We start from the raw sequence: 56857 nt of genomic DNA, 5'->3' as shown, positions 1-56857 counted from the left end.
CTCGTAGTCGTTTTTCTCCAAGATGTCGCGGGCCATGTCGGCGGGCGTCTCCTCGATGCCGGCCTCGCGCTGGAGTCGCGTCCCCGCCGCGGGAATCATCCCCGTCGAAAGCGAGGTGTTCCCGCCGCATTCGGGCGCTTTCTCCAGCACCGTCACGCGAACGTCGGGGTTCTCGCTGGCCGCGAGCGCGGCGACGAGGCCGGTCCCCCCGCCGCCCGCGACGAGCACGTCCGTGTCGATGTCCCACTCGATGTCGTCGACCGAGACGACTTCGGCGACGCCGTCGCTCGGCGTCCGCCGGGCTAGTTCGTCCATGCACTCTGCTAGGTAGACTCTATCGTAAAACTACCGCCTCCGGCGGTGACGGTTCCCCACGAACCTCCCGATTCCGCCGGGCTCGGCGGTGCGTGCGTGAGTAGACTCGTTCGCTGTTGCATCAGTTCGCTGTTGCATCATCGTTCGCCGTTGCGTCGTCCGCTGTCGCTCCGTCTTGGACGTTCAGGAATAATAGATAGTCAGGAATACCGGAGTGAAAAATTATGTGGGTTGAGAACACGCATAGCGCATGGACTCGCCACGAGACATCGTCGAGGAGTTCTTCGACCGGATGGAAGACGACCGCAGGGACACCGTCGGAGACCTGTTCGCCGAGGACGCCGTCATCTCCCTGCCGGGTGCGACCTTCGAGGGACCGACCGCGGCCTACGACTTCCTCGCGCACCTCGAACCGCGGTACGAGTGGGCGGCCAAGGAGTTCGACCGCTGGATAGCGGCGGGCGACACCGTCGTGAGCACCGGGTCGCTCTACGGCGTCGACAACGACGGTGAGGAGTTTTCGGACGTTCGCTACGTCGATATCTACGTCGTCCGCCGGGGCCTCATCGAGCGCCTCGACATCTGGAACGACCTCGCCGTCGACGGCGTCGTCCCGGTCGAGGACGCGGCCGCAGTCCCGGCGGAGGAATGAGCGACCGAACCGCGGTTCTGTTCGCGCTCCGCGACGACCCCTCGCTCGTCGTCCGCGCCGAGGAACTCGGCTACGAGTCGGCGTGGGCCGCCGAGGGGCAGGGAAAGACCGCCTTCGGAAAGCTCGAACGCTGGGCCGTCCACACCGACGAAATCGGCCTCGCGACGGGCATCGTCAACGTGTTCTCGCGGACGCCGGCGGCGCTCGCGGCGGCCGCGGCGACCCTCGACGACCACTCGGACGGCCGCGCGATTCTCGGCCTCGGCGTCGCCCACCCCGGCGTCGTCGAGACGTTCCACGGCGTCCCCTTCGACCGCCCGCTGTCGCGCCTCCACGAGTACGTCGAACTCGTGCGGCGCTACCTCCGCGGCGACGCCGACTCCTTCGACGGGGAGTTCTTCTCGCCCGAGCGCACGAGTTTCTGGGACGCCTTCGAACCCGTCCGGGAAGAGATACCAATCTACAACGGCGCGCTCGGGCCGGCGAACGTCCGACTCACCGGGCAGGTCGCCGACGGCTGGCTCCCGAACCTCTACCCCCGCCCGCAGTTCGAGGAGGCGCTGGAGTGGCTCGACACCGGGGCCGCCCGAACCGGCCGCGACCGGAGCGACGTGGACGTGGCGATGTACGTCCTCACGGCCGTCCACGACGACCCCGACGAGGCGCGCCGGGCGGCGGCCGAACACGTCGCGTACTACCTGCGGGACGTGCCGGGCTACTACGACCGCGCGGCCGAGCAGGCCGGCTTCGGCGACGAGGTCGAGGCGGTCCGCGCCGCGCCGACGACCGAGGCGGGGGCGCGCGAACTCTCGGCCGACTTCCTCGACCTCGTGGCGCTCGTCGGCACGCCCGACGACGTGCGGGGGCGACTCGCCGAACTCCGCGAGATGGGTGTCGACCTGCCGGTCGTCCGCGCGCCCGCCGGCGTCGACCGCGAGTGGGTGGCGCGGACGCTGGAGGTGTTCGCCCCGTAACATGACCTCAGCGAACCGTGCCGTACTTTTATGCTGGATGCCACCGCATCTCAGGCGAAGCGAGTCATGACAGACCGTATCTGGGAGGACCTGCTATCTGAACAGGATAAACAGGTCATCACGAAGGCTGGTTACGACAAGGAGGGCGCCTCGTCGTGGGAGTCCCGCGGCATGGGCGAGAACCCGATGGTTCTCGTCATCGACATGCAGCGGCTCATCGTCGGCGAGAACGTCCCCATCCTCGACGCTATCGAGGAGTATCGCACCGCGATGGGCGACATCGCGTGGGACGCCATCGAGCACATCGACCCGTTCCTCGATTTCGCGCGGGAACAGGGGCTTCCGGTGACGTACACCCGGGTCGTCCCGTCGAGCTACGACGACCCCGACCACCCCGACCTCGACATTGTCGACCCGGTCGCGCCCGAGGAGGGCGACACCGTCGTCGACAAGTCCTACGCGTCGGCGTTCTACGGGACCGACCTGCTCTCGCGGCTCGTCCGCGGCGGCCACGACTCGGTCATCATCGTCGGCAACTCCACGAGCGGGTGCGTCCGGGCCACCGCGGTCGACGCCAAGCAGAACGGCCTCAGCGTCGTCCTGCCGCAGGAGTGCATCTTCGACCGCATCGAGGCGTCGCACAAAATCGGCCTCCTCGACCTGTGGATGAAGTACGCCGAGGTGCTCGAGACCGAGGCGGTCGAGGAGTGGGTCGAGACGCTATGACCCACGACCTCGTCATCTCGAACGGCACCGTCGTCACCCCCGAACACGGCACCTTCGAAGCCGACGTCGCGGCCGACGGCGAGACCATCTCCGCCATCGCCGCGCCCGGCACGCTCTCGGGCGAGACGGAAATCGACGCGACGGGCAAGCACGTGCTCCCGGGCGCGATCGACCCGCACACCCACCACGGCATCTACCGCGGGCTGGAGGCGGACGCCGAGTCCGAGTCCAAGTCCGACCTCGTCGGCGGCGTGACCACCATCGGGAACTACTTCCGCCGGGCCGGGGCCTACGAGGACATCATGCCGGGCTACTTCGACGAGGCGGAGCCGAACTACTACCACGATTACTTCTTCTCGCTCGGCCTGCTCTCGATGGAGCATATCGAGGAGATTCCGACCATCATCGAGGAGTTCGGCATCACGACGTTCAAGTGGTACATGAACTACAAGGACGCCGCCCGCGAGAAGTTCGGCGTCGACTGCGACATGCACGACGACTTCGGCGACGCGTTCGTCCGGAAACTCGCCGAACAGGACGTGCCGACGACGCTCGGCTACCACTCCGAAAACGTCGAAATCACGAACGCGCTCGCCGGCGGCAACGTCTACGTCACCTCCGAGTCCGACGACACCGACGCCGACGCCGACGAGGGCTACGAGGTGATGGTCGAGGAGTTCCCCGGCTACGCCGAGACCCAGAGCATGGTCGCAGGCGCGGCGCTCGCCAAGGTCCACGGCTACGACGACCGCTTCTACGCGGTCCACATCTCCGCCGGGGGCACCGCCGACGAACTCGCCGCGCTCCACGACGCGGGCTACCGGGCGTGGGGCGAGACGTGTATCCACTACCTCGCGCTCACCACCGAGGAGTGCGACGAGCGCATGAAAGTCAACCCGCCGGTTCGGTCGAAAGCCGACCAAGAGACGCTCTGGGAGCGCCTCGCCGACGGCACTATCTCCACTATCGGGACCGACCACTGCGCCAACCTCGCGGAGAACAAGTTCGGTGAGGGCATCCGCGACAGCCTGCTCGGCTTCCCCTCGACGCCGGTGATGCTCCCCCTCATCCTCTCGGAGGGCGTCAACGAGGGCCGCATCTCGCTCGAACGCGCCGTCGAGGTGACGAGCACCAACGCGGCGAAGGCGTTCAATCTCTACCCCAAGAAGGGGACGGTCAGAGTCGGCAGCGACGCCGACCTCGCCGTCGTCGACCTCGACGAGACGAAGACGGTCACGCCGGAACTGTTACACAGCGTCAGCGGCTACTCCCCCTACGAGGGTCGAGACGTCACCGGCTGGCCGACCCAGACCGTCGTGAAGGGCGAACTCGCCTACGACGACGGTGAGATTGTCGGCACGAAGGGCCACGGTACGCACATCGACCGACCGGTGTGAACCGGCCACCCGCCGCGGCGACCGAAAAGGGAGTCGACGACGCTGACTGACCGGCCACGCGGGAGCCCGGGGGCGCGGCCCGACCCGCCGCACAGACGACCGGGCGCGCGGACACGCACACGCACCACCTGACGACCACCACACGCGACACAGAACGAGAAGACACACACGACATGACGAACGACACGAACGGACCACTCGACGGCCTCGTCGTCCTCGAAGCCGGGTCGATGATATCCGGCCCGACCGTCGGCCGCTTCATGGCCGACTTCGGGGCGACGGTCATCAAAATCGAACACCCGGCGTTCGGCGACCACATCCGCCGGTTCGGTCCACAGAAAGACGGCGTCGGCCTCTGGCACAAGTACCTCTCGCGGAACAAGCAGTCTATCACCCTGAACATCTCCACCGAGGAGGGCGCGGCGGTGTTCGAGGACCTCGTGAGCGAGGCCGACCTCCTCATCGAGAACTTCCGACCCGGCACGCTCGAACGCTGGGGCGTCGGCTGGGAGCGACTCTCAGATGTCAACGACGACCTCGTGATGCTCCGGATGTCCGGCTTCGGCCAGACCGGCCCGTATTCCGAGCGCCCCGGCTTCGGGACGCTCGCGGAGGCCATGTCCGGCTTCGCCTACCTCAACGGCTTCCCCGACTCGCCCCCGCTGCTCCCGCCGACCGGTCTCGCCGACAACATCGCGGCGCTGTTTTCGACGTTCGCGGTGATGTTCGCGCTCTACCACCGCGACGTCCACGGCGGCGGCGGCCAGTACATCGACACGAGCCTCATCGAACCCATCTTCGGCCTGCTCGGCCCGCAACCGCTCCGCTACGACCAACTCGGCGAAATCGAATCGCGGTCGGGCAACCGCTCGACCTCGTCGGCCCCGCGGAACGTCTACCGGACGGGCGACGACCGCTGGGTCGCCATCTCCGCGAGCGCGCAACCGCTCGCGGAACGGACCTTCGACGCCATCGACCGGCCCGACCTGAAGGACGACCCGCGGTTCGAGACCAACGAGGACCGACTGGAACACGTCGACGAACTCGACGCCATCATCCAAGGCTGGATGGACGACCACAGCCGCGAGGAGGTGCTCGCGGCGTTCGAGGAGGCCGACGCGACGCTCGCGCCGGTGTACAACGTCGAGGACATTCTCAACGACGAGCACTACGCGGCGCGCGAGGCGTTCCTGACGGTCGACGACCCGGACCTCGGCGAGGCGGTCGTGCAGAACGCCTTCCCGAAGTTCTCGGAGACGCCGGGGCGGGTCGACCACCTCGGCCCGTCGCTCGGCGAACACAACGACGCGGTCTACCGCGACCGACTCGGCTACGACGAGTCGGTGCTTTCGGACCTCGAAGCGGAGGACGTGATATGAGCCTCCTCGACTCGCTTCCCGAGCGCGTCCACGTCGTCGAGATGCTGCCCCGCGACGGGTTCCAGCGCCTCGACGAGTTCGTCCCGACCGACGAGAAAGTCGAGATAATCGACGCCCTCTCGGAGACGGGCGTGGACGAAATCGAGATTTCGTCGTTCACCCACCCGAAGGCCGTCCCGACTCTGCGGGACGCCGACGAGGTGGCCAAGAGAATTACCCGCCGCGACGGCGTGACCTACCGGGCGCTCGTCCCCAACCTCCGGGGCATGGAGCGCGCCGTCGAGGCCGAGGTGGACAAGGTGAACGCGCTCGTCACGGTGAGCGAGACCTACACGAGGAAAAACCAGAACCGTACCCGCGAGGAGGTGCTCGCGGAGATGGACGACATCGTCGACCTCGCCCACGACCACGGCATCGAGGTCGAAGCCGGGATGGGGACGAGCTTTTATTGCCCCTACGAGGGCGCAATCGACCCGGCGGAGACGCTCGCGGTCGTCGACAGCGTCGTCGACTCCGGCGTCGACGAGGTGACGCTGGCGACGACGATGGGCCTCGCCAACCCGGTCGAGATCACGGAGCGCTTCACCGCCGCGTTCGATGCGCACCCCGGCCTCGACATGGGCCTGCACCTCCACGACACGAACGGGATGAGCCTCGCCAACACGCTGGCCGCGATGGCCGTCGGCGTCGACCGCTTCGACGCCTCGGTCTGCGGCCTCGGCGGCGGCGTCGTCCTCCCCGGCGACATGTCCGGCGTCGGCAACACGCCGACCGAGGACCTCGTCCAGATGCTCGAACGAATGGGCGTCGGCCACGGCGTCGACTTCGGCCGCATCGAGGCGGCCGCCCACGACGTGTCCGACCGACTGGGCCTCGGTCTGACGAGTCACGTCCTCGCCGGCGGCACGGTCGAGGGCGTCCTCGACACCGTCGCGGCCGACCAGGAGGTGGACTGAGATGTCCGGCAAGACCCTCGCGGAGAAACTGCTCTCGGCGAAGTCCGGCACCGACGCCCGCGCCGGCGACTACGTCGAAGCCGACGTGGACGTGGCGATGGCCCACGACATCACCGGGCCGCTCGCGTTCCGGACGTTCGACGAGGTGACGGGCGACGACGGCGAGCTGTTCGCGCCCGACCGGACCGTCTTCACCATCGACCACCACGCCCCCGCGGACGGGGTGCAGGCCGCGAACAACCACAACGCGGTCCGCGAGTTCGCGGCGAAACACGGCGCGCACCAGTTCGACGTGGGCGACGGCATCTGCCACGCCGTCCTCGTCGAGGAGGGCTTCGTCGGTCCCGGTGACCTCGTCATCGGCGCGGACTCCCACTCGACGACCTACGGCGGCATCGGCGCGTTCGGGACCGGCGTCGGCTCGACCGACCTCGGGACCGCGCTCGCGACGGGCGAACTCTGGTTCCGCGTCCCGAAGACGCTGCGCTTCGAGGTCGACGGCGACCTCCAGGACGGCGTCTACGCGAAGGACCTCATCCTGCGTTTCATCGGCGACGTGGGCTTCGACGGCTGTACCTACATGGCCGCCGAGTACGCCGGGAGCACCATCGAGTCGCTCCCGATTCACGAGCGCCTCGTCCTGTCGAACATGGCAATCGAGATGGGCGGCAAGACGGGCCTCGTCGCGCCCGACGAGCGGACCGAGTCGTACCTCGAACGCCAGACCGGCAACGAAGTCGACCTCGCCGACGCGTTCGTCTCCGACGACGACGCCGACTACGAGGCGGTCCACAGCTACGACGCGGCCGCCCTCGCCCCGCAGGTCTCGAAGCCGTCGAACCCCGAGAACGCGGTCGACGTGACCGAGGTCGCGGGTACCGAGGTCGATCAGCTGTTCGTCGGCACCTGCACGAACGGCCGGTACGAGGACATCAAAATCGTCGCGGACATCCTCGCGGGCGAGACCATCGCCCCGAACGTCCGGATGGTCGTCGTCCCCGCCTCGAAGTCCGTCTACCAGCACATGCTCGGGACGGGCGTCTTCCAGACGCTCACCGACGCCGGCGCGGTCATCCAGAGCGCCGGGTGCGGCCCCTGTGCGGGCTACCACCAGGGCGTCCTCGGTGACGGCGACGTCTGTCTCGCCACCGCGAACCGGAACTTCCCCGGCCGCGAGGGGTCGATGGAGTCGTCGGTCTACCTGTCGAGTCCGGCGACCGTCGGCGCGAGCGCGCTGTACGGCGAAATCACGGACCCCCGCGAGGTCGAGACGAAACGCTACGACGACACGGTGTTCGCGGAGGTGCTGCCATGACGGACGCGTTCGCCGGCGACGGCGGCCGCCCGGACCCCGCTGAACCCGGTCGCGCGTGGGTCTTCGGCGACAACATCGACACCGACCAGATAACTCCGTCGCGCTTCATCGTCTCGTCGGACCCCGACGAACTCGCCACCCACGCCTTCGAGGACCTCAGACCCGAGTTCTCCGAGTCGGTCGAACCCGGTGACTTCGTCGTCGCCGGCGAGAACTTCGGCAGCGGGTCGTCGCGGGAGCACTCGCCGCTGTCGCTCGTCGGCGCGGGCGTCTCGGCGGTCGTCGCGCAGTCGTTCGCGCGCATCTTCTTCCGCAACGCCATCAACCTCGGCCTGCCGGTGCTCATCTGCCCCGGCGTGGACGCCATCGAGGACGGCGACGAGATTCACGTCGACCTCGACGCGGGCGTCGTGACGAACCACACGCGGGACGAAACGTACGAGGCGGAGGCGCTCCCCGAGTTCCTCCAGTCGCTCGTCGAACAGGGAGGGCTGAAAGCCTACACGAAGGCGAAACTCGACGGCTGAGCGGGCACTCGGCTCACGTCACACCGCCGCCGCCGCACCGTCCGCCGACCGAACAGAGGCACCCGCGAACGCCGCTCCGATGCGGTTATCGCTTTCTGCGTTTCACCGCTTCCGCGCGTCCCAGTAGAGGAGGCCGGCGGCGACGACGAGACAGACCGCGAGCCCCGCGAACGCGGCGACGTAGCTCGCGTAGGTAGCGACGATGCCGACGTAGGCCGGTCCACTCGCGTTCGCGCCGAGGAACAGCGCCCGCGCGGCCCCGAGGTCGGCCCCGCGGTCGGCGTCGGGCGCGTTGTCCATGATGATGGCGTCCGCGAGGGGGAACTCCGTCTTGTAGCCGGCCGCGAGCGCGACGACGGAGACGTAGATGAGCGGGCGCGCCTCCACGGCCGAGAGGACGGCGAGCGCCCCCGCGGCGACGAGCATCCCGACGACGGCGATTGACTCGCGGCGGAACCGGTCGCTCAGGCCGCCGGCGACGGGTTTGATGGTGATGCCGACGGCGAAGACGATGGCGAACGTCGCGCTCGCCAACTGCTGGTCGAAGCCTTTCGCCTCGATGAGGTAGGTCGGAAAGAAGTTGATGAAGCCGCCGACCATGAAGTAAAACAGCCCGAACGCGAGGAGCGTCCGGCGCTGTTCCGCGCTGGCGAAGAGGCGTCGGAGCGTGCCCGAGACGTGGAGTTCGGGCGACCCCACGGCGTACCCGTCTCTGGACCAGAGCGCGTAGAGGAGGGTGAGCCCTGCGAGGGCGACGGCGACCGGGAGGAACGGCGTCCGCCACGTGGCGTAGGTCAGCGCGAGGATGGCGAGCCCCGACGAGACGAGGCCGCCGAGGTCGGTCCCGGCGGCGTAGAGACCGAGCGCCCGGCCGCGGCGTTCGACGAACAGGTCCGACAGGAGCGCCCGCGAGGGGATGGCGAACAGCCCCTTCCCGAGTCCCGTGACGACCGCGGCGGCGACGAAGCCCGCGAGACCGCCCGCGAGGCCGAACGTGGCGAACCCGAGGACGAGGATGCCGAGTCCGGGGACGATGAGCGTCGTCCGGGTCCAGCGGTCCGAGTACTCGCCGCCGGGATACTGGGTGATGGCGTAGACGCCCTGAAACAGCGCCAGCGCGATGCCGGCGGTCGCCTCCGTTATCTGTAGCTCCTCGATGATAGTCGGCAGCAGCGGCGACAACAGAAACCGACCCGTCTGGAGGACCGCCCACGCCAGCGACACGGTGACTAACATCCGACCCGGGTAGCCCGCAAGCAAGCGCTCGTCGGATGTCGGCTGTTGGTTCACACCCTCCGTACACCGACCTGCTACCAATGGGTTACGATTGCGGAACGCCGGTTCCGCTTGTCGGCGGCGCGGTTCCCCGTGACGCTGAGCGACTAGTAAACAAATATAAGTTTATATTGATTAGTCTAAAGGAGATACACCGAAAGTAGAAGCACTATGTTCGTTCCTAGAACGACACAATTTTTACAAATTCTACAATTTTTAGAAATTGCACAGTTTTAAACTCTACTGAGTTTATCTCTATCCGGTTCAGCGCCCCCCGTCCCCGATGGCCGCCGCACAAATTTTTACCACCCGCGGCCGCGACGGTCCGGGCATGGACGCGACGGCAATCGACCACGTGAATCTCCGCATCCCCGCCGACGGCCTCGACGCCGCGGTCGAGTTCTACCGCGACGCGCTCGGCTTCGAAATCGAGAACCGCGACCTGTACGAGTCGGGCGAAAAACCCTTCTTCTCCGTGCGACTCACCCCAGCGAGCGTCATCCACCTCCGACCGGCCGAGAACTTCGAACCGCCGACGGAGACCGCCTTCGACCACGTCGCCATCGAGTTCGCCCACGACATCGACGAACTCCGCGGCCACCTCGACGCCGCGGGCGTCGAAATCGACCGCCAACTCGAACCTCTCGGGGCGACGGGCGTCGCGCCCGCGGTGTACGTCACCGACCCGTTCGGCTACACGCTGGAACTGAAAGCCGCGCCCGACGACGACTGAGCCGACTCTACAGCACGTACTGCGCGACCGAGTCCATCACTTTCCGCTCCGCCCGGCGCAGGTGCTCCTCGGCGGTGCGCCGCGAGACGCCCATCTCGTCGGCGATGGTCGCAGTCTCGATGCCGCGCGGGAGGTCGTAGTAGCCGCCGGCGTGGGCCAGTCGCAACGCCTCGCGCTGGCGGCCGGTGAGCGCGGGCATCGCGTCGGCGGGTGCCAAAAGCGGGCCGCTCCCGCTGGCGAACGACACCGCGCGCTTGGACTCGACGCTCACGTCGAAGCCGCTGTCCACGAGGTCGCGGAAGCACGCCGTCAGGTCGTCGGCCGAGACGGCGAGCAGGCGACAGACCTTCGCGCCGTCGCGGTATCGAAGCGGCGGGACGAGCAGTAGCCCGTGTTTCCGAACGTAGCCCTCGATGTGGTCTATCTCGTGGTCCCGGAGGCAGTCGGCGGTGACGACGACGAGTTCGTCGCCGCGCTCGACCGACGCCGCCACGCCGACGGTGTCGTCGACGCGGTCGAGCACGTCGCTTCCGACCCCGCCGCTCACGTGGAGCATGTCGCAGTGCTCGTTGCACCACAGTTCGACGCTCGCGGCGTTGCCCGCCGTCGCCGCCGCGTAGGCGCTGTCGTCCCTGATTCGGAGGCTCGCCTCGTACATACGCGGACCGTACTCTCGGCGTGAATATATAAACCATGCACCGCATGGTGGGGGAATCGCTACCCGTCTCGCGCCCGAAGTCTGTGGTATGCACGACCAGCAATCGTCGGCGCGTCGGGACCGGCTCGGCGACCCGAGCGACGAGTGGCGCGCGTATCAGGGCGCGCCCACCGGGACGGACATCGAGTGCAAGGGGTGGCGACAGGAGGCGGCGCTCCGGATGCTCAACAACAACCTCGACCCCGAGGTGGCCGAGCGCCCCGAGGACCTCGTCGTTTACGGCGGGACCGGCCGCGCCGCCCGCTCGTGGGACGCCTACGACGCGATTCTCGCCGAACTCCGCGACCTCGACGACGACGAGACGCTCCTCGTCCAGTCGGGCAAGCCGGTCGGACGGTTCCCGACCCACGAGCGCGCCCCGCGCGTCCTCATCGCCAACTCCAACCTCGTCGGCCGCTGGGACGACTGGGAGCACTTCCACGAACTGGAGGCCGAGGGGAAAATCATGTACGGCCAGATGACCGCCGGCTCGTGGGCGTACATCGGCACGCAGGGCATCATTCAGGGCACCTACGAGACGCTGGCCGAACTCGCCCGCCAGCACTACGACGCCGACCTGCGGGGCAAACTCGTCGTCACGGGCGGCCTCGGCGGCATGAGCGGCGCACAGCCCCTCGCGGTGACGATGAACCACGGGGTCTGCATCGCCGCCGAAGTGCAGGCCGACCGCATCGAGCGCCGGGTCGAGACGGACTACCTGATGGAGTCCGCCGACTCGCTGGACGAGGCGCTCGAAAACGCCAAGGACGCGATTGAGGCGGGCGAGCCCTACAGCGTGGGCGTCGAGATGAACGCCGCCGACATGCTCGAAGAACTGCTCGCGCGCGACGAGATTCCGGACGTGGTCACGGACCAGACGAGCGCCCACGACGAACTCGAAGGCTACTACCCGAGCGGCTACACCGCAGCGGAGGCCGACCGACTCCGCGAGGACGACCCCGAGAAGTACGTCGAAGAGAGCCTCGACACGATGGAGCGCCACGTGCAGGCGATCCTCGATTTACAGGACGCGGGCGCAATCGCCTTCGAGTACGGCAACAACATCCGCGGGCAGGTCCAGGACCACCGTGGGATGACGACCGCCTTCGACTTCCCCGGCTTCGTCCCGGCGTACATCCGCCCGATGTTCTGCCGCGGGCGCGGGCCGTTCCGGTGGGCCGCGCTCTCCGGCGACCCCGCCGACATCCACCGCACCGACGAGGCGATTCGAGAGCTGTTCCCCGACCACGAGTCGCTCATGCGCTGGATAGACCTCGCACAGGAGCAGGTGTCGTTCCAGGGGCTCCCCTCGCGCGTCTGCTGGCTCGGTTACACCACCGACGACGAGGGGCTCACGGAGCGCGCCCGCTTCGCGCTGAAAATCAACGACCTCGTCGCCTCGGGCGAGGTTTCCGCGCCGGTCGTCGTCACCCGCGACCACCTCGACGCCGGGTCGGTCGCCAGCCCGTACCGCGAGACCGAGGCGATGCGCGACGGCACCGACGCGGTCGCCGACTGGCCCATCCTGAACGCGCTTCTCAACACCGCCGCAGGCGCGGACATCGTGAGCGTCCACGACGGCGGCGGCGTCGGCATCGGCAACTCGCTGCACACGAACAACCACGTCGTCCTCGACGGCTCGGACCTCGCGGCGAAGAAGGCCCGCGCCGTCTTCACGACCGACCCCGGCATGGGCGTCATCCGCCACGCCGACGCCGGCTACGAGGACGCGCTTGACGAGGCGGCCCGGTCGAACGTCCGAATCCCGATGCGAGACCACGACGCGGCCGACCGCGCCGAACGTGCCGACCGCGCGGCCGAAGACGGCGGCCACGCGACCGAGACCGGCGAATCCGCCGCCCGAGGTGACGAATGAGCCGAACCGACCCACCCGCGTGGGAGGGGACGTCGTCGGACCCGAACGACGAGCAGTTTGGCCACGTCATCACCCCGACCGAAATCGAGGACGTGGGCGACTTCCGCGCCGTCCTCGTGGGCGAGCCGTACGACGGGGCCGTCATCGGTCGGCGCGGTGCCCGCGAGGGCCCCGCTGCGATTCGGTGCGCCCTCGCCGGCGTCAAGACCCACCACTTCGACGAGGGGCCGGTCGCCGGCGTCGCCGACCTCGGCGACCTCCCGGTCGAGGCGTACAACGACGCGGACGACCCCGAGAACCACGTCGCGGACGTGCAGGCCGTCGTCGCCGACGAGGCCGCGGCCGTCTACGAGCGCGGCGCGCTCCCGGTCTTCCTCGGCGGCGACAACTCCCTGACGGTCGGGAACGTCACGCCGCTTCTCGGCGGCGACGACTCGGTCGGGGTCGTGAGCTTCGACGCCCACCTCGACTGCCGCGACCCCGCCGACGGCCCGACGAGCGGGACGCCCTACCGCCAGCTGTTCGACGCCGGTCTCGACCGCCTCGCCGTGGTCGGCGCGCGCCACTTCGAGACTTCGACCGCCTACGCCGACTTCCTGCGCGACTCGGGCGGCACCATCCTCACCGCCGACGAGGTCGGTCGCGGCCCCGTCGAGACGGCCGACTTCGCCCTCGATGCGCTGGCCGCTTGCGACCGCGTCTTCGTCAGCCTCGACGTGGACGTGCTGGACCAGACGGCCGCGCCGGGCGCGAGCGCGCCGACCCCCGGCGGCGTCACCACTCGCGAACTGTTCTCGATGCTCCGCCGCGTCGCGGCCGACCCCCGCGTCGTCGGCTTCGAGGTCGTGGAGTGCGCGCCGCCGCTGGACGACGAGGACGGTCGAACCGTCGGCGCGGCCGCCCGTGCGGTCGCCCACTTCCTCGCGGGGGTGACGTCGCGTGACTGACGCGGGTTCCACGGCCGGCCTCACGGTCGTCCACGACGCGGCCGAACTGGTCGTCGGCCCCGACGAGGGAACCGGCGTCGTCGTCCTCGAAGACGCCGCGTTCGCCGCGCTCGACGGCGAGGTAGTCGCCGTCGGGTCGACAGACGAAGTGCTCGCGGACTACCCGCTCGCCGACGCCGACACCGCCGTCGACGCGACCGGCAAGACGGTCCTGCCGGGCTTCGTCGACCCCCACACCCACGCGCTGTTCGCCGGCGACCGCTCCGACGAGTTCGTGGCGAAGCTACGCGGCGCGACCTACGAGGAGATTCTCGCCGACGGCGGCGGCATCCTCCGCACCGTCGACGCGGTCCGAGAAGCCTCCGACGAGGAGTTGGCGGCGAACCTCACGGAACACCTCGACGCGATGCTCGCCCACGGGACGACCACGGTCGAGGTCAAGAGCGGCTACGGCCTCGACACCGAGACCGAACTGCGGATGCTTTCGGCTATCGACGCGGCCGGTTCGGACCACCCGGTGGACGTGGTTCCGACGTTCATGGGCGCGCACGCCGTCCCGCGCGGCGTGGACACCGAGGAGTACACCAAGTCGGTCGTCGCCGACCAACTCCCCGCGGTCGCCGAACAGGGCATCGCGGAGTTCTGCGACGTGTTCTGCGAGCGCGGCGTGTTCACCGCCGAGCAGTCCCGTCGGATTCTGGAGGCGGGCCGCGACCACGGCCTCACGCCGAAGATTCACGCCGACGAGTTCGCCGCCATCGGCGGCACCGACGTGGCGGCCGCGGTCGGCGCGGCCAGCGCGGACCACCTGCTTCACACCGACGGCGGGGGCCGCGAGACGCTGGTCGAAGCCGGCGTCGCGCCCGTGATGCTCCCGGGCACGGCGTTCGGCCTCGGTGCCGACTACGCCGACGCCCGCGCCTTCCTCGACGCGGGCCACGAGGTCGCGCTCGCCACCGATTTCAACCCGAACTGCTTCTCTCGAAGCATGGGATTCGTCGCCACGCTCGCCAGCGTCGGAATGCGAATGACTCCACACGAGGCCATCCGCGGCGTCACGAGCGCCGCCGCGGGCGCGCTCGACCGCGACGACGGCACGGGCACGCTCCGCGCCGGGGCTCCCGCCGACGCCGTCGTGCTCGACGTGCCGACCGCGTCGCACCTCTCGTACCGGTTCGACACGAACCCCGTTTCGACCGTGCTGAAATCGGGGGTGGTCGTCCGTGGGTGACCGCACAGGCCTCCCCGATTCGGTCGTCCTCGACGGCGAGTCGCTGACCCCGGAGGACGTGGCCGCCGTTTCACGCCACGACGCACCCGTCGAACTCGCCGCCGAGTCGCGAGAGCGGATGCGCGAGTCGCGCGAGCGCGTCGAGTCCGTCCTCGACTCCGGCGAACCGGTCTACGGCGTCAACACCGGTTTCGGCCACCTCGTGGAGACCCACATCGACCGCGAGGACATCGAGCGCCTCCAGACGAACCTCGTCCGCAGCCACGCCGCCGGCGCGGGCCGCGAACTCACCCGCGAGGAGGTCCGGTCGATGATGGTCAGCCGGGCCAACACGCTCGCCAAGGGCTTTTCGGGCATCCGACCCTCGGTCGTCGACCTGCTCGTCTCGATGCTCAACGAGGGCGTCCAGCCGGTCGTCCGCTCCCGCGGGAGCCTCGGCGCGAGCGGCGACCTCGCGCCCCTCGCGCACATGGCGCTCGTCCTCATCGGGGAGGGCGAAGCCCGCGTCGACGGCGAGCGACTCCCGGGCGACGAAGCCCTGCAAGCGGTCGGTCTGGAGCCGGTGACGCTCGCCTCGAAGGAGGGCCTCGCGCTCATCAACGGGACGCAACTGACGGTCGGCCTCGCCGCGCTGTTCGTGGTCGACGCCGAGCGGACCGTCGAGGCCGCCGACGCCGCGGGCGCGCTCGCGACCGAGGTGACGATGGGGACGACGGCGAACTGCGACCCCGCCATCCACGACGTTCGCCCCCACCCCGGCCAGCAAGAGAGCGCGGCGGCGATTCGCCGCCTCACCGCCGGTTCGACCGTCCTCGAATCGCACAAGGACTGCGAGCGCGTGCAGGACGCCTACTCGATTCGCTGTCTCCCGCAGGTCCACGGCGCGGTCAGAGACGCCGTCTCGCACCTCCGCGAGGCCGTCGAAGTCGAACTCAACAGCGTCACCGACAACCCGCTCGTCTTCCCGGCGGGCGCGGTGGACGAGCGCGCGCCCGGAACCGACGTGGCCGCCGTCGTCTCCGCCGGCAACTTCCACGGCGAACCGCTGGCGCTCCGCCTCGACTACGCCGCCGGCGCGCTGACGGAACTCGCGGCCATCTCCGAGCGCCGGACCGACCGGATGCTCAACCCGGACGTACAGGAGTCGTACCTCCCGCCGTTCCTGACCGAACGCAGCGGGCTCCGTTCGGGTTACATGATTGCGCAGTACACCGCCGCGGCGCTGCTCAACGAGTGTCGGTCGCTCGGTCGCCCCTCCATCGACTCGACGCCCGTCAGCGGCGGGCAAGAAGACCACGTGAGCATGAGCGGCCAGAGCGCCCTCAACGCCCGCACGGTCGCCGAGAACGTTGCGACCATCGTCGGCGTCGAACTCCTCTGTGGCTCGCAGGCCGCGGAGTTCCTCGACGAGGGCCTCGAACTCGGGACCGGAACGGGGGCCGTCCGCGACGCGATTCGGTCCGTGGTTCCGCCGCTCGACGAGGACCGCCGACTCGACGGCGAACTGGAGACGGCGGCCGACCTCGTCCGGTTCGGCGCGATTCGCGCGGCCATCGAGGACGCCGGGCTCTCCGGCTGATTCGTCCGCACCCACCATCGGGAGGCGGTGAGTGACCGTCGCCCCCGACTGCAAAAAACAGCCACCACGTCGCCGGTGACACGCCCGGCGCTCGCCGCGGTTGCCGACTCAGAGGTTCCCGTTGACCATGTCGGCGACGCGCTGCCGGTCGAACAGCTGTTCCTCCTCGGGAATCTCGGGGTACGGCCCCTCGCTGTACTGGGGCCACGCGCCGAACTGGTCGGGGTAGAGCTGTTTCGCGGTCATCTCCAACTGGAACAGATTGAGTATCGGTCCCTGGTAGCGGCCGCCCTGCGCGTAGATGCGGTCGTTCTTCACGGCCGAAATCTCGGCTCCGACGGGGTCGTCCTGGAAGCCCGTCCGGATGTCGGGCATGCTCGTGTTCGGGTGCATCCCGCCGAGCGTGAGAATCACGTCGGGGTCGGCTTCGAGGAGCGTCTCGAAGTCGACGGTCGAGCCGGATTCAACGTCGTCGCCGAACGCGCTGACCGGCCTCAGCGGGCGGGTGTGGGCGGTCAGGAAGCCCGGCGTGCTCAGGTTGTAGGCGTAGATGGACTCCAGGTCGCTCGGGCCGAGGAGCACGGCGGTCGGGCGGTCCTCTTCCGTGGGGAGGTCCGCCGCAATCCCCGCGAGCAGTTCCTCGCGGACCGTAGTGAGCGCCTCGTACTTCGCCTCTTCTTGGAGCACCTGCGCGACCTTGGCGAATATCTCCCAGAGGCCGTAGTACTCGTAGGCGTCGGTCCACTCGGTCGGCGGCGCTTGATGCCGCGCGCTGAAGCTGTTGCCGAACCACGGACTGACGTTCTCCTCGATTTCGTCGAGGTCGTCTTGGCTCCAACTGCCGAGCGCCGAGACGCTGGCGGGGTCCGCGAGGTGCACGTCGCTGTCGAGTTCGTAGAGCCGCTCTTTCGACGGCTCCCACGACGAGTACAGGCCGGTCCAGTCGAGTTCGACGCCGGGGAGCCGCGGCGTGAACTGGTTCCACAGCGCGTCGTAGTAGTCCGGGGCGTGCATCGAGTTGACGGCGTCGCCGTGGCCGAGGGCGAACGCCATCCCCGCGTGGTGGGTCAGCCGCGTGAAGATGCTCTCGGGGACCGATTCGAACGTCACCTCGCCCATCGGGGCCATCGACACCGTGTACGAGTCCGCCTCGGCCGTCGATTCCGCGGTCGACTCGGTCGCCGTCGATTCGGTCGCGGCGGTCTCCGTCGCGGTCGCGCCGGTCGTGGTCGCGTCCGACTCGGACGAACCGGTACAGCCGGCGAGCAGTCCGCCGGCGGCGACCGAACCGCCGTAGGTCAAGAACTTCCTGCGCGTTGGTCCGTCGCTGTCTGCCATCGTACTTTTAGGCCCGCCTAATACATATAGGCGTACCGATTTAGGCCGGCCGAAATTCCGAAACGGATTTATCCGTTTGGGAGTGGCTAAAACCATGGACCAAGACCTCGTCGACCGGGCGGCGCGCACGCGCCGAGCGTACCTCAAGGGCGGCGGCGCGCTTCTCGCGGGCGGCTTGCTGGCCGGCTGTGCCGGGCAGAACGACGCGGAATCAGCGACGGACGCGACCGAGACGGCCGCGGCGACGGAGGCCACGACCGAAGCGTCTCCCGAGGCAGAGACCGAGGCCGAACAGGCCGGGTACACGGTGTCGATGTCGCCGGCGGGCGACGTGACGTTCGATTCGGTTCCGGCGGACGTGATGGTGTACAACCTCGTTTACGCCGACGCGGCGGTCGCCTTCGGCCACGGCGACGCGGTGAACTCCCTCGGCTTCGACAGCGACGCCGGCGGCCGGACGCTCGACGCCTACTACGAGCGCCTCGACGGCGTCTCGTTCGACCGGAGCGAGCTCGCGCAACTCAACTCCGGGTCCGGGAGCGTCAACATCGACAAGGAACTCGTCTACGAACTGGACTCCGACCTCCACCTCGTCGACCCGGCGCTCGTGGCCAGCTTCGACGGTTGGGACCAGTCGGACGTCGAGGAGATTCGCGAGCAGGTCGGCCCATGGTTCGGCAACGCCTACAGTCGCACGCACGCCCAGCCGCCAGAGCCGTACGCCGCCGACTACCAGTACTACACGCTCTGGGAAATCGTGGAGAACGTCGGGCAGGTGTTCCGAGAGGAAGACCGCTACGCGGCGCTCGAGTCGGTCCACAGCGACCTCCTCGACACGATTCAATCGGACCTCCCGCCCGAGTCGGAGCGCCCGACGGTCGGCGTCGTCATCTACATGGACGAGACGTTCTACCCCTCGAAAATCAACGTTCCCGGCTTCGCCACCTCGCACATCCGTCCGCTCGGCGTCACCGACGCCTTCGCGGCCGGCGACGTGACGTTCGAGACCTCCTACGACTTCGAGACGATGCTGGAAATCGACCCCGACGTGTTGCTCCACAGCTACGGTATCGACTCGTACTACGACGTGGCGTCGACTCGCGAGACCCTCGAAGACCACCCCGTCGGGAGCGAACTCAGCGCGGTCCGGAACGACCGCGTCTTCCCCTCGGGCACGCCGGTACAGGGGCCGATTATGAACTTGTTCCAGTTGGAGATGACCGCGAAACAGCTCTATCCCGACCGCTTCGGCGCGTGGCCGGAGTACACCGGCGGTGCGTACCCCGAGATTCCCGAAGAAGAGCGGCTATTCGACAGGCAGCGCGTCGCCGACATCGTCACCGGTAACTGAGCCGGCCGGTTTTCCCCGGCCGTTTCTCTCGCCACCCGGCGCTGGCGGGTGGCTCGTTCGACCCGCTCGGCCCGCTCGCCTCCACGGTGGCTCGTCCGCCTACCAGAGCTGGACGGCCGGCGTCCCGCAGTCGTCGCAGACGATGGCGTCGTTGTCTTTGTAGCTCCCAGTCACGAGGTCACCGTCGCAGTAGGTGCAGTCCTCTTCGTCGAACGAATCGAGCAGGTACGCGGATTCGGGCATATCCGACGATTCGGCTCCAGTCGTAAGAACATTTCTCCGGTTCGATATATCGCGGTCCGTGACACTCCCGAGAACTGTTCGGTTCGAACCGTCGTTTTGTCGGCGACAGTCGCGACTCGGGGCGTGGGACGCGCAAAACGGGGAACCGGGAGAACGGTGGTGGGATGCCCGGTGAGGTGGTGGTGGTGGTGATGGATTGTCCGGGCGCAGGAAGCTCCCCGGAGGAGCGTGGGAACGCGTCGAGGGGGGAGGCGAGTCGGACTTAGTAGCCCAGTTGCTCGCGGATGAGGACGACGGTGGTGCGGCCCTCTTCGACTTCCTGCCGGAAGATGAGTTGCTTCGCAATCATCGACTCGACGCCGTAGGCCTCCTTCGCGCGCTCGTTTTCGAGGGGGTACGCGACGGATTCGAGGCGGTCGAGCGCGTCGTCGAGCGTCGGCACGATTTTGTTGACGCCGCTGACGATGACGACGTTGCTGGCGGCGAAGGGGTACGCGCCGATGCGACTGCCCGAGAGGTCCGCGGCGACGAGTTCGCCCGTCTGGGCGATGGCGTTGATGCCGCCGAGGAAGTAGTCGGCGGTCTGGGAGTCGCGGCGGGCGGCCTGTCGCTCCGCGTCGTCGTCGATGCTCCAAATCTGGTCCGGCAGGCTCTCCCACTCGTGGTCGCCCTCGCTCAGGTAGTCGTCGAACCCGATCTCTTCGAGAGTGGTCGAGTGGCCGTTCATCACGGAGACGCCCGCGGGGATGTGCGACTGCAGGGTTTCGAGCGCCTCGTCGGCCGTGTCGACGACGACGACGTCGAACCCGCTCGCTTCGAGGTTCTCGACGGTGGCTTCGACGACCTCGTCGTCGGGGAGCTGGTCGAGTTCGGCGTCGATATCGGCGTCGTCTGCGTAGTCAGATTTCTGTTGAGACATGTGTGAGTGTGGTGGTGGAGCCGGTGGGTACTCCGACGCCCGAGTGTAGCGGCTAACGGGTGTTAAACGCTCGCTGACGGCGGTGTCAGGTGGTTACGGTCGTGTTACCGCCCCCGCCGCGACGGGTCGCGGTTTGGTCACTCCGCTACTCCAGTCCGAGCGCGTCGCAGAGCGCCGCCACGTCGAGGTTGTCGGCGACGAGCGCGGCGGCGCGGTCGTAGGGGTCGCCCGACGCGCCGGCGTCCGCGTCGGCCTCGGGCGTTCCCGCTGTCTCCGCTCGTTTTCCCCCTGTCGCGCCCGCCGCTCCCGTCGCCGGACGGTCGCGCCCGGCGGACTCGTACACGGCGTCCACGAACGCGTTCCGCGGCGAGTCGTTGGCGAACAGGTCGTGAATGTACGTCCCCGCGACCCGTCCGAGCGCCGCGCCGTCGCCCGAAACCGGGGTCGCGTCGCCGACGATTCGGCTGTCGCCCATGTGTATCTCGTAGCCGTCGATAGCTCCCGTCGCGCCGGCCAAGGGTCCCGCGCCGTCGAACTCGCCGGAGACGGGTTCGACCCGCTTGTCGCGGGAAAAGCGCGTGACTATCGGCAGCAGGCCGAACCCTTCGACCGTCTCGTCGGCCGCCGTGCCCTCGACGTCGGCGTTCTCGATGGTCTCGCCGAGCAGTTGGTAGCCGCCGCAGATGCCGACGACCGGGCCGTCGAAGGCGGCGAGTTCGTCGCCGAAGCCGGCGTCGCGGAGCGCGAGCAGGTCGTCGACCGTGTTCTTGCTGCCGGGGAGGACCACCCCGTCGATGCCGTCGAGCGTCGCGTCGAGCGGGAGGTAGGCGACCCGGACGCCCGGCGTCTCGGCCAGCGGGCCGAAGTCCGTGGCGTTCGAGATGCGCGGGAGTCGCGGCACGCCGATTGTGACGGCGCGCTCGGCCGCGACGCCGTCGTCGTCGCCGACGGTGGCGCGCTCGCCTTCCGCGGGGAGCGCGAGGCTGTCTTCTTCCGGGAGACCGGGGTCGTCGTAGGGAAGCACGCCGAGGACGGGCACGCCGGTCCGCTCCTCGATTTCGTCGAGCCCCGGTTCGAGGAGGCTCAGGTCGCCGCGGAACTTCGTGATGACCGCGCCGACGACCCGCTCGCGCACGTCTTCGGGCAGAAGTTCGAGCGTCCCGAGCAGGCTGGCGAAGACCCCGCCGCGCTCGATGTCGGCCGCGATGAGGATGTCGGCGTCGGCGAAGCGGGCGGTCTCGATGTTCGCCAAGTCGCGGTCGTGGAGGTTTATCTCGGCGATGGAGCCGGCCCCCTCGGCGACGACCACGTCCGCCTCGGCCGCCAGCCGACGGTGCGATTCGACCGCCGCGTTGCGGGCGTCCTCCCAGTGGGTGGCGTAGTAGTCGCCCGCGGAGTTGAGGCCGACCGCCCGGCCGTGGACGACCAGTTGCGACGTGCCGTCGCCGTGGGGCTTGAGCAGGACCGGATTGTGGTCGGTCGTCGGCGCGACCCGAGCGGCGCGGGCCTGCACGTACTGCGAGACGCCGATTTCGCCGAAGCCGTCGCCGTCGGCGGTCGCGACCGCGCGGGCGTTGTTGCTCATGTTCTGCGCCTTGAACGGCGCGACAGAGAGGCCGCGGTCGGCGAACAGGCGACAGAGCCCGGCCGCGACGGTGCTCTTGCCCACGTGGCTCGCGGTCCCCGCGACGAGGAGGGTCGGCGTCGTCATCTGCCGGGAGTCAGGGCCGCGCGGTTCAAAGGTGTTCGTTTCGGGCGCGGGAGGGCGGCCCCATACCGCGACCGACGGCGTCTTCGAACGCCCCGACGACGTTCCCCGCCATACTGTGGTGGTCACGTCGATTCTGTGAAATGTTGCCGGAAGTGGTGCGTTTAGTTCGCTCGCCCGCTCGGTCTATCATGAATGAAGAAACAGTTACTCGTGACGGACTTCCTCGACCGGGCCCGGACGTACTACGGCGATTACGAGGCTGTCGTCGGCGTCGACGGGGAGCGCTTCACCTACGCGGAGTTCGGCGAGCGGGTGGACAGGTTTTCGGCGGCGCTCCAATCCCGCGGCGTCGAGAAGGGCGACCGGGTCGCGGTGCTCGACCCCAACACGCACTGCCACCTCGAAGCGGCCTTCGGCGCGATGCAGTGCGGCGCGCTCCACGTCCCGCTGAACTACCGGCTCACGACCGAGGACTACGAGTACCTGCTTTCGGACTCCGGCGCGAGCGTGGTCTACGCCGACTACCAGTACGCGGGGAAAATCGAGGCCGTCCGCGACGACGTGCCCGCCGAGGTGTTCGTGACGAACGACCCCGCCGCCGTCGACGGCGACTGGCTCGACTTCGAGGCGTTCCTCGACGAGGCCGACGCCGACGACTACGAGCGCCCCGAGATGTCCGAGGACGAACTCATCACCATCAACTACACCTCGGGGACGACCGGCGACCCGAAGGGCGTCTGCCGCACCCACCGCACCGAGTCGCTCCACGCCCAACTGGTGACGATTCACCACCACATCGCCGACGACGACGTCTACCTCTGGACGCTCCCGATGTTCCACGTCAACGGCTGGGGGCACATCTACGCCGTCACCGGCCGCGGCGCGAAACACGTCTGCACCCGCGGGGTCGACGCCGAGCAGGTGTTCGACGCCATCGCCACCGAGGACGTGTCCTTTTTCTGTTGTGCGCCGACGGTGCTGTCGATTCTGCGGGAGTACGCCGAGGAACACGACCCCGCGTACGCCGGCGACAACCCGGTTCGCGTGACCGCCGCCGGCAGCGCCGCGCCGAGCGCGACGATTCGCCACACCGAATCCGAGTTCGGCTGGGAGTTCACCCAGCTCTACGGCGCGACCGAGACCGGCCCGCTCATCGCCACCTCGGACGCGAACCGACTCATCCCCGACGAGGGGGGGCTTCGGTTCTCGCTCAAACAGCGGCAGGGCGTCGCCCCGCTCGGGACCGACCTGCGCGTCGTCGACGAGGACGGCGAACGGGTCCCGCGCGACGACGCCACCATCGGCGAGGTGGTCGTCCGCGGCAATCAGGTGATGGAGAAGTACTGGAACAAGCCCGACGAGACCCACGACGCCTTCAACGACCGCCTCGAAGGCTGGTATCACACCGGCGACCTCGCGGTCGTCAACGAGGACGGCATGATAGCGATTCAGGACCGCAAGAAGGACATCATCATCTCCGGCGGCGAGAACATCTCCTCGGTCGAACTGGAGGACACGCTGTTCGACCACGACGCCGTCGGCGACGTGGCAGTCATCCCCGCGCCGTCCGAGAAGTGGGGCGAGACGCCGAAGGCGTTCGTCGTCCCCGCGAACGGCGACGTAGAGAATCCCGGCGTCACCGCCGAGGAACTGAGCGAGTACACCCGCGACCGCCTCGCCGGCTACAAGGCCATCCGCGAGTTCGAGTTCGTCGAGGAGATTCCCAAGACGGCGACCGGTAAGATTCAGAAGTACGAACTCCGCAAGCGCGAGTGGGACGACGAAGAGCGGATGGTCGGACAGGGGTAGGTGGCGACCCGACGCCCCGGCGACCCCTGACTCGGCGGCTCCCCCGACCGTTTCGACGCTCGTCTCCCGGTGAGTCGGCCGCTTCGCCCGCAAGATATTATTGGCTCACCGAGTATCTCGTATCTAACATGTTTTCTCCGAGTTCAGGAGGCACCTCCGCCGGCGCGATTCTCTACGTCGCGGCCGACGGCGCTGCCTCCGATGCGGTCGTCTCGGCGCTTCGGGACGCCTTCGAGCGCCCGGTCACGCGCGCCGAGAGCGTCGACGCCGTGCGGTCGGCGCTCGACGACCGCACCGTCTCCTGTCTCGTCGCCGCCGCCGACCTCCCCGACGGACTCGAACTGGACGCGCTCGTCTCCCGCGACGGCTCCCGCGCCGAGTTTCCGGTCGTCGTCTACGCCGCCGCGGGCGACGAGGCGTTCGCCGCTCGCGCCGTCTCGCTCGGCGTCGACGACTACCTGATCCGCGACGACGCCGACGACTCCCACGCGGCACTCGTCGCGTCGGTTCGGTCGCTCGTGGACCCGGACACCGACGACTCCCGCCCCGGCACTCGGAGTCACCGCGTCATCGTCGAGGCGATGGAAGACGGCGCGTTCGTCCTCGACGACCGACGTCGCGTCGAGTACGTGAACCCCAGAATCGAGGAGATAACCGGGCGCGCCTCCGAGACGCTCCGCGGCGAGCAGTTCGAATCGCTCGTCGACGCCGGCCTGTTCCCCGCGGGCGAGTACGAGCGGTACCGCGACGCCGTCTCGCGGGTTCTCTCGGAGGGCGTCACCGAACGCCTCGACGTTCGGTTCGTCGACGCCGAGGGCGACCCGCGGCTGTTCGAGCTCCAGCTCTCTCCGGCCGTCGACGGCGAGAAGGCCATCGGCGTCGTCGGCATCCCGCGGGACGTGACCGACCGCGAGGTCGCCACCAACCAGCGCGGCGAACTCCTCGAACGCATGACGGACGCCTTCTTCGCCCTCGACACCGACTGGCGCTTCGTCTACTTCAACGACCGCGCGAAGACCATCTTCAGCGAGGTTCGCGAGCCCGAACTCGGCGAGCGCATCTGGGACCTGTACCCGTCGGTCGTCGACACCGAACTGTTCGACAACTACCACGAGGCGATGCGGACCCAAGAGCCGGTGACGTTCGAGACCTTCTCCGAGGTCTACGACGGCTGGTTCGAGGTCCGGGCGTATCCCTCGCCGTCGGGCCTGTCGGTCTACTTCCGCGACGTGACGACGCGGAAGCGCTACCTCCACGCCCTCGAATCGACCAACCAGCGCCTCGAAACCGTGTTGCAGAACCTGCCGATCATCCTCTCGGCGTTCGACTCAGAGGGCGTGTTCACCATGTCCGAAGGGGCCGGTCTGGAGTCGCTCGGCCGCGACCCCGGCGAGGTGGTCGGCCGGTCCGCCTTCGAACTGTACGACGACACGCCCGCGGCCACCGACGCCATCGCCAGCGGGCTGTCTGGCGAGGCGGTCGACACCCGAGTCGAGTACCACGGCGCGGTCTACGACGTGTGGTACCGCCCTGTCTTCGACGACGACGGCGAGGTGTCGAAGCTCCTCGGCGTCGCCATCGACGTCACCGACCGCGCGCGGTTGGAGGACGGTCTCCGGTCGCTACAGGCGGTCACGAGGGACCTCATTCTCACCGAGAGCGTCGAGGAGGTCGCGGCGCTGGCGGTCGAGGCCGTCCCCGAACTCGTCCCCGAGGCCGAGGCAGCCATCTGGCTCGCCGACGACGGCGGGGGACTGTCGCCGGCCGCCTCGACAGGCGACGGGTTCGAGTCGACGGTTCGAATCGAGACCGTCCCGGGCGGCCCCGAGTCGGACGCGGTCACCCGAGTCGACTCCGCGGCCGTGGATGACCGGCTCCTTCCCCCCGAGTCGGACGCGGCGTCTGTCCTCCGCGTCCCGCTCGGGAGCCACGGTCTCCTCGTCGTCGCGACCGACGCCGACGCGTTCCTCGACGTGGACGTTGACCTGTTCGAACTCTTCGGCTCGACGGTCGCCACCGCGCTCTCGGGAACCGTCCGCGAACAGGAACTCCGCAACCGCGAGGCGGACCTCGCCGCGGCCAACGAGCGACTCGACGATTTCGTCTCTATCGTCGCCCACGACCTCCGAAACCCGCTCGCGGTCGCCACCGGCTACCTCGACCTCGGGATTGAGTCGGGCGAGCGGGCGCACCTCGAACGCGCCGCCAACGCGGTCGAGCGGATGTCCGAACTGGTCGAGGAGGTGCTCGACCTCGCTCGCCAGCGGACGCCCGTGGTCGACGCCAAATCCGTCGACCTCGCCCGCGTCGTCGACCACGCGTGGCGCTTCGTCGACACCGGCGACGCGACGCTCGTCCGCGGGGAACTGTTCGTCGTCGAGGGCGACGACGGCCGCCTGCTCAGGCTCTTCGAGAACCTGTTTCGGAATTCCGTCGAACACGCCCGTCCCCCCGACGACCCGCTCGCCGTCCGCGTCGGCGCGCTCGACGACCGGACGGGGTTCTACGTCGCCGACAACGGCGTCGGCATTCCCGAGGAGATACGCGAACGCGTTTTCGACCACGGCTACACCACGACGCCGCGGGGCACCGGCTACGGCCTCGCCATCGTCCGCGACATCGCCGACGCCCACGGCTGGTCCGTCTCGCTCGCCGAGTCGGCCGAGGGTGGTGCGCGGTTCGAGTTCGTGACGCCGTCGGAGCGATCGACGGCGACTGATTCGGGAGACCTCGACGAATGACGTACACGATTCTCGTCGCCGAGGACGGGAACCACCTCGATGGAGCTCTCGCCGAGAGGACGGCCCCCGTGTCGGCCTCGCGCCCCGCTGTGCTCGACCCGGTCCTCGACTGAGCTTCGACCTCTCACCGAGCGACCGAATCGCACGGTATCGCGTCGTACACCCCGATTTTCGGTCGTTCTCGATTCCTTAGATTCGGAAATCACGCTCTCTTTATATGCTATGGGGGGTCGTTCGTTCACTTGTTAGGTGAAAGACAATGGCCGCTAACTCACAAATCGAGATGCTGGGGAACAGGATGGACTTCGACTACTCGCAGGGCGTCACGGGCTACGTGCTCGTGCTGACCCGCCTCATCACCGGTTACTGGTTCTTCCACGCCGGTGTGACGAAGCTCGGCGGCTTCAGCGCCGCGGGCTACCTCGCGAACGCCCCCGCCGCCTCGCCGCTGCAGGGCTTCTTCGCGTGGGCCGCCGCGACCCCGTGGCTCCTCGAGTTCACGAACTTCATGATTCCCGTCGGTGAGACGCTCATCGGCCTCGGACTCATCGTGGGTGCACTCGTCCGGCTCGCCGCCTTCTTCGGCGGCGTCCTGATGGTGTTCTTCTACCTCGGGAACGCCGACTGGGCCCACGGCGTGGTCAACGGTGACCTGTTCGGGCTGATGATGTTCGCCATCGTCGGGACCCTCGCGGCGGGCCGCATCCTCGGCCTCGACGCTATCATCGAGAAGATGGAGTTCGTCCGCCAGCGCCCCGCGCTCAAGTACCTCCTCGGCTGAGCGGGATATCCTTCCCCCTCGCGGCCGTGTCGGTGCGCCGCGGTGACCCACCAACTCTACCGCACCCGGCGCGCTTCGGCGAACGAAAGAACACTACGAACGACGAGACTGCTTTTCTCCGATTACTTCCTGTCGAGCCTGCTGAGGCCCTGCCAAATCGCCTCGATGAGCCGCGCTTCTCCGTCGAGTTCGCTCGTCTCGTCGTCCCCATTCGCAGAACTGCCCTGTTCCGCCGCTTCCGCACCGTCGACGTCGTCCCAGCCGCGGGCGATGGCGTCTTCGAGGACGGAAAGCGAGTGGTTCTCGAAGTTGTTCATGCCCCGGAAGGATTCGAGCGCCGCGACGGCCTCGTCGTCGAACTCGCCGCTCGGCGTCCCGTCGTAGAAGCCGAGGTCGGCTAACGTTTCGAGCACCGATTCGGCCGTCTCGCCGGATAGCGACCGGGACTCCTCGGGCGCTTCGCGCTCCAAGAGCGTGATGTCGTACAGCTTGAACACGCGTTCGAGCTCGTCTATCGGGTGGTCGTGGTCGTCGACGCGAACGTCGACCCAGCGGTCGTTGCCGCCGTCGTAGCCCCCCTCGGGCTTGGCGATGTACATCGCCGCCGACTGTTCGCCGCGCTTGTCGCCGCCGGCGTCGTTGCCGGCGTGGAGCGCCGCGAGCAGGCGCTCGGGGAGGCCGCCGTCGGTCGTCTCGAACGCCTCGGCCATCGCTTCGAGCGTCGCCTCGTTTTCGAGGATGTTCCCCTGGACGGTGTAGTGCTCTCCTTGGATGTCGCCGGCCACGTCGAAGCACTCGTCGCCGGTGAAGGCCGCGATGCTCCCGTCCGCCCCCACGACGCCGACCTGCCTGCTCGGGGCCTCGCCGTCGGCGTCGGTCAGTTCGGCGACGACCTCCTCGGCCGAATGCCCCTCGCGCAGGAGGTCCAATCCGTCGGGACCGTAAGCGACGTTCGCGAAGCTCTGGGTGGCGATTGCGCCGGCGTCCGCGCTGACGAACGGGACGACGGAACCGACGCTCACGAACTTCGACTGGACGGCCACGCCGACGGCGTCCTGTTCCGGGTCGCGGGCGACGATTGAGAAGGTCGACGGTCGCGGTGTCATGGTCGGAACCGACGGACGCCGGGCGAATAAGGGTTCACGTCCCGGCGGAACCGTTGGGGAGGTCGGGTCGCCCCGCGGCCGGCGCGGCCGGCTCGGTGGCCGCACGCCTCGGCGGCGACTACGCCGAGATGCGGTCGATGTGCGACTCGATAGCCGCCCGGAGCGACTCGATGGACTCGTCGGGCTCGAACACCGTCAGCCGGCGGGCGCGCGTCCCGGTCAGAATCGAGAGAAACAGCTCGGCCTCGGCCTCGGGGTCGATTGCCTCGAACTCGCCGGCCTCGATTCCGCGGACGAGGATATCCCGCAGCAGCTCCGTGAGTTCGTCGTCGATGTGGCGATACTCCTCGCGGTAGTCCTCGTCGTGCCGAGCGTTCATCCGCAGTTCGAACATGGACAGTTGGAGCCGGTAGGCCTCCTCGGAGAGCGTCTCCGGGAGGAGCGTCTCGACTACCGTTTCGAGTTCCTCTCTGGGCGTGCGGTCCCCTCGGGGGAGGCCGTCCAGGAACTCCGCGAGGACGTAGTCGAGGAAGTCGACCAGTAGCTCGTCTTTCCCGTCGTAGTGGTAGTACAGGAGTGCCTTGCTGTTCTCGAACTCGTCGGCGATGTCCTGCATCGTCAGGTTGCCGTAGCCGTGTCTCTGTAGCGCCCTGTACGTCGCCTCCATGATGCGCCGCTTCGCCGGCTCCAACTCCTCGGCGCGCCCGTCCCGCGTCATGTTCCGGGAGTTCGCGTTCGGCGGACGTGTCGCTTTCGGGTCGTCGCGGGCGGGCGCTTGGGTCCCACATCTCACTTCCGTGCCTGCAACGCGAACAGGAGCGCCACCGACCCGACGAGAAGCGCGAGGAGCGCGACGACCGACCGTCCGCCGGTGACGCCGGCGTATATTCCGTAGCCGAGCGTCGCCCCGGCCGCATACACGAGGGTGCTGCTCAGCCCGTGGACGGCCTCGATTCGGAACGTCGAGGGCTCCCGCCCGACCTCGCGCGCGATGCTGAACCCGTGTTTCCCCACGTCCCACGCGAGGAGTACGAGGAACGCGGCCGCGAGCAGGAACGGCGGTGTCAGACCCAAGACGCCGGCGAGCACGACTGACCCCGCGAGGAGCGCGATGCCCGGCGCGTAGGCCGACTCGACGCCGAACGTGAGTGCACCAGCGAGCGAGAGCACTCCCAGCGCGCCCATCGCGAGCGCGGGGACCGAGACCGCGGTAATGACGGCCGCACCGGTCGCGGCCGCGAGCGCACCGCCGCTGCTCCGGAGCGGCGGGGCGCTATCTGGACGTCGTGGCACGGCTTTGACCACCGCGCGTCACCTCCCGTAGCGGTTCGGTCGGGTCCCAATCGCTCGCGGGGATACCGGCCGCTCGAAGCCGCCGCAGCCGTCGCTCCCTCGCGAGCGACGCGTATCCGGACTCGTAGCCGCGAGCGTGCGTCCGAGCCGTCGGGTCCGGACTGAGAACCGAAACGGGGTGCCCGTGCGCGTCGAACCGCCGCGCGGCGGTCACGCTCGCGTCGTCGGAGAGCGGCGAGACGAAGACGACCCGCGTGTCCGCCCGAACTCGCCGGTGAATCTCGTGAACTGCCGCGGACGCGTCCACCTCGCCGTCCGGAGGCTCCCATCCGAACGCGGGGTTGGCCACCAGCGCCTCCCGAAGCCGGCGGTGGTGGTCGCCTCCGCGGCCGGGCGGGAGCCGACAGGACCGCGGTGAGAGCGCCGCGAGACCGACCGGCACGCCCGCGGAGCGGAAGCGAGAGGCGAGGGCGTCAGCGGCGGCGACGCCCTGCTGGACGACCGGCTCACCGTTGCCGTCGCCGTCGCCGTCGCCATCGCCCCCGCCACCCCATGCGACGTAGGCCTCGGTCCGCGCGTCGACGACGACGAGCACTCGCTGGCGTCGGTGTTCGTGAAACGCCACCGTCGAGAACTCCCCCGTCTTGGCCTTCCGTCTCCAGTCGATTCGCGATGGGGGGTCACCCGGTCGATACTCTCTGACGGAGTGGAACTCGACGCCCGGCCCCGGGGCGTCCGACCGCGACCGACCCGCTCGCGTCGTCGTTCTCGCGGGGGCGCGACCGGAAAGCGGTTTTGCCGGCGGGCGGCACGAAACCGTCGTCTCGGTGTCGACGAGCGTTTCCCGCTTGCGTACCCCGAGGGCGTCGCGCGTGACGACGAGCGCAGGGTCGAACGCGTGGTCGCCGCGGACGGCTTCGACCGTGTACGTGACGCTCGCACGCTTCCCCGGTCGGAGCGCGGTCGCGAACTTCGGCGACCCGTCGACCACGGCGAGCCCCGGCGGAACCCCGTCGACGAGTCGGAGGTCCGCGAGCGTCGCGTCGCCGACGTTCCGAACCGAGAGGGTCACCTCGACCTCGTCGCCGACCGCGGGTTCGGCGTCGCTGACCGCTCTTTCGACCGCCACCGCCTGCGATGGGGTCGGAACCGCGCGGGCGTACCCCGAGACGGTGATTCCGAACAGCGCGAGGAGGAGCAGTCCCGGTCGCAGCGTGACGATTCCGAGCCCGCCGACTGCGAGCGCTGCGGCGGTCACGCCGTGGACCCGGTCAGTCGCCGACTCGCGTTCGAGGCTCTCTTCGCCGTCCGGGAGATATCGGCTCGTCCGCACGGCGGGTTCGTCCCCGAACGCCGCCCGAACGTCGGCCGACGGGGCCGGTGTCACGTCGCCCGCGCCGGACCGCTTCGACAGCGCGGCAGCGGCGCGACGCGCCCGACGAGCGAACGGCGGCTCGCCGCGGACCAGCGCGCGGGCGTATCCCGAGGGCGACAGCGACGGGACGAGGTCGCCGGCGAAGAACGCCGATGCGAGCGGGTCGTCCGTCCAACTCCCGTCGCGGAGCCGCGTTTCGACCTCACTCGGGCTCGGCCCGTCACCCCGAGAGAGCACGCTCGTCGCCGCGCCCCGGAGGTCGTCGCGGAGCTCCCGGCGGTTCGCCGGCTCCGCGTCGCGCCGGTCGGTCCACTCGATTGCGTTCACTCGCCGGGCGAACTCCGCCCCCGACGGGTCGTACTGCGGACGACGCTCCGGCGAGGGGAACGCGTCTGCGGTGGCCGCCTTTCCCCCACTGTCGCTCGCGGCGTCCCCGCTGAGAGCGTTCAACAGCGAGCGGGCGGCGAGGGCGGCGGCGGCGACGCCGACGACGGCGACGGGTGCCGTTCGGGCGGCCCCTGTAAGTGAGACGCCGCGGGCGACGCCCGGAGAAGCGACGAGCAGTACGCCGACGAGGCCCGACGCGAGGCCGACGAGCAACAACCCGCGGCGAGCGCGGCTCACGGTTCGCGCCCGTCCGGCCAGTTCTCGTCTCGCCGCAGCGCGTCGAGCGCGTCTTCGGCCCGTCGCTCGCGCTCGTCGGTCGGCCGTTTCCCGCCGTACCGAACTGCGCGGAACAGCTCGGTGAGTGACTCGACTGTGCCCGCGGGCAAGCCGGCGTCGGCGGCCGTGCGGGCGAGTTCGGCCGGCGTCTGTCGCGGGGTGGCCGCCGCGCCGAGCGCGGACACCATCGCGAACCAAGCGCGGGAGATGCCGTTCGCCGGCGGGCCGCCCCAGTCGGACGGCGCCGGCGCGTTCCGTTCCGACGGTTTGTGGTCCGCGCCTCCCCGCTCCTCCGTCGTCTCGGCCGCCCGCGCGTCGTCGTCGGTGAGTCGGCGGAAGACGAGCACCACCGCACCGACGACGAGTGCGCCCCCGACGGCGAGGCGCGAGCGCAGTCCGCCGGCCGGCGACGACTGCTCCCCGAGACTGCCGAGTACGCCGTCGTCCGGAAGCACCAGCCGACCGACTGAGGGTCGGTCCGGACGGTCGGGTTGCCTGCTCGGCCCCGACTGCTCGCGGGGCGCTACCGACCCATCGGCCGACTCCGCGACGGCCGGTCCGTCCGGTCTCGCGGCGTCGAGCGACCCCGCGGCGAGGCCGAGGGTGATGAGCGCGAACGCGGTGATGGCGAGGGCGGCGACGTGGGTGGTTCGCATGGGTGTGCGGACTGTGTCGGGTCGTCACCGCCTCGCGACGAGGCCGATGAGGGCGACCAGTGCGACCAGCGCGCCCCCGAGCAGTACGCCCGAGAGGTCCGACGACGCGTCCATGCTGAGCCAGAGCCCGCTGACGAGACAGGCCAGCGCACCGGCGGCAGCAGCTGTTTCGAGGGGTCTGACGGCCGCCGGGCCGTCGCCGAGTCGTCCGACCACAGAGCGTCCGAGCACGACGAGCGGGAAGACGCCCGCGACGACGACGCCGAGGTGAATCGCCACGACGCCGGCGATTTCGAGTGGTGGGACGATGCCACTAGTGGCCGCCCCGAGGGCATACGTTCCGAGGAGCCCGGCGAGGAAGGCCGCGAGGAATCGTTCGACGCTGTCCGTCGAGACGCGGGGGAGGGTGTCCGTAACGGGAGCCATGCGCAAACATTTCAATTCATTGCTAAAAATACCCGAGGTTCCCCGACCGCGGGCGAGCGGTTCCGGTCGGCTGCGACCGAAGGTACTTTATGATTTTAGGTTGGCCTAAAAATATGGGAGAAGACGACGCCTCTCGAATCGGGCTGACGCGGCGACGGTGCCTCAAACGTGGCGGTGCGGCCGCCGCGGGCGGATTGCTCGCCGGGTGTACGAGCGACCCGTCGGGGTCGACAGACTCGACGGCGACCGAAACCGCGGACGCGACCGCGACCACGACGACGTCCCCCACCGAGACGGAGACGACGACCGACGGTGAGGGGGACAGCGGTTCGTACTCGGTGTCGATGGCACCGGTCGGCGAGGTCGAGTTCGACGCCGTGCCGACGAGCGTCCTGACCTACTACCCGGTGTCGGCCGACGCGGCGGTCGCTTTCGGCCACGGCGACGCCATCACCGGTATCGGCTACGACAAGGAACTGTTCGGCAACACGGTCGACTACTACTACGACGCGCTCGACGGCGTGGAGTTCGAGTGGGAAGAGCTCGGTCGCGTCACGCCGGCGTCGAACCCGAACGCCCTCGACAGAGAGCTGTTCTACGAACTGGACAGCGACGTTCACTTCCTCGACCCGGCTCTCCTCCGGAGTAGCTCGTTCGATTGGTCCGAAGACGAGGTCGCGTCGATCGCGTCCGACGTGGGTCCGTGGTTCGGCAACTACTACAGCCGGACGAACGCCGAACCGCCGGAGCCCTACCGCGACCGCTACGAGTACTACACGCTGTGGGAGTACCTCGGCCACATCGCGGCGGTGTTCCGGGAAGAAGAGCGCTACCGAGCGTTCAAGTCGCTTCGCGACGAGCTCGTCGCCCGGATACAGGCCGACCTCCCGCCGGTGTCCGAGCGGCCGTCGCTCGCGGTCGTCGCCTACACCGGCGGGACGTTCTGGCCGTACGACTTCACGCAGGAGGGCTACCTCTGGGCGCACCTTCGACCGTTCGGGATGCCGAACGCCTTCGCGGCCACCGACGCCGAGACCGGGTCGGGCGGGTCGTACGACTACGAAGCGATGGTCGAAACCGCGCCCGACGTGGTCTTCCGGTACTGGGGGACCGCGCTCGGCGACTCGTTCAGTTCGAACCGCGAGGCGGTGCTTTCTGACCCCCTCGCGGACGAGGTGCCCGCGTTCCGCGACGGGCGGTACTTCCCGTCCGGAAACGGGATGCAGGGGCCGATTATGAACCTGTTCCAGCTGGAGATGACTGCGAAACAGCTGTTCCCCGACCGGTTCGGGGAGTGGCCCGGCTACGGCGATGGCGAAGCGTACCCCGAGATACCCGAGGACGGGCGGCTGTTCGACCGTGACCGCGTCACCGATATCGTCACCGGCGAGTTCTGACCGTCGGTCGGGCGACGGCCGGACAATCTCGGTCGGCGACGCCGCACCTCGAACCGAAATTATTAGATTCGAAACCGAGCGCCGTCTCGCTCGGTCCCTAACTATAGAGGTCGAACCTATGTGTCACCTCGGGAGTTATCATTTGATAACTACCGATGACGACCTCGAAATCTCCGCACATCGTCTACGTTGACGACGATTCGGCGCTCTTGGACCTCGGCGAGACGTACCTCCGAAAGCTCTCTTCGTTTGAGGTGACGACCTGTGCGGACCCCGAAGTCGCTCTCGATATCGTTCGTGATTCTGATATCGACTGCGTGGTCAGCGACTACGACATGCCGGCGATGACCGGCGTCGAACTCCTCGAAACGGTCCGCGAGGAACACGGCTCGCTCCCTTTCATCCTCTTTACCGGCAAGGGGAGCGAGGAGGTCGCGAGCGACGCCATCTCCGCGGGCGTCACCGACTACCTGCAGAAACAGCCCTCCTCCGAGCAGTACGAACTGCTCGTCAACCGCATCGAAAACAGCGTCTCGGAACACCGGGCGACCCGCCGCGCGGAGCGCTACGAGACTGTCCTCGAAGCCCTCGGCTACCCCGTCTACGTCGTCGACGAGCGCGGCCGCTTCACCTACGTCAACGACGCCTTCGCCGACCTCTCGGGCTACGCCGTCGACGAGATTCTCGGGCGCGGCCCGGAACTCGTGAAAGACGACGGAGACGTGCGGAAGGCCGCCGACGAACTCGGGGGGATTCTCTCGTCGCGCGGCCCCGACACGACCCAGTTCGAAATCGAGATACGGACGGCCGACGGCGAGGTAGTCCCGTGCCGCGACCACATGGGGTATCTCCCCTACGAGGGCGAGGCGTTTCGTGGCTCGGTCGGTATCCTCCGGGACATCTCCGGTGAGCGGGCGCGCCGGGACGAACTCGCCCGCGACGAGCACATCATCCGCGCCGCGGGCGACCCGGTTTACTCGCTCGACTCCGACGACCGCTTCGAGTACGTCAACGACGCCTTCGTCGACCTCGTCGGCCACGACCGCGAACGCGTCCTCGGCTCGCACCTCTCGTCGTACCTCCCCGACGCGGACTACGAGACCTACGAGTCGCTCCGGGCGTCGCTCGGCGACGGCGCGGAGACCGACCGGCTCACCTTCGAGACGCAACTCCTCGCGGCCGACGGCGACGGCCGCGACCGCGTGCCCATGGAGTGTCACCTCACGCTCTTACACGACGACGGCTGCGAGGTCGTCGGCACGACGGGCATCCTCCGGGACATCTCCGAGCGACTGGCCCAGGAGGCCGAACTGTCGCTGATGCGCCGCGCCATCGACGAGGCCTCGGTCGGCATCACCATCACGGGCCCGAGCGAGGACGACTGTCCCATCGTCTACGCCAACGGCGCCTTCGAGGACCTCACCGGCTACGACGCCGAGGAGGTTCTCGGCGAGAACCACCGCGTCCTGCAGGGACCGGACACCGCCGAAGAGGACTGCGAGCGGTTCCGCGAGGCCATCGCCGACGAAGAGCCGTGCAGCGTCGAACTCCTCAACTACCGCCGCGACGGGACGCCGTTTTGGAATCAGTCCGAGATAACGCCGGTCCACGGCGACGACGGGAGCGTCACGAACTACATCGGCTTCCAGCGCGAGGTGACAGAGCGCAACGCCCGCCAGCGCCTGCTCGAACGCCAGAACGAGCGCTTCAGCGAGTTCACGCGCGTCGTCTCCCACGACCTCCGGACCCCGCTGACGACCGCGCGGGGGTACTTCGACATCGTCGCCGAGTCGCCCGGCGACGCGGACGCCGAGGACCTTCGAAAGCTCGGACAGAGCCTCGACCGGGTCGAGGAGTTGCTCTCGGACCTGACTGCGCTCGCCGCGCAGGGTGATGCGGTCGCCGAGCCGGAGCCCCTCGACTTCCGGCGCGTGGCCGAACGCGCGTGGGAGACGGTCCCGACCGCCGACGCCGAACTGCGGTTCTACCGGACCGACGGCGGCGCGTCGCGGACGATAGCGGCCGACGAGAGCAGGCTCCGACAGCTCCTCGAAAACCTGTTCGAGAACGCCGTCGTCCACGGCGGCGAGGACGTGGTCGTGACGGCCGGCTGGACCCGAAGCGGGTTCTTCGTCGAGGACGACGGCGAGGGCTTCCCCGACGGCACGCCCCCTCACGAGTGCTTCGAAGCCGGGGTGAGCGAGCGCCGCAGCGGCGGTCTCGGCCTCGCCATCGTCAAGCAAATCGCGGCCGCCCACGACTGGACGCCCGCCGCCGAGTACGGTTCGAACGGGGGCGCGCGGTTCGTCTTCACCGAGTCGACGACGGTCGCGAGACCGCCCGCCCAGCGATAGCGGGGCGACGCCTGACACCCGCGCCGCCGATTACAATTTCTAAAATTTTCACACTTTTTGGCCGAATAGTCCCGGTTCGTCACTCGTTCGAGGCTCGCGGCGGCCGTCCGCACATCCTTAAGAACCCCTCGGAGAGTTAGACACCCATGGTCACGAATCGCATCACGGTGTCGCTCGACGAGGACGCCCAGTCGGCGCTCGACGGCCTCGCCGGCCGGACCGACAAGGCGCAGAGCGAACTCGTCCGGGAGGCGCTCGTCTTCTACGCGGCCAACTTCGAGGCGGCGACGACCGACGCCGGGCCGAACCTCGAAGCCTACCACCAGATGCTGTCGAGCGGCGAGCACGTCCTCCTCGACGTGGATTTCCTGCACACGTTTCTCGACTACGTCGAGGACGACGACGGCGACCCCGACCCCGCGTTCCTCGACGCCGTCGACCGGGTGGCGTCGTTCCACGCCCACGAGTACCGCGACCGGTTCGAATCGCTGGGCGAACTCCTCGACTGGCTGTCGTTCTGCGGCTTTCTCACGGTCCGCGCCTCCGAGGGCGACACCTTCCACGTCGTCTTCCCCACCGAGTCGGTCAAGTGGTTCATGTCGCGGTTCATCGCGCTCAGCACCGAGCAGTCCCCGTTCGACATCGAGGTCGAAGAGGGCGTCTCGAAGGTGCTTCTCACCGAGGTTCGGTGAGGTCCACACTCGCCGCCGATTTCACACTCGTTCATACTCCTTCATACGCGCTATCTCGGCGGTACACGGCCTTCTCAACGGGGATTTATCAATCAGAGTTTGATACGTCAATCCACCTCACAGGTAGAACCATGAACTTCATCGAACGCTTGAAATCTATCGGCCCGGGCGCGATGGTCGCCGCCGCGTTCATCGGTCCCGGCACGGTCACGACCGCGAGCGTGACGGGTGCGCGATTCGGCTACGCGCTCGTCTGGACGATCGCCTTCTCCATCGTCGCCACCATCGTCCTTCAGGAGATGAGCGCCCGACTCGGCCTCGTCTCCCGCGAGGGGCTCGGCGAGGCGCTCCGCAGCCAGTTCGACAACCCCGTGCTGTCCGGGGTGAGTATCGTGCTCGTCGTCAGCGCTATCGGCATCGGCACGGCCGCCTACGAGACCGGGAACATCCTCGGCGGCGCGGCCGGACTGGAGGGCCTGACCGGTATCAGCGCCAATCTCTGGGGGCCCGCGATGGGCCTCGTCGCCGGAGCCCTCCTGTGGTCCGGCAAGTACAAACTCATCGAGAAGGCCCTCGTCGGTCTCGTCTCCATCATGGCCGTCTCCTTCCTCATCGACGCCATTCTCATCGGTCCCGACCTCGGCGCGCTCGCCCGCGGGTTCGTCCCGAGCGTCCCGGAGGGGTCGGCGTTCCTCATCACCGGCCACATCGGGACGACCGTCGTCGGCTACAACCTCTTTCTCCACGCCGGGAGCGTCCAAGAGCGGTGGGCCGGCCCCGAGGAGCTAAACGAGTCGCGGGCCGACACGATTCTCTCTATCGTCCTCGGCGGCTTCATCACTATCTCGATTCTCGTCACCGCCGCGGCGGCGTTCCCCGTCGGAACGAACATCCAGAACGTCAGCACGATGGCCGAACAGCTCGAACCGCTCGTCGGCACGCAGGCTAAGGTGTTCTTCGGCATCGGACTGTTCGCCGCGGGCTTCACCAGCGCGACGACCGCCCCGCTGGCCGGTGCCTACGCGACGGCGGGGGCGCTCGGCTGGGACACGGACCTCAAGTCCACGAAGTTCCGCGCCGTCTGGGGCTCCATCCTGCTCGTCGGTATCGTCTTCTCCGCGGTCGGCTACAGCCCCGTGCAGGCCATCGTCTTCGCGCAGGTCGCGAACGGCGTCCTCCTGCCCATCGTCGCCGTCTTCCTCATCTACGTGATGAACGACCGCGACATCCTCGGGTCGTACGCCAACACCACGCTCCAGAACGTCGTCGGCGGGCTGGTGACGCTCGTCGTCGTCTGGCTCGGCCTCCGAACCCTCTATACGGTCGCCGCCGATATGGGGGTGTTCTGATGGACGCAGAAACCCGAATCGGCGTCGACGTCGGCGGCACCTTCACCGACGTGGCGCTTTTGACCCCAGAGGGCCGCCTCGTCACCGCGAAGGTCCCGAGCACGGACGACCAGAGCGTGGGCGTCGTCCGCGGCATCGAGAAGGCCTGCGACGACGCCGGCGTCGACCCGGCCGAGGTCGACGCGTTCACCCACGCGATGACCGTCTCCGTGAACGCGCTCCTCGAAGACGACGGCGCGAAGACCGCGCTCGTCACCACCGAGGGCTTCCGCGACGTGCTCGAAATCGGCCGACAGGCCCGTCCCGACCTCTACGACGTGACCGCCGACAAGCCCGACCCGCTCGTCCCGCGACGCCGCCGGTTCGAGGTGACGGAGCGCGCGACGGTCGAGGGCGTTCAGACCGAAGTCGACGAGCGCGAGGTCCGCGCGCTGGCCGACGACATCCGCGACTGCGGCGCTGAGAGCGTCGCCGTCTCGCTCTTACACGCCTACCAGCACCCCGAAAACGAGCGCGTCGTCGCCGACGTGCTCCGCGAGGAACTCGACGCGCCGGTCTCCGCGTCCCACGAGGTGCTCGCCGAGTTCCGCGAGTTCGAGCGTACCTCGACCACCGCGGTCGACGCCTACGTGACGCCCGCCATCGACAGCTACCTCGGCCGCCTCGAATCGCGGGCCGCGGACCTCGGCGTCCCGGTTCCCAAAATCATGCAGGCCAACGGCGGCATCGCCCCGGCCTCGACCGTGCGCGAGCACGCCGTGACGACCACGATGTCCGGCCCGGCCGCGGGCGTCGTCGGCGCGGCGGAGACCGCGACCGACTCCGGCGACGACCTCGCGGGGCTCGTCACCTTCGACATGGGCGGCACCTCCAGCGACGTGAGCCTCGTCCGCGACGGTGAAGTCGAGCGGACCACCGACGCCGAAATCAACGGCCGGCCAATCAAGACGCCGATGGTGGACGTGAACACCGTCGGCGCGGGCGGCGGTTCCATCGCGTGGGTCGACTCGGGCAACGCGCTCCGCGTCGGGCCGCGCTCGTCGGGTGCGAACCCCGGCCCGGCCTGCTACGGTCGCGGCGGCACCGAGCCGACCGTGACGGACGCGAACGTCGTCCTCGGCTACATCGGCGGCAGTTCCGCCCTCGGCGGCGAACTCTCCCTGGACGTGGACGCCGCCCGCGACGCGCTCGCGGGACTCGCCGACGAGACCGGACTGGACGACGCGCTCGCGGCCGCCCGCGGCGTCTACCGCGTCGCCAACGCCAACATGACGCGGGCGATTCGCGCCGTGACGGTCGAGCGCGGCCGCGACCCGCGGCAGTTCGGCCTCGTCGCCTTCGGCGGTGCCGGCCCGATGCACGCCGCCGCCCTCGCCGAGAGCCTCGACATCGAGACCGTGGTGGTCCCGCGGGCCTGCGGCGTCCTCTCGGCGTACGGCCTGCTCGCGGCCGACCAGAAACACGACTCGGTGCGGACGCTCCGCCGACCCCTGTCCGGCCTCGACGCGGAGGCGGTCGACGCCGCCTACGCCGACCTCGAAGCCGACACCCTCGAAGACGTGGCCGACCCCGCCGACGCGGCGGTCCGGCGCGCCGCCGACCTCCGGTACGTCGGCCAGAGCTTCGAACTGACCGTCCCCGTCGGCGAGACGTTCGACGCCGAGGCGGTCGAAGCGCGGTTCCACGAGGCCCACGAGAGCGCCTACGGCTACCGCCTCGACGACCCGGTCGAACTCGTCAACGTCCGGGCGACCGCCGTGGTCGAGCGCGACCCGCTCGACGTGACCTACCGCGGCGGCGGCGACGCCCGCAAGGACACCCGCGAGGCCTTCTTCGACGGCGAGTTCCGCGAGACGCCCGTCTACGACCGCGACGGCCTCGGCGCGGGGACGACCGTCGAGGGGCCGGCCATCCTCGAACAGCACGAGAGCACCGTCGTCGTACCTCCGGCGTGGGGTGGGACGGTCGGGGCCGACGGGACGCTCGTCCTCACCAGCGGGGGTGACGGCGAATGAGCGACCGCGAGGTCGACCCCGTGACGCTCGAAATCATGCGCAACCAGTTCGAGAGCGTCGCCGAGGAGATGGGGCAGGTGCTCATCACCTCGTCGTACTCGCCGAACATCAAGGAGCGCCGCGACTGCTCGACGGCGCTGTTCGACGCCGACGGCCGCCTCGTCGCGCAGGCCGAACACATCCCGGTCCACCTCGGCGCGATGCCCGAGGCCGTGGACACGGTCCTCGACTACGACCCGGAACCGGGCGACGTGTTCGTCCTCAACGACCCCTTCGAGGGCGGGACGCACCTCCCCGACGTGACGATGGTGTCGCCGCTTTCGGTCGACGGCGAGGTGCTCGGCTACGCCGTCTCGCGGGCGCACCACGCCGACGTGGGCGGGATGACGCCCGGCAGCATGCCCGCCGGCGCGCGCGAAATCTATCAGGAGGGGCTTCGACTCCCGCCGGTCAGACTCGTCGCCGGCGGCGAGACCAACGACGACGTGCTGTCGCTGCTCCTCGCCAACGTCCGCAACCCCGGCGAGCGCCGCGCCGATATCCGCGCCCAAATCGCGGCGAACGAGCGCGCCGAGGAGCGACTGGCCGACCTCGTCGGGGAACACGGCCGGTCCCGCGTTCTCGCGGCGTTCGACGCCGTGATGGACTACTCCCGGAACCGCGTCACCGCGGAACTGCGCGACCTGCCCGACGGCGAGTACCGCGCCCGCGACGTGCTCGAAGGCGACGGCGTGACCGACGACGACATCCCCATCGAGGTGACCGCGACGGTCGACGGCGACACCGTCGAGTTCGACTTCGCGGGGACGGCCGACCAGGTCGCCGGCAACGTCAACGCCCCGCTGGCGGTCGCGAAAAGCGCGGTGTACTTCGTCGTTCGCTGCGTCACCGACCCCGAGATTCCGCCGAACCAGGGCTGTTACGACCCCATCTCGGTCGAGGTCCCCGACGGCTCGCTCCTCAACCCCGACGCCCCGGCGGCGGTCGTCGGCGGCAACGTCGAGACCAGCCAGCGCGTGACCGACGTGGTCTTCGCGGCGCTCGCCGACGCGGCCCCCGAGCGCGTCCCCGCGCAGGGACAGGGGACGATGAACAACCTGACCATCGGCAGTCGCGCCGGCGGTTCGGACGGCTTCACCTACTACGAGACTATCGGCGGCGGCTTCGGCGGCCGCGCGGGCGGAGACGGCATGGACGGCGTGCAGGTCGGAATGACGAACACGCTCAACACGCCGGTCGAGGCGCTGGAAGCCGAGTACCCGCTTTTCGTCGAGGCGTACGGCCTCCGCGAGGGAAGCGGCGGCCGCGGCGAGTTCCGCGGCGGTCTCGGCATCGTCCGGTCGGTCACGGTCGAGGCCGACGCGACCGTCTCGCTTCTCACCGAGCGCCGGCGGGTCGCGCCTCGGGGTATCGCAGGCGGCGAGGACGGGGCGACGGGACAGAACCTCGTCGACGGCGAGGCGGTCCCGTCGAAGACGACCCGCGACGTGCCCGCCGGCACGACCGTTACAGTTCGGACGCCGGGCGGCGGCGGCTACGGCGACCCCGACGACCGCGACGCCGACGCACGCCGCCGGGACCGCGAGGACGGCAAGGCGGAGTAGCGCCGGTCGGCCAGTCGGGCTCTGGCGGGGGACACGAGGGGTCCCCGCGCCGGCGTAATCAGCCGTCATAGAAATTACACACTACTGACTAAACGGTTCGACATTCAAGCTGTACTCTCTCTTGACGAGGTGTGCCTCCGGTGGATGTGTGCTTAGATGGATTCGAGCAACAAATTTTACAATTTTTAGAATTTGTGAGCCTTTCGCTCATCGTGTCAGGAATCAGTAATCGATAACCGTTATCTCCTCGACGGGCCACTGGCTGAGCAGTTCGACGCCGTCGTCGCGGACGACGACCATTTCCTCGACGCGGACGCCCTGTCTCCCCGCCGGCTCTTGGGTCTCGACGGCCATCGTCATCCCCGCCTCGATTTCGATGGGGTGGTCCGGCGAGAGGCCGCGCCAGATGAGCGGCACTTCGTACAGTTGGAGGCCGAGGCCGTGGGCCCAATGGTTGGTCGTCAACTGCCAGTGGTCGTCCGCGCCGTACCAGTCGGCGTGTTCGCCCGCCATGTCCGGGAACGCCGCCGCGATTTCGTCGGTGGTCTTCCCCGGCTCGATTTCGTCGAGGACGGCGTAGAGGTTGTCGCGGGCCGTCTCGTAGGCGTCGCGCTGTTCGTCGGTCGGTTCGCCCATCGAGAAGGTCCGGTAGTAACACGACCGGTAGCCGAGGTAGCCGACGTTGTAGAAGTCGGCGTAGACGAGGTCGCCGGGGCGAATCAGTCGGTCCGTGGTGTTCGCCTGATGCTTCGGCCACGTGTTCGGCCCCGACGTGAGATAGCCGCCCTGCGCCATCGCGCCGTGCCGCCAGAGTTCGCGGACGGCGTCGCCCCACACCTCCGACTCCCGCGCGCCCGGCTTCGCGTTCTCGACGATGGCCTGAAAGCCCGCCTCGCAGACGGCCGCGACCTGCCGCAGACACTCGATTTCGTCTTCGGTCTTGGTCTTTCGGGCGTCCTCCATCACCGCCGCGCACTCGGCCGGTCGGGCGTCGATGCCCTTCGATTCGAAGGCGTCGAGCAGCCCCGCGTGGCCGGTGTCGATACCCATCGCCTCGTTCGCGAGGCCGTACTCGTCGAGGGCGTCGACGACGGTCTGGGCCATCTTGTCGAGGAGGAACGACCGGGCCGAGTCGCGGCCGGAGGCCCGCGGGACGTTCCCCAGTCCGGGACAGGCGTAGCGAACGTCGGTCAGCCACGGGCAGTTGTACCGCTGGTTGCTCGCGTGGTCGGCGGTGTCCCAGTGGACGACCGTGCCGTCTTCCAGAAGCAGCGAGTAGTGGTCCGCGCCCGACCCGCCGGTCATCGCCAACCCGGTCACGTACCGGATGTTCGGGTCGTCGATGAGGAGCATGCTCCCGAGGCCCGCCTCGCGCATCCGCGAGAGGGCGCGGTCCTTCCGCTCCTCGCGCATCCGCTTCACGTCGATGCGCTGTTCCCAGTCGACGGCCATCGTCCCGCGGGTCCCGCTCATGAACCCCCGCTCGTGGAAAGGCATACGCCCACCACTCGTGACTGTCACATTAATTTGTTGTAGACGGGCAGTGCGAGCATACCTCATGATTTATTGTCTTATACGTGAATCGGCAGGTGTACGCATGTACAAGCACGTAGCCCTGCTTGTCCGCAAGGCGGGGATGAGTCACGACGAGTTCGTCACGTACTGGCAGGACAATCACACGCCCATCGCCCGCGACATCGAGGGCGTCGTCCGCTACCAGACGGTGGTTCCGGTCGACCCCGAGGCCTCCGAGTTCGACGGTCTCGCGGAGTTGTACTTCGACGACCTCGGCGCGCTCCACGACGCGCTCGGCGGCGAGGGCTCGCGCGACTACGACCCCGCGAAGGGGACGGCGAAAGCGGCGAGAGCCGACGTGGACAACTTCCTCGACGTCGAGCGACGCCCCCGGTTCATCGGCGAGGAGGTCGTCGAGAAAGACGAGACCGGCGGCGACACGACGGGCCTCTACAAGCACTCGGCGTTTCTCGTCCGCAAAGACGGAATGAGCCACGACGAGTTCCTCGACCACTGGGCGAACACCCACGTCCCCCTCGCCCGCGAGATTCCCGGCGTGGTCCGGTACGCCCGCGTCGTCCCGACCGACCCCGAACGCGCCGAGTTCGACGGCGTCGCCGAACTCTACTTCGAGAGCCTCGACGCGCTCCGGGCGGGCCTCGGCCACGAGTCCTCGCGCGACTACGACCCCGACCACCCGAAGGCGAAAGCGCCCCGCGAAGACGTTGATAACTTCCTCTCCATCGGCGACCGCCCGCGGTTCGTCGGCCGCGAGACGGTCCAGAAAGACGTGACCGGAGGCCGCTGAGCGATGTCGCGCGACTACCGCGCGCAGGTCGAGGCCGCCTTCCCCGAACTCGCCGACATCGAGGACGCCGACCTCCGCGAGCGAGTCGTCGAGGCGTGGTGTCTCGGTCTCGCCCGCGGCGGCTGGCGCGACATCGACGACATCCCCTACGCGTGGAACATCCACGAGGTGACGAACGTCGAGCACGTCCGCGGCGTGACGCGAATCGCCGTCCGCGCCGCCGAGGAACAGCGGGATTTCCACGGCGCGGACCCGGAGTTCGACGTGGTCCGCGCGGCCTGCCTCCTCCACGACGTGGGCAAGTGCTACGAGTACGTCGATTTCGTCGACGACGACGTGCTCGACGCCCCCGACCCGGAGTACGCCAGCGGGGAGATTCCGCACTCGCTTTCGGGCTACGCCCTCGCCCACGAGGTCGGCTGCCCGCTCGCGGTCCAGCGCGCCATCCCCCACTTCATCGGCGAGATCCCGACCCGGACGCTCGAAGCCGAACTCGTCAAGAGCGCGAACTCGGCGTCCTCGAACGCCATCACGCAGGCCGCGATGGGAATCAGCCTCCAGGAGTGGGTCGAACGGTACTCCCAGACCCAGTAGTCCGACGCGAACCGCCGCGACACTCGTCAGCATACCTATTACCCCGCGCTTCGTAGCTCGCGCCGATGTACGAGCGCGTCAACCTCGCCGACCTCGAACCGCACGACGTGGAGAACGCCGACGCCCGAGTCAAGGCCGTCGGCTACGAGCTTCGCCCGCGGAAGATGCGCCCGTCGGTCTGGTCGTTCGACGCGGGCGGGTCGGGACCGATGCACTACCAGCGCGAACAGGAGGAACTGTACCACGTGCTCTCCGGCGCGTTCGAACTCGCCTTCGCCGACGACGACGGTGAGGTGACCGACGCGCTCGACCTCGAACCGGGCGACTTCGTGGTCGTCTCGCCCGACGAGGTTCGGCAACTGCGCTGCGTCGAGGACGGCGAGGTGTTCGTCGTCGGCGCGCCGAACGCGAAGGACGACGGCGTCGTCGTGGAGTGAGCGGGCGGCTCACCCTCCGCACTCGTCGCGTTTCCGACGAGTGCCGGATTATAAGGGCGCTCGCGACGATTCGGTGATATGGTCATCCCCGGTTACGACCCGGACGACCTCGACGACAGACTCGAGGAACTGCTCACAGAACGCGACCTCGCGGACTATCTCACGCCCGACGAGCGCGAGCGCTACGACTCGGGCGAGAGCCTCGTCGACCTGCTGTCGCCCGACGATATCCGCGACCTGCTGGACGGTCCCGAGACCGAGGGTGCCGACGACGCTCGGCGGCCGTGACCGACTCCGCGGCGGCGTTTCGGCCGGTCGGACCTTGGCCCGTCGGGTCTCGGCTCAGACCGGCTCCAGTCCGTGTTCCTTCCGAAGCACGTTGAGGTAGTCGCGGAACCCCGTTTCGAGGTCGTACTCGGGGTCGTAGCCGAGGTCGGCTCGCGCCTTCGTCATGTCGAGTTCCTGGGTCCACGGGAGTTCGCCCTCGTCGGAGACCGTGAGGTCGGCGTCGGGGAGGAGTCGCCGCACCGTCTCCGCGGCCTCGCGAATCGTCGCCAACTCCCCGCGGACGTTGTAGACGCGTTGGGTGAGGTCGTCTTCGGGGGCGAACGTCGCCTTGCGGAACGCCTGCGCGATGTCGCGGACGTGTTGCCAGTCGATAACTTGGTCGCCGTAGTCGACGCTGAAGGGCTCGCCGAGCGCCGGTTTCTCGACGATGTTCGCGAGGAACGCGGACCCGCCGGTCTCACGGTACGGACCGTAGGCGACCGTCGGCCGGAGCGCGACGTGCGAGACACCGAAGTCCTCGTAATAGACCCGGGCCTGGTGCTCGTTGTACTCCTTGGTCGCCCCGTAGAGCGTGTCGGGGTAGACGAGGTCGGACTCGGTCACGAAGTCGCCGCCGTAGTTCGCGGGCGGGGCGTACACCGCCGCCGACGACGCCCACGCGACGCGCTCGACCTGTTCGGGGAGGGCGCGCGCCGCCTCGAAGACGTTGTTCGTCCCCTGGACGTTCACGTCGAGCGCGGCCCGCGGGTTCTCCCGCGCCGTCGTCGTCAGGAGCGCCGCGAGGTGGACGATGTGCGTCGAGCCGGTCTCTCGAACCGCCCGGAACACGTCGGTCGGGTCGGTCACGTCGCCGCGGCGTATCGTCACGTCGTCGGCGACGCCGAGTCTGTCGAGGATGCGCGGGTCGGTCGAGCGGTCGTAGGCGACCACGTCGTGGCCGGCCGCGACGAGGTCCGACGCGACGTACGAGCCGATGAACCCGGTCCCGCCCGTGACCATCACGGTCGATGATGACATGCTATCGTAGTTCTCCCTGCGTGCGAGAAAAGTGTTTCCCGGGGAGCGGACCACCGGGAGGGCCGGCGACGGCCACTCACCGCGGCCGGCGCTACTCGTGGAGTCCGCCGACCGACGCGTAGAACGACGACTGGAGCGTCGCGGCCATGTCCTGACTGCGGTCGATGCGGGCGTCGATGACCGTCGGGAGGCCGTGCGTCTTCGCGTCGGCGAGTGCATCGCCGAGTTCGCCCGGCGTCTCGACGCGGACGCCCGTCGCGCCGAACGCCTCCGCGACCCGCGCGAAGTCCGTGTCGTGGAACTCGACGCCCGCGATGTCGTCGGGCGCGTGCTGCATCTGTCTGACCATCCCGAGGCTGGTGTCGTTGAGGACGACGAACGTCGGCGCGACGCCGTGTTCGACCGCCGTCTCGACGCTCGTCATCGTCATGGCGAAGCCGCCGTCGCCCGCGACGCCGACGACGCGCTTGTCTGTCGCCAGCGCGGCCGACACCGCGGCGGGCGTCGCCCAGCCCATGCCGCCGACGCCGCCGGAGCCGAAGTAGGTCCGAACCGCCGGCGTCTGGAGGTAGTTGAGCAGCCAAAAGCGGTTGTTGCCGGAGTCGGCGGTGACGATGGTGTCCTCGTCGACGACGCGCTCGATTTCCTTGACGGCCCGCTGGGGGAGGATGGGGGCGGCGTCCGACTCGCACTCGGGCGCGTGGAACGACTCGCGGGCCTTCCGGGCTCGGTCCTCGGCCCAGTCGTTTTCGGAGCCGCCGGCGGCCGCGAGTTCGCGCAGCGATTCGGACGCGTCGCCGATGAGCCCCACGTCGGCGGGGTAGACCCACCCGGCGTTCCGCGGGTCGATGTCGGCGTGGATAATCGTCTGCTCGTCGGGGCGGATGAAGTCGGGGGCCTGCCAGTTGGTGTCCATCGGGTTCATGCGACAGCCGACGACGAGGAGCGCGTCGGCCTCGCTGACGAGCCGGTTCGCGCCCTCGTGACCGAACGAGCCGATGACGCCGCCGGCGAGGCGGTGCGTCTCGGGGACCGTCGATTTCCCGAGGTAGGAGGTGACGACGGCCGCCTCGTAGGTCTCGGCGACCGCGGCCAACTCCTCGTACGCGCCCGACGCGTGGACGCCGTTGCCCGAGACGATGACCGGTCGCTCGGCCGCTTCGAGCGCTTCGGCGGCGGCCGCGACGTCGCGGGCCGTCGGCGCGGCGGTCCACGTTCTGGTCTGCGTCTCGTCGTCCCAGACCGGCGGCACGGACTCGGCGGGGAACTCCTCGGTGACGGCGTCGCCGTCGAGCACGACCGCCGTCGGACCGGGTCGCCCGGCGACGGCGTGTTTGAACGCGAGTTGGAGGCTCCGAACCGTCTCGGTCGGGGTACGAGGGAACCAGTGTTCCTTCGTCACGGCGTCGAGAAGCTTCGGGAGTTCGAGGCCGCCGTAGTCGCCGCGGGACTGCTGGTAGGGCGCGAGCGTCGAGTAGTTCCCGCGCTCGGAGGCCTCGGTGATGGCGACCATCGGCGACGAGGCGAGGCGCGCTTCCATCTGTCCGATGAGGCCGAGGCTCCCTATCCACGGCCCCTGTCCGGCGAGGACGCCCGGTTCGCCCGTCAGCCGGCCGTGCATCTCGGCCATGACGCTCGCCTCGCGCTCGTCGCGGGGGCGCACGAGGTCGATGTCCGACTCGGGCAGCAGGTCGAACAGCTCGATGACGCGGCCGCCGGGATAGCCGAAGATTCGCTCGACGCCGAGCCGTTCGAGGCTCTCGACGAGTCGTTCGCTCGTGTTCATGGATTCAGGACCTGTCGAGGTGGACCGTCTCCTCGACGTAGAGCGTCGGCCCCTGCTCCATGTCGCTGAACTCGGCCGCGTCGGCGTTCACGCGCTGGCCGACCTCGGAGTCGAACGCCGCCTTCAGAGCGGCCATGTCCTCGAAGTAGAGTTCGACGATGCCGTCGTACTCGGACCGCTCGGGGTCGGTCGGGACGCTCGTCGCGTACTTCACGAGCCCCGGTAGCTCCGCGGCGAGTTCCGCGTGGCTCCCCCGCCACCGCTCGACGAACTCCTCGTGCGTGTGGTCGTCGTCCCGGACGAGCATATTCACCAATTTAATCATGCACGTCTGCTATCCAATCGGACGCTACTTTGCTCTATCGCCGACTCGCGGTTCGAGCGTCCGCCGCGGTCGTTCGAGCGAGTGGAACTCCCGTTCGAACTGTTCGAACAAGATTTATCACGAACGAACACCGAAGATAGGTGATGACAGACGACGAACAGCGCCGACCGGTGACGACGGCCGCCACGTCGCTCGGCATCCTCGAACGGCTCAAGTCGGGGGGCCCGATGGGGCCGACGGGACTCGCCTCGGAACTCGGGTTGGCCAAGAGCACGGTCCACCGGCACCTGAAGACGCTCGAACGCGAGGGGTTCGTCGTCCCCGACGACGACGGTTATCGGGTCGGGCTTCGGCTCCTCGACTTCGGTATCTACGCGCGAGACCAGCACCAGCTCTACGAGGTGGCCAAGCCGAAACTGGACGAACTCGCCGAGCAGACCGGCGAGAAGGTGTGGTGCGTCACGGAAGAGCAGGGCCGCGGGTTCCACCTCTACGGCGCGGCCGGCGCGCACTCGGTTCGGACGCCGGCCCGGGAGGGGACGCGCTCGTACCTCCACCAACTCGCCGCCGGCAAGGCCATCCTGTCGGCGTTCCCGGACGAACGCGTCCGCGACATCGTCGACCGACACGGCCTCCCGGCGAAGACGCCGCAGACGATAACCGACCCCGACGCGCTCTTCGAGGAACTGGCGACGATTCGCGAGCGCGGGTTCGCGCTCAACCGCGAGGAAATCGTCCCGAAACTCCACGCCGTCGGCGTCGCGGTCACCGACAACGAGGGCCACCCCGTCGGGGCGATAAGCATCTCGGGGCCCTCGAACCGGCTTCGGGGCGACCGACTGACCGGCGACCTCGCCGACCTCCTCCTCGGCGCGGCCAACGAGGTCGAAATCAACCTCAACTTCTCCTGACCCGGTCGCTCGCCCCGCCGGCGAGCCGAGTATGCGGACCGTTCGTTCGAATGATTCGAACCCGCTCAGCGGACGCTCTCTCGCGCGAAGTCCGATAGTTCCGCTTTCGAGGGGTCGAGACGACGACTCGATTTCGACAATCGCTGTTCGAATCCCTCGAACAGATTGTGATTATATACTTATTATACTATCGTAGACTGACGCGGCGGGAACGCAAACAATTACAGAATTAAACCTGTCACGGACCGCGGCCAGCGGACGAACCGCCCGTCTGCCGTCCTGTGGACCGGACGCGTCGTCGCTGGGTCTCGTTCGCCCCGAAACCGCCGTATCCCCGTCATTCGAGACTCGGTGTTCGGTTCGCGCGCGAGACGGTCATCGATAGCGACTGCCGATACGGCGGCGTCGCTCGATCACGGACTCGCGTTCGAAAGGACGGAACGCTCGGTCCTCCACCGGCGCGCCCCCGATTCGGCCTCGCTCGCGGGCGGGTCGCTCTCGAAGACGTGTTCGCGTCGTGAAACTAGCGCTCGCACCTGCGCTGTGAGTTCTCGCCGGGCGGCGACGGCGGTTTCGAAGCCGTTCGAGCAGTTCGAACGGTTCGAGCGGGGGTCTATCGTTCGCGCTCGTGCCACTCGGGCTCTCGGTCCTCGAAGAACGCGTCGATACCCTCGTCCTTGTCGGGCGAGCCGAACAGTTGGGCGAACAGTTCCGCCTCGTACTCGATGCCCTGTTCGAGGTCCGTCCGCGAGGCGGCCTTGACGGCCTTCTTGGCGAACTCTAGGGCCACGGGGCTCTTCGTCGCCATCATCTCGGCGAGTTCGTACACCCGGTCGTCGAAGGTATCGTCGCCGTGGACCTCCTCTACGAGGCCGATGTCCGCGGCCTCCTCGGCGGAGATGAGCTCGCCCGTCAGGATGAGTCGCATGGCGTGGCCCTCGCCGACGAGTCGCGCGAGTCGCTGGGTGCCGCCCCCGCCGGGCATGATGCCGAGGTTGATTTCGGGTTGGCCGAGCTTCGCCCGCTCGTGGGCGATGCGCACGTCGCAGGCCTGCATCAGCTCGCAGCCGCCGCCGAGCGCGTGGCCGTTGACCCGGGCGATGACCGGCTGTCTGAGGTCGTCGACGCGCTCGTACACCCGCGGTCGTTTGCTCGCCTCGCGCTGTTCGAGCATGTCGCGCTCGCGGAGCTCCGTCACGTCCGCGCCGGCGACGAACGCCTTCGCCTCGTCGGACCCGGTGAGGACGACGACGCGCGCGCTGCTCTCTCCGATGGCGTCGAGGACGCGCTTGAGTTCTGCCCGGAGCGTCGCGTTGAGCGCGTTCCGCGCGTCGGGGCGGTTCAGCGTCACGGTGACGACGCCCTCGACGCGGTCGCCGACGACGGCGTCGACCGTCTCGCACTCGGCGGCGACGGACTCGACGGCCGACGTTCCGCCGTCGGCTCGGGGGCCGCCCGTCTCTCGGTCGTCGGCGCTCGGACCGTCGGCGCTCGGGTCGTCACCGCTCATCGGTCCATCACGTCCTCGCTCGCGCCGACGATTTCGCCGTCCTCCCAGACGTAGAACCCCTCGCCGGTCTTCTTGCCGAGCTTGCCGGCGCGGACCTTTCGCTTGAGAATCTGCGGCGGGCGGAAGCGCTCGCCGAGTTCCTCGCGCAGGTACTCGAGGATATCGAGTCGAACGTCGAGGCCGACCACGTCGCCGAGTTCGAGCGGGCCCATCGGGTGGTTGTAGCCGAGTTCCATCGCGGTGTCGATGTCCGCGGGCGAGGCGACGCCCTCCTGCACCATGCGCATGGCCTCGACGCCGAGGGCGACGCCGAGCCGCGAGGAGGCGAAGCCGGGCGAGTCACCGACCTCGACGGCCGTCTTGTCGATGCCCTCGACGAACTCGGTGGCGAACGCCAGCGTCGCCTCGCTGGTCTGTTCCGCGACGACGACCTCCACGAGCCCCATGATGTGGACCGGGTTGAAGAAGTGGAGCCCGAGGCCGCGCTCGGGACGTTCGAGGGCGCTCAGTATCTCGGTCACGGAGAGCGACGACGTGTTCGACGCGATGACGGCGTCGTCGTCGACGAGGGATTCGACCTCCGCGACCGTCTCGCGCTTGAGCCCCATGTCCTCGGGAACCGCCTCGACGACGAGGTCGGCGTCGGCGACCGCCGCCTCCAGCGAGGTCGTCCCCGAGAGTCGGTCGAGCGTCGCCGCCATCTCGTCGGGCGTCACCTTGTCGCGGTCGACGCCGCCCCGGAGGTTTGACTCGATGGCGTCAAGCCCGTCTTCGACGTACGCCGCTTCGATGTCGCGCATCGTCACCTCGTGACCGGCCATCGCGGCCACCTGCGCGATGCCGTGGCCCATGGTTCCCGCGCCGAGTACACTCACTTGCATCACCGGAAGGGGTTCGGGAACCATCATAATCGTTTGCCCTCGTTTCGGCATCGGTGACCCCGTCCTGCTCCCGCGCCCCCGGACGGTTACTCCCGCCGCGCCTCGGTCGGGACGACCTTGAAGCCGTATCTCACGACGCCCTCCTGCTCGTAGATGCGGCGCGGGACGGCCTCGACGCGGTCGCCGATTGCGGGCGTTCCGGCGGGCGAGTGGACGACCTGCGCGGGCGCGCTCACGGCTCGGTCGTCGGCCTCGCCGTCCGGGCCGTCGAAGGCGACGACGGCGACCGGGAACGACCCGGCGCGCTGCTGCTGCTCGACGAACTCCGGCGGCGCGCCCCCTTGTCCGATGGCGGTCGCGGCCTCGACGGTCCCCGTCCCGGGGAGCGTCGCGTCGTCGTAGCCCGCGAGCGACCCGCAGTCGGGACACGCGCCCTCCGGCGGGAACGAGAGCGCGCCGCACTCGGTACACTCGCCGGCGACGAGGCGGTGGCGCTGCGGAATCGTCCGCTTCCACGTCGGCACACTGACGTACGCGCCCCCGCCGGCCGGCTCCCCGCCGGTGATGGTCCCGCGCCGCCGGAGCGCCTCCGCGTAGGAGAGTTCCACGTCGCCGTCGAGGGCGGCCTCGACCGGGACGGCAGAGGTGGCGGAGGTGGCGGAGGCGTCGGAGGCGGCATCTGACGCCCTCGTACTGAGCGCGAGCGCGGTCGCCCCCGCGCCGCCGCCGTAGCCGACGAGGAGCACCGAGGTCGCGGGGGACCGGCCGTTCGACTCGTCGCCTGCCGCGTCGTCCTCCGAGTCGGCGAGCGCCGACGCGAGTCCGAGAAACGGCCCGGCGGCCCCGGTGTCGCCGGTTCGCGAGACGACGGTCCCGGCCGCGATTCGCGCCGGTTCGACGCCGAGCGCGGCGGCCGCGCGGTACGGGAGTTTGCCGTCCGGCGCGGTGAGCGCGACGGCGTCGGGGTCCAGTTCGGCGTCGTCGACGCCGAGGGCCTCGACCGCCCCGCCGACCGCCCGCGTGTAGGCGTCGCGCTCGTACTGCGTGACGCCGATGGAATCCGTCTCGGCGCTTCCGAACTCTCGGAACCGCGTGCCGGGCGCGGGGTCGCCGAACTCGCCCACGGCGTCGACGGCGAGCGGAGCGTCGTCGGTGAGGACGAGCGCGGCCGCCCCTGCCCCGGCACCGGCCGCCTCGTCGCTTTCGGGCGCTCCGCGCGGGCTGTCGGCGACGACGACGAGCGCCGGACCGCCGCTCCCCGTCCCCGCACCTGCGTCCGAGCCTCGGGTCGCCTCGACCGTCGCCGCCAGCGCCACCGCGCCGGCGCGGGTGCTTCCGCCGAACTGCCGGGTCGGAACCGACGGGTCGACGCCGAGGAGCGAGACCAGTCGGACCGCGCTTTCCTCCTCGTCGTTCGGCGGCGTCGTGGTGGCGAACGCGAGGTGTCCGATATCGCTCGCGTCCACGCCGGCCGCGTCGAGCGCGCGCCGGCCCGCTTCGGTCGCCATCGTCAGCGTGTCTTCGTCCGCGTCGGCGACGGCGACCTGCTCGACGCCCGGCGCGCCGCCTTTGCCCCACGCCTCGCGGTAGGCCGACGCGGGGAGGGAGAGTCTGGGGACGTACGCGCCGACGCCGGCGATTCCGGGGGTCGCTCGCGCCGAGTCGTCGGCGCTCATAGCGCCCCTCCTTCGAGGACGTGGACGACGGCGGCACCGCCCGACCCGCCGACGTTGTGGGTGAGGCCGACGTTCGCGCCAGAGACCTGTCGGTCCCCCGCCCGGCCGCCGAGCTGTTTGAACGCTTCGACGACCTGTCCGGCGCCCGTCGCGCCGATGGGATGGCCCTTCGATTTCAGGCCGCCGGAGGGGTTGACGGGCAGGTCGCCGCCGAGTTCGGTCGCGCCCGAATCGACCAGTTCGGGCGCGTGTCCGCGCTCGCAGAAGCCGAGGTCCTCGTACGCCAGCAGTTCGGCGATGGCGAAGCAGTCGTGGACCTCCGCGAAGTCCACGTCGTCGGGGCCGAGACCGGCCATCTCGTAGGCGGCCGCGGCGGCCCGCTCGGACGATTCGACGGCGGTGTAGCTGTCGCGCTGGAAGAGGCCGACGCGCTCGGAGGCGGCACCCACGCCCGCGACGCGGACGGCGTCGTCGCACGCGCTGGCGACGTCCTCGCTGGCGACGAGGACCGCGGCCGCGCCGTCGGAGGTCGGACAGCAGTGATAGAGGTTCAGCGGGTCGGCCACGACGGGCGCGCTCCGGGCGTCGTCGAGCGAGCACTCGAAGCCGAGGTGCGCCTTCGGGTTCTTCGCGCCGTTCGCGTGGTTCTTGACGGCGACCTTCGAGAAGTGGTCCGGCGAGGCGTCGTAGGCGTCGAGGTACGCCGAGGCCATCTGGGCGTAGACGCCCGCGAACGTCGTCCCGGTGAGCCGCTCCCACTCCGTCTCGCCGCTGACGCCGAGCCAGTACTTCGCCACGTCGCCGCTCATGTCGGTCATGACCTCGTAGCCGCCCGCGAGGGCCACGTCCGCCATCCCGCTTTTGACCGCCTGCACCGCCTGTCTGACCGCGTAGCCGCTCGCTGCGCAGGCGTTTTCGATTCGGGAACAGGGGACGCCGTGGAGGCCGACGTGCTCCGTCACGGCCGGCCCCGATAAGCCGAGTTGCCGCCCGCCGACGCCGAGCGACCCGACGACGGCCTCGTCGATATCGGCCGCCTCGACGCCGCCGGCGCTCCCCAGCGCCTCCTCGAACGCGGTCGCGAACAGCGACCGATAGCTCTCGTCCGGAAACGCGCCGTACTTCGATTGGCCCGCTCCGACGATGTATGCGTCTCGCATGGTAGTCGATTGCGTATCCCCCGCGAAATAGGTTCGCCCCGCGGCGCGGTCGTCCGACCGCATCATTTTTATCATATTCTATCATCGACTTCAAACGTACATGGTATTCGATAGCACGGAGACCGCCTCGCGGGAGGAACTCCGCGAGGTCCAGGACGGTCGCCTGCGGGAGACGGTTCGGAACGCGTACGAGAACGTCGAGTTCTACCGCGAGACGTTCGACGAGGCCGGACTCTCGCCCGCGGACATCGAGAGCGTCGAAGACCTGTCGAAACTGCCGTTCACGACGAAAGAGGACTTCCGCGACCACTACCCCACGGGGATGTTCGCGGTCGACATGGACGACGTGATTCGCGTCCACGCGTCGTCGGGCACGACCGGCAAGCCCAAAATCGTCGGCTACACCCGCGAGGACCTCGACGTGTGGAGCAAGGCCGTCGCGCGGTGTCTCGTGGCGGCCGGCGTCGGTCCCGACGACGTGGTTCAGAACGCCTACGGCTACGGCCTGTTCACCGGCGGTCTCGGCCTCCACCAGGGCGTCGAGGAGCTCGGCGCGACGGTCATCCCCATCGGCGGCGGCAACACCCAGCGACAGGTGGAACTGCTCTCCGACCTCGGAAGCGACGTCATCGCGTGCACCCCGTCGTACGCGCTCTACCTCGCCGAGGTCGCAGACGACATGGGAATCGACATCCGCGACCTGCCGCTTCGGACGGTCATCTTCGGCGCGGAGCCCTGCACCGAGCCGATGCGGAACGAAATCGAAGCGCGGCTCGGCGTGACCGGCATCGACATCTACGGCCTCTCGGAAATCGTCGGCCCCGGCGTCTCCGTCGAGTGCGAGGCGCAGGACGGCCTCCACGTCTGGGAGGATTACTTCTACCCCGAGGTGGTCGACCCGAACACCGGCGACCCCGTCGAGGAGGGCGAGGAGGGCGAACTCGTGTTGACGACCCTCGCGAAGGACGCGCTGCCGGTCCTCCGGTATCGGACGGGCGACCTGACCACGCTGGACTACGGCACCTGCGAGTGCGGCCGAACCTGCGTCCGCATGGACAACATCACGGGCCGGTCGGACGACCTGATAATCGTCCGCGGCGTGAACTTCTACCCGAGCGAGGTCGAGTCGGTCGTCCTCGAGTTCGACCAAATCGCGCCGCACTACCGCATCGACCTCCGCCGCGAGGGGAACCTCGACCGGGTGGAAATCACGGTCGAACTGGTCGAGGAGTTCGGCGGGTCGCTGTCGGACCTCGAAGGTCGGATTCAAAAGCGGCTCTCGAACGTGCTCTCGTTCACGCCCGACGAACTGAACCTCGTCGAGTACGGCGACATCGCGCGCACCGAGGTCGGAAAGGTCCAGCGCGTCTACGACCACCGCGGCCAGTAACGCGCGCCGTCAGCGACCGCCGGGTTTGTAGACGCGGCCTCGAAACGTCGCGATTCGCTCGCCGTCCCCGTCGGAGACGACGACCTCGTACTCAGCGGTTCGCCCCCCGAGATGCGTCTCCTCGGCGACCGCGCGGAGCGTCTCGCCCACCTCGGCG

51 protein-coding genes (2 of these 51 running past the window's edge) are annotated in these 56857 nt (G+C 68.9%); 29 read left to right on the top strand and 22 right to left on the bottom strand.

The window, feature by feature from the left end:
* Nucleotides 1-315: the start of an FAD-dependent oxidoreductase gene (locus C5C07_RS18085; protein ID WP_004978189.1), read on the bottom strand. 1119 nt of this gene lie to the left of the window's left edge; the window shows 315 of its 1434 coding nt (coding positions 1-315); it begins with the start codon at nucleotides 313-315; the stop codon falls past the left edge of the window.
* Nucleotides 316-565: 250 nt separating this feature from the next.
* Here C5C07_RS18085 and C5C07_RS18080 point away from each other — a divergent pair, with 250 nt between their 5' ends.
* The 8 genes from C5C07_RS18080 (at nucleotide 566) to C5C07_RS18045 (ending at nucleotide 8241) form a co-directional block, all read left to right on the top strand.
* Nucleotides 566-967: a nuclear transport factor 2 family protein gene (locus C5C07_RS18080; RefSeq protein WP_115805760.1), complete on the top strand. Its 402-nt coding sequence runs from the start codon at nucleotides 566-568 to the stop codon at nucleotides 965-967.
* Entirely contained in the window at nucleotides 964-1941 is a 978-nt protein-coding gene (locus tag C5C07_RS18075; RefSeq protein ID WP_004978194.1) for an LLM class flavin-dependent oxidoreductase, read from the top strand. Before C5C07_RS18080 ends, C5C07_RS18075 begins: the two co-directional genes overlap by 4 nt.
* A gap of 66 nt (nucleotides 1942-2007) precedes the next feature.
* Nucleotides 2008-2667: an isochorismatase family protein gene (locus C5C07_RS18070; RefSeq protein WP_004967836.1), complete on the top strand. Its 660-nt coding sequence runs from the start codon at nucleotides 2008-2010 to the stop codon at nucleotides 2665-2667.
* Nucleotides 2664-4064 carry a dihydroorotase family protein gene (locus tag C5C07_RS18065; RefSeq protein ID WP_004978199.1) on the top strand — a complete coding sequence of 467 codons (1401 nt, stop codon included), beginning with the start codon at nucleotides 2664-2666 and terminating at the stop codon, nucleotides 4062-4064. Before C5C07_RS18070 ends, C5C07_RS18065 begins: the two co-directional genes overlap by 4 nt.
* A gap of 173 nt (nucleotides 4065-4237) precedes the next feature.
* On the top strand, nucleotides 4238-5443 hold the full coding sequence (locus C5C07_RS18060) for a CaiB/BaiF CoA-transferase family protein (RefSeq protein ID WP_004978204.1): 1206 nt from the start codon (nucleotides 4238-4240) through the stop codon (nucleotides 5441-5443).
* A complete protein-coding gene (locus C5C07_RS18055) occupies nucleotides 5440-6399 on the top strand; it encodes a hydroxymethylglutaryl-CoA lyase (protein ID WP_004978205.1) in 960 nt (319 codons plus the stop codon). Before C5C07_RS18060 ends, C5C07_RS18055 begins: the two co-directional genes overlap by 4 nt.
* 1 nt (nucleotide 6400) lies before the next feature.
* Nucleotides 6401-7714: a 3-isopropylmalate dehydratase large subunit gene (locus C5C07_RS18050; RefSeq protein ID WP_115805759.1), complete on the top strand. Its 1314-nt coding sequence runs from the start codon at nucleotides 6401-6403 to the stop codon at nucleotides 7712-7714.
* Entirely contained in the window at nucleotides 7711-8241 is a 531-nt protein-coding gene (locus tag C5C07_RS18045) for a 3-isopropylmalate dehydratase small subunit (protein WP_115805758.1), read from the top strand. The genes C5C07_RS18050 and C5C07_RS18045 overlap by 4 nt, the downstream gene beginning before the upstream one ends.
* A 102-nt stretch (nucleotides 8242-8343) precedes the next feature.
* Here the strand turns inward: C5C07_RS18045 and C5C07_RS18040 are convergent, their stop codons facing one another.
* Complete coding sequence (locus C5C07_RS18040; RefSeq protein ID WP_004978214.1) at nucleotides 8344-9477, bottom strand: MFS transporter; 1134 nt, start codon at nucleotides 9475-9477, stop codon at nucleotides 8344-8346.
* Nucleotides 9478-9847: 370 nt separating this feature from the next.
* On the opposite strand from C5C07_RS18040, the gene C5C07_RS18035 reads away from it, so the two are divergent.
* The gene (locus C5C07_RS18035; protein WP_004978216.1) at nucleotides 9848-10249 is read left to right on the top strand and encodes a VOC family protein; all 402 of its coding nucleotides are present in this window, start codon (nucleotides 9848-9850) and stop codon (nucleotides 10247-10249) included.
* 7 nt (nucleotides 10250-10256) lie between these two features.
* Here C5C07_RS18035 and C5C07_RS18030 read toward each other — a convergent pair whose 3' ends face one another.
* A complete protein-coding gene (locus C5C07_RS18030) occupies nucleotides 10257-10907 on the bottom strand; it encodes a helix-turn-helix domain-containing protein (RefSeq protein WP_004978217.1) in 651 nt (216 codons plus the stop codon).
* A gap of 88 nt (nucleotides 10908-10995) precedes the next feature.
* Between C5C07_RS18030 and hutU the strand changes: the two genes are divergently transcribed.
* The 4 genes from hutU to hutH are packed head-to-tail and all read left to right on the top strand — an operon-like array spanning nucleotide 10996 to nucleotide 16579.
* A complete protein-coding gene (hutU, locus tag C5C07_RS18025) occupies nucleotides 10996-12822 on the top strand; it encodes a urocanate hydratase (RefSeq protein ID WP_115805757.1) in 1827 nt (608 codons plus the stop codon).
* Nucleotides 12819-13769: a formimidoylglutamase gene (gene hutG / locus C5C07_RS18020; protein WP_115805756.1), complete on the top strand. Its 951-nt coding sequence runs from the start codon at nucleotides 12819-12821 to the stop codon at nucleotides 13767-13769. The genes hutU and hutG overlap by 4 nt, the downstream gene beginning before the upstream one ends.
* Nucleotides 13762-15000: an imidazolonepropionase gene (gene hutI, locus C5C07_RS18015; protein WP_115805755.1), complete on the top strand. Its 1239-nt coding sequence runs from the start codon at nucleotides 13762-13764 to the stop codon at nucleotides 14998-15000. The genes hutG and hutI overlap by 8 nt, the downstream gene beginning before the upstream one ends.
* Nucleotides 14993-16579, top strand: a complete 1587-nt coding sequence (gene hutH / locus C5C07_RS18010; protein WP_115805754.1) for a histidine ammonia-lyase — start codon at nucleotides 14993-14995, stop codon at nucleotides 16577-16579. The genes hutI and hutH overlap by 8 nt, the downstream gene beginning before the upstream one ends.
* A 108-nt stretch (nucleotides 16580-16687) precedes the next feature.
* Here hutH and C5C07_RS18005 read toward each other — a convergent pair whose 3' ends face one another.
* The gene (locus C5C07_RS18005; RefSeq protein ID WP_115805753.1) at nucleotides 16688-17917 is read right to left on the bottom strand and encodes an ABC transporter substrate-binding protein; all 1230 of its coding nucleotides are present in this window, start codon (nucleotides 17915-17917) and stop codon (nucleotides 16688-16690) included.
* Between the two features lie 94 nt (nucleotides 17918-18011).
* Here C5C07_RS18005 and C5C07_RS18000 point away from each other — a divergent pair, with 94 nt between their 5' ends.
* Complete coding sequence (locus C5C07_RS18000; protein ID WP_115805752.1) at nucleotides 18012-19268, top strand: ABC transporter substrate-binding protein; 1257 nt, start codon at nucleotides 18012-18014, stop codon at nucleotides 19266-19268.
* A 99-nt stretch (nucleotides 19269-19367) separates the two neighbouring features.
* Here C5C07_RS18000 and C5C07_RS21810 read toward each other — a convergent pair whose 3' ends face one another.
* The 3 genes from C5C07_RS21810 to C5C07_RS17990 form a co-directional block, all read right to left on the bottom strand.
* A complete protein-coding gene (locus C5C07_RS21810) occupies nucleotides 19368-19511 on the bottom strand; it encodes an HVO_A0556 family zinc finger protein (RefSeq protein ID WP_007276288.1) in 144 nt (47 codons plus the stop codon).
* A 262-nt stretch (nucleotides 19512-19773) separates the two neighbouring features.
* Nucleotides 19774-20430: a lactate utilization protein gene (locus C5C07_RS17995; protein WP_004978235.1), complete on the bottom strand. Its 657-nt coding sequence runs from the start codon at nucleotides 20428-20430 to the stop codon at nucleotides 19774-19776.
* Between the two features lie 145 nt (nucleotides 20431-20575).
* A complete protein-coding gene (locus tag C5C07_RS17990) occupies nucleotides 20576-22141 on the bottom strand; it encodes a cobyric acid synthase (protein WP_115805751.1) in 1566 nt (521 codons plus the stop codon).
* Between the two features lie 192 nt (nucleotides 22142-22333).
* Here C5C07_RS17990 and C5C07_RS17985 point away from each other — a divergent pair, with 192 nt between their 5' ends.
* From C5C07_RS17985 to C5C07_RS17975, 3 genes are all read left to right on the top strand, one after another.
* Nucleotides 22334-23950: a long-chain-fatty-acid--CoA ligase gene (locus C5C07_RS17985; RefSeq protein WP_004978241.1), complete on the top strand. Its 1617-nt coding sequence runs from the start codon at nucleotides 22334-22336 to the stop codon at nucleotides 23948-23950.
* A gap of 128 nt (nucleotides 23951-24078) precedes the next feature.
* Nucleotides 24079-26691 carry a PAS domain-containing protein gene (locus C5C07_RS17980; protein WP_115805750.1) on the top strand — a complete coding sequence of 871 codons (2613 nt, stop codon included), beginning with the start codon at nucleotides 24079-24081 and terminating at the stop codon, nucleotides 26689-26691.
* A 298-nt stretch (nucleotides 26692-26989) separates the two neighbouring features.
* Entirely contained in the window at nucleotides 26990-27472 is a 483-nt protein-coding gene (locus C5C07_RS17975; protein WP_004978247.1) for a DoxX family protein, read from the top strand.
* A 122-nt stretch (nucleotides 27473-27594) separates the two neighbouring features.
* Here C5C07_RS17975 and C5C07_RS17970 read toward each other — a convergent pair whose 3' ends face one another.
* The 6 genes from C5C07_RS17970 to C5C07_RS21355 form a co-directional block, all read right to left on the bottom strand.
* Nucleotides 27595-28578, bottom strand: a complete 984-nt coding sequence (locus C5C07_RS17970; RefSeq protein WP_115805749.1) for a DUF1028 domain-containing protein — start codon at nucleotides 28576-28578, stop codon at nucleotides 27595-27597.
* A gap of 118 nt (nucleotides 28579-28696) precedes the next feature.
* Entirely contained in the window at nucleotides 28697-29296 is a 600-nt protein-coding gene (locus tag C5C07_RS17965) for a TetR/AcrR family transcriptional regulator (protein ID WP_115805748.1), read from the bottom strand.
* A 71-nt stretch (nucleotides 29297-29367) separates the two neighbouring features.
* Complete coding sequence (locus C5C07_RS17960) at nucleotides 29368-29793, bottom strand: hypothetical protein (protein ID WP_049905317.1); 426 nt, start codon at nucleotides 29791-29793, stop codon at nucleotides 29368-29370.
* A 58-nt stretch (nucleotides 29794-29851) separates the two neighbouring features.
* Nucleotides 29852-31846 carry a DUF58 domain-containing protein gene (locus C5C07_RS17955; protein ID WP_082220728.1) on the bottom strand — a complete coding sequence of 665 codons (1995 nt, stop codon included), beginning with the start codon at nucleotides 31844-31846 and terminating at the stop codon, nucleotides 29852-29854.
* 20 nt (nucleotides 31847-31866) lie between these two features.
* Nucleotides 31867-32565 (bottom strand): DUF4129 domain-containing protein, encoded by a 699-nt coding sequence (locus C5C07_RS17950; RefSeq protein ID WP_004978258.1) that lies wholly within the window; start codon nucleotides 32563-32565, stop codon nucleotides 31867-31869.
* Between the two features lie 24 nt (nucleotides 32566-32589).
* On the bottom strand, nucleotides 32590-32991 hold the full coding sequence (locus tag C5C07_RS21355) for a hypothetical protein (RefSeq protein WP_004978261.1): 402 nt from the start codon (nucleotides 32989-32991) through the stop codon (nucleotides 32590-32592).
* Nucleotides 32992-33104: 113 nt separating this feature from the next.
* Here C5C07_RS21355 and C5C07_RS17935 point away from each other — a divergent pair, with 113 nt between their 5' ends.
* The 6 genes from C5C07_RS17935 to C5C07_RS17910 all read left to right on the top strand — a co-directional run bounded on the left by C5C07_RS17935 (nucleotide 33105) and on the right by C5C07_RS17910 (nucleotide 42402).
* Entirely contained in the window at nucleotides 33105-34388 is a 1284-nt protein-coding gene (locus C5C07_RS17935; protein ID WP_115805745.1) for an ABC transporter substrate-binding protein, read from the top strand.
* A 155-nt stretch (nucleotides 34389-34543) separates the two neighbouring features.
* Complete coding sequence (locus C5C07_RS17930; protein ID WP_115805744.1) at nucleotides 34544-36742, top strand: PAS domain S-box protein; 2199 nt, start codon at nucleotides 34544-34546, stop codon at nucleotides 36740-36742.
* 146 nt (nucleotides 36743-36888) lie between these two features.
* Nucleotides 36889-37434, top strand: a complete 546-nt coding sequence (locus C5C07_RS17925; protein WP_004978266.1) for a ribbon-helix-helix protein, CopG family — start codon at nucleotides 36889-36891, stop codon at nucleotides 37432-37434.
* 131 nt (nucleotides 37435-37565) lie between these two features.
* A complete protein-coding gene (locus C5C07_RS17920; protein WP_115805743.1) occupies nucleotides 37566-38783 on the top strand; it encodes an Nramp family divalent metal transporter in 1218 nt (405 codons plus the stop codon).
* Nucleotides 38783-40798 carry a hydantoinase/oxoprolinase family protein gene (locus tag C5C07_RS17915; protein ID WP_115805742.1) on the top strand — a complete coding sequence of 672 codons (2016 nt, stop codon included), beginning with the start codon at nucleotides 38783-38785 and terminating at the stop codon, nucleotides 40796-40798. Before C5C07_RS17920 ends, C5C07_RS17915 begins: the two co-directional genes overlap by 1 nt.
* A complete protein-coding gene (locus C5C07_RS17910; RefSeq protein WP_115805741.1) occupies nucleotides 40795-42402 on the top strand; it encodes a hydantoinase B/oxoprolinase family protein in 1608 nt (535 codons plus the stop codon). Before C5C07_RS17915 ends, C5C07_RS17910 begins: the two co-directional genes overlap by 4 nt.
* A 222-nt stretch (nucleotides 42403-42624) precedes the next feature.
* On the opposite strand, the gene C5C07_RS17905 is transcribed toward C5C07_RS17910, so the two are convergent.
* Complete coding sequence (locus tag C5C07_RS17905) at nucleotides 42625-43899, bottom strand: Xaa-Pro peptidase family protein (protein WP_115805740.1); 1275 nt, start codon at nucleotides 43897-43899, stop codon at nucleotides 42625-42627.
* A 100-nt stretch (nucleotides 43900-43999) separates the two neighbouring features.
* On the opposite strand from C5C07_RS17905, the gene C5C07_RS17900 reads away from it, so the two are divergent.
* The 4 genes from C5C07_RS17900 to C5C07_RS17885 all read left to right on the top strand — a co-directional run bounded on the left by C5C07_RS17900 (nucleotide 44000) and on the right by C5C07_RS17885 (nucleotide 46044).
* A complete protein-coding gene (locus C5C07_RS17900) occupies nucleotides 44000-44725 on the top strand; it encodes an EthD family reductase (RefSeq protein ID WP_115805739.1) in 726 nt (241 codons plus the stop codon).
* Between the two features lie 3 nt (nucleotides 44726-44728).
* Complete coding sequence (locus C5C07_RS17895) at nucleotides 44729-45319, top strand: HD domain-containing protein (protein WP_050460300.1); 591 nt, start codon at nucleotides 44729-44731, stop codon at nucleotides 45317-45319.
* 65 nt (nucleotides 45320-45384) lie between these two features.
* Nucleotides 45385-45756, top strand: a complete 372-nt coding sequence (locus tag C5C07_RS17890) for a cupin domain-containing protein (RefSeq protein ID WP_004978278.1) — start codon at nucleotides 45385-45387, stop codon at nucleotides 45754-45756.
* 78 nt (nucleotides 45757-45834) lie between these two features.
* Entirely contained in the window at nucleotides 45835-46044 is a 210-nt protein-coding gene (locus C5C07_RS17885) for a hypothetical protein (protein ID WP_004040881.1), read from the top strand.
* A 54-nt stretch (nucleotides 46045-46098) separates the two neighbouring features.
* Here the strand turns inward: C5C07_RS17885 and C5C07_RS17880 are convergent, their stop codons facing one another.
* The 3 genes from C5C07_RS17880 to C5C07_RS17870 all read right to left on the bottom strand — a co-directional run bounded on the left by C5C07_RS17880 (nucleotide 46099) and on the right by C5C07_RS17870 (nucleotide 49154).
* Nucleotides 46099-47043, bottom strand: a complete 945-nt coding sequence (locus C5C07_RS17880; RefSeq protein ID WP_004978282.1) for an NAD(P)-dependent oxidoreductase — start codon at nucleotides 47041-47043, stop codon at nucleotides 46099-46101.
* 109 nt (nucleotides 47044-47152) lie between these two features.
* Nucleotides 47153-48847, bottom strand: a complete 1695-nt coding sequence (locus C5C07_RS17875; protein ID WP_115805738.1) for a thiamine pyrophosphate-binding protein — start codon at nucleotides 48845-48847, stop codon at nucleotides 47153-47155.
* A gap of 4 nt (nucleotides 48848-48851) precedes the next feature.
* Nucleotides 48852-49154: an EthD family reductase gene (locus C5C07_RS17870; RefSeq protein ID WP_004978286.1), complete on the bottom strand. Its 303-nt coding sequence runs from the start codon at nucleotides 49152-49154 to the stop codon at nucleotides 48852-48854.
* 161 nt (nucleotides 49155-49315) lie between these two features.
* Here C5C07_RS17870 and C5C07_RS17865 point away from each other — a divergent pair, with 161 nt between their 5' ends.
* Nucleotides 49316-50083 carry an IclR family transcriptional regulator gene (locus C5C07_RS17865; protein ID WP_050460295.1) on the top strand — a complete coding sequence of 256 codons (768 nt, stop codon included), beginning with the start codon at nucleotides 49316-49318 and terminating at the stop codon, nucleotides 50081-50083.
* A gap of 613 nt (nucleotides 50084-50696) precedes the next feature.
* Here the strand turns inward: C5C07_RS17865 and C5C07_RS17860 are convergent.
* The 4 genes from C5C07_RS17860 to C5C07_RS17845 form a co-directional block, all read right to left on the bottom strand.
* Nucleotides 50697-51593 (bottom strand): enoyl-CoA hydratase/isomerase family protein, encoded by an 897-nt coding sequence (locus C5C07_RS17860; RefSeq protein WP_115805737.1) that lies wholly within the window; start codon nucleotides 51591-51593, stop codon nucleotides 50697-50699.
* Entirely contained in the window at nucleotides 51590-52474 is an 885-nt protein-coding gene (locus C5C07_RS17855; RefSeq protein ID WP_115805736.1) for a 3-hydroxyacyl-CoA dehydrogenase family protein, read from the bottom strand. Before C5C07_RS17855 ends, C5C07_RS17860 begins: the two co-directional genes overlap by 4 nt.
* Nucleotides 52475-52560: 86 nt before the next feature.
* The gene (locus tag C5C07_RS17850) at nucleotides 52561-54150 is read right to left on the bottom strand and encodes a zinc ribbon domain-containing protein (protein WP_115805735.1); all 1590 of its coding nucleotides are present in this window, start codon (nucleotides 54148-54150) and stop codon (nucleotides 52561-52563) included.
* On the bottom strand, nucleotides 54147-55310 hold the full coding sequence (locus C5C07_RS17845) for a thiolase domain-containing protein (protein ID WP_004978297.1): 1164 nt from the start codon (nucleotides 55308-55310) through the stop codon (nucleotides 54147-54149). Before C5C07_RS17845 ends, C5C07_RS17850 begins: the two co-directional genes overlap by 4 nt.
* A 100-nt stretch (nucleotides 55311-55410) precedes the next feature.
* Here C5C07_RS17845 and paaK point away from each other — a divergent pair, with 100 nt between their 5' ends.
* Entirely contained in the window at nucleotides 55411-56700 is a 1290-nt protein-coding gene (gene paaK, locus C5C07_RS17840; protein WP_004978300.1) for a phenylacetate--CoA ligase PaaK, read from the top strand.
* Nucleotides 56701-56709: 9 nt separating this feature from the next.
* Here paaK and paaI read toward each other — a convergent pair whose 3' ends face one another.
* Nucleotides 56710-56857 carry the 3' portion of a hydroxyphenylacetyl-CoA thioesterase PaaI gene (paaI, locus tag C5C07_RS17835; RefSeq protein WP_004978302.1) on the bottom strand. It continues 263 nt past the right edge of the window, so the window shows 148 of its 411 coding nt (coding positions 264-411); the start codon falls outside the window, past its right edge — the gene reads right to left on this strand; its stop codon occupies nucleotides 56710-56712.

Source organism: Haloferax sp. Atlit-4N (assembly GCF_003383025.1).
GTDB lineage: Archaea > Halobacteriota > Halobacteria > Halobacteriales > Haloferacaceae > Haloferax > Haloferax gibbonsii.
The sequence above is the reverse complement of the archived record's forward strand: the minus strand, read 5'-3'. Positions and strand labels throughout refer to the sequence as shown.

Bases quoted from the DNA above. Each gene is read 5' to 3' on its own strand.
- C5C07_RS17975 (WP_004978247.1), top strand. From the start codon at position 26,990: ATGGACTTCGACTACTCGCAGGGCGTCACGGGCTACGTGCTCGTGCTG.
- C5C07_RS17910 (WP_115805741.1), top strand. From the start codon at position 40,795: ATGAGCGACCGCGAGGTCGACCCCGTGACGCTCGAAATCATGCGCAAC.
- C5C07_RS17990 (WP_115805751.1), bottom strand. From the start codon at position 22,141: ATGACGACGCCGACCCTCCTCGTCGCGGGGACCGCGAGCCACGTGGGC.
- C5C07_RS17860 (WP_115805737.1), bottom strand. From the start codon at position 51,593: ATGAGCGGTGACGACCCGAGCGCCGACGGTCCGAGCGCCGACGACCGA.
- C5C07_RS18000 (WP_115805752.1), top strand. From the start codon at position 18,012: ATGGACCAAGACCTCGTCGACCGGGCGGCGCGCACGCGCCGAGCGTAC.
- hutG (WP_115805756.1), top strand. From the start codon at position 12,819: ATGAGCCGAACCGACCCACCCGCGTGGGAGGGGACGTCGTCGGACCCG.
- C5C07_RS17970 (WP_115805749.1), bottom strand. From the start codon at position 28,578: ATGACACCGCGACCGTCGACCTTCTCAATCGTCGCCCGCGACCCGGAA.
- C5C07_RS18040 (WP_004978214.1), bottom strand. From the start codon at position 9,477: ATGTTAGTCACCGTGTCGCTGGCGTGGGCGGTCCTCCAGACGGGTCGG.
- hutU (WP_115805757.1), top strand. From the start codon at position 10,996: ATGCACGACCAGCAATCGTCGGCGCGTCGGGACCGGCTCGGCGACCCG.
- C5C07_RS17985 (WP_004978241.1), top strand. From the start codon at position 22,334: ATGAAGAAACAGTTACTCGTGACGGACTTCCTCGACCGGGCCCGGACG.
- C5C07_RS17995 (WP_004978235.1), bottom strand. From the start codon at position 20,430: ATGTCTCAACAGAAATCTGACTACGCAGACGACGCCGATATCGACGCC.
- C5C07_RS17885 (WP_004040881.1), top strand. From the start codon at position 45,835: ATGGTCATCCCCGGTTACGACCCGGACGACCTCGACGACAGACTCGAG.
- C5C07_RS18060 (WP_004978204.1), top strand. From the start codon at position 4,238: ATGACGAACGACACGAACGGACCACTCGACGGCCTCGTCGTCCTCGAA.
- C5C07_RS17880 (WP_004978282.1), bottom strand. From the start codon at position 47,043: ATGGTCACGGGCGGGACCGGGTTCATCGGCTCGTACGTCGCGTCGGAC.
- C5C07_RS18045 (WP_115805758.1), top strand. From the start codon at position 7,711: ATGACGGACGCGTTCGCCGGCGACGGCGGCCGCCCGGACCCCGCTGAA.
- C5C07_RS17855 (WP_115805736.1), bottom strand. From the start codon at position 52,474: ATGCAAGTGAGTGTACTCGGCGCGGGAACCATGGGCCACGGCATCGCG.
- C5C07_RS21355 (WP_004978261.1), bottom strand. From the start codon at position 32,991: ATGGCTCCCGTTACGGACACCCTCCCCCGCGTCTCGACGGACAGCGTC.
- C5C07_RS17850 (WP_115805735.1), bottom strand. From the start codon at position 54,150: ATGAGCGCCGACGACTCGGCGCGAGCGACCCCCGGAATCGCCGGCGTC.
- C5C07_RS17925 (WP_004978266.1), top strand. From the start codon at position 36,889: ATGGTCACGAATCGCATCACGGTGTCGCTCGACGAGGACGCCCAGTCG.
- C5C07_RS17915 (WP_115805742.1), top strand. From the start codon at position 38,783: ATGGACGCAGAAACCCGAATCGGCGTCGACGTCGGCGGCACCTTCACC.
- C5C07_RS18070 (WP_004967836.1), top strand. From the start codon at position 2,008: ATGACAGACCGTATCTGGGAGGACCTGCTATCTGAACAGGATAAACAG.
- C5C07_RS17920 (WP_115805743.1), top strand. From the start codon at position 37,566: ATGAACTTCATCGAACGCTTGAAATCTATCGGCCCGGGCGCGATGGTC.
- C5C07_RS17890 (WP_004978278.1), top strand. From the start codon at position 45,385: ATGTACGAGCGCGTCAACCTCGCCGACCTCGAACCGCACGACGTGGAG.
- C5C07_RS18055 (WP_004978205.1), top strand. From the start codon at position 5,440: ATGAGCCTCCTCGACTCGCTTCCCGAGCGCGTCCACGTCGTCGAGATG.
- C5C07_RS18080 (WP_115805760.1), top strand. From the start codon at position 566: ATGGACTCGCCACGAGACATCGTCGAGGAGTTCTTCGACCGGATGGAA.
- C5C07_RS17875 (WP_115805738.1), bottom strand. From the start codon at position 48,847: ATGAACACGAGCGAACGACTCGTCGAGAGCCTCGAACGGCTCGGCGTC.
- paaK (WP_004978300.1), top strand. From the start codon at position 55,411: ATGGTATTCGATAGCACGGAGACCGCCTCGCGGGAGGAACTCCGCGAG.
- C5C07_RS18030 (WP_004978217.1), bottom strand. From the start codon at position 10,907: ATGTACGAGGCGAGCCTCCGAATCAGGGACGACAGCGCCTACGCGGCG.
- C5C07_RS21810 (WP_007276288.1), bottom strand. From the start codon at position 19,511: ATGCCCGAATCCGCGTACCTGCTCGATTCGTTCGACGAAGAGGACTGC.
- C5C07_RS18065 (WP_004978199.1), top strand. From the start codon at position 2,664: ATGACCCACGACCTCGTCATCTCGAACGGCACCGTCGTCACCCCCGAA.
- C5C07_RS17980 (WP_115805750.1), top strand. From the start codon at position 24,079: ATGTTTTCTCCGAGTTCAGGAGGCACCTCCGCCGGCGCGATTCTCTAC.
- C5C07_RS17895 (WP_050460300.1), top strand. From the start codon at position 44,729: ATGTCGCGCGACTACCGCGCGCAGGTCGAGGCCGCCTTCCCCGAACTC.
- C5C07_RS17965 (WP_115805748.1), bottom strand. From the start codon at position 29,296: ATGACGCGGGACGGGCGCGCCGAGGAGTTGGAGCCGGCGAAGCGGCGC.
- C5C07_RS17905 (WP_115805740.1), bottom strand. From the start codon at position 43,899: ATGCCTTTCCACGAGCGGGGGTTCATGAGCGGGACCCGCGGGACGATG.
- C5C07_RS17950 (WP_004978258.1), bottom strand. From the start codon at position 32,565: ATGCGAACCACCCACGTCGCCGCCCTCGCCATCACCGCGTTCGCGCTC.
- C5C07_RS18075 (WP_004978194.1), top strand. From the start codon at position 964: ATGAGCGACCGAACCGCGGTTCTGTTCGCGCTCCGCGACGACCCCTCG.
- C5C07_RS17900 (WP_115805739.1), top strand. From the start codon at position 44,000: ATGTACAAGCACGTAGCCCTGCTTGTCCGCAAGGCGGGGATGAGTCAC.
- C5C07_RS17845 (WP_004978297.1), bottom strand. From the start codon at position 55,310: ATGCGAGACGCATACATCGTCGGAGCGGGCCAATCGAAGTACGGCGCG.
- C5C07_RS17935 (WP_115805745.1), top strand. From the start codon at position 33,105: ATGGGAGAAGACGACGCCTCTCGAATCGGGCTGACGCGGCGACGGTGC.
- C5C07_RS17870 (WP_004978286.1), bottom strand. From the start codon at position 49,154: ATGCTCGTCCGGGACGACGACCACACGCACGAGGAGTTCGTCGAGCGG.
- C5C07_RS17865 (WP_050460295.1), top strand. From the start codon at position 49,316: ATGACAGACGACGAACAGCGCCGACCGGTGACGACGGCCGCCACGTCG.
- C5C07_RS18050 (WP_115805759.1), top strand. From the start codon at position 6,401: ATGTCCGGCAAGACCCTCGCGGAGAAACTGCTCTCGGCGAAGTCCGGC.
- C5C07_RS17930 (WP_115805744.1), top strand. From the start codon at position 34,544: ATGACGACCTCGAAATCTCCGCACATCGTCTACGTTGACGACGATTCG.
- C5C07_RS18005 (WP_115805753.1), bottom strand. From the start codon at position 17,917: ATGGCAGACAGCGACGGACCAACGCGCAGGAAGTTCTTGACCTACGGC.
- C5C07_RS18035 (WP_004978216.1), top strand. From the start codon at position 9,848: ATGGACGCGACGGCAATCGACCACGTGAATCTCCGCATCCCCGCCGAC.